The 46,492-nt window shown below is 23.7% G+C and carries 38 protein-coding genes; 20 read left to right on the top strand and 18 right to left on the bottom strand.

Translation table 4 applies throughout. The annotated features are described in order from the left end of the window. Positions 1-73: 73 nt before the first annotated feature. The 8 genes from ACXX86_RS00730 to trmB form a co-directional block, all read right to left on the bottom strand. Positions 74-286, bottom strand: a complete 213-nt coding sequence (locus ACXX86_RS00730; RefSeq protein WP_458557379.1) for a hypothetical protein — start codon at positions 284-286, stop codon at positions 74-76. Continuing rightward, the gene (locus tag ACXX86_RS00725; protein ID WP_458560951.1) at positions 279-797 is read right to left on the bottom strand and encodes a nucleotidyl transferase AbiEii/AbiGii toxin family protein; all 519 of its coding nucleotides are present in this window, start codon (positions 795-797) and stop codon (positions 279-281) included. The genes ACXX86_RS00730 and ACXX86_RS00725 overlap by 8 nt, the downstream gene beginning before the upstream one ends. Beyond that, positions 798-1,109, bottom strand: a complete 312-nt coding sequence (locus tag ACXX86_RS00720; protein ID WP_458560950.1) for a nucleotidyl transferase AbiEii/AbiGii toxin family protein — start codon at positions 1,107-1,109, stop codon at positions 798-800. A 16-nt stretch (positions 1,110-1,125) separates the two neighbouring features. Beyond that, positions 1,126-1,752 carry a type IV toxin-antitoxin system AbiEi family antitoxin domain-containing protein gene (locus tag ACXX86_RS00715; RefSeq protein ID WP_458559648.1) on the bottom strand — a complete coding sequence of 209 codons (627 nt, stop codon included), beginning with the start codon at positions 1,750-1,752 and terminating at the stop codon, positions 1,126-1,128. A gap of 8 nt (positions 1,753-1,760) precedes the next feature. Continuing rightward, a complete protein-coding gene (locus tag ACXX86_RS00710; protein WP_458560367.1) occupies positions 1,761-2,339 on the bottom strand; it encodes a DUF6088 family protein in 579 nt (192 codons plus the stop codon). A 158-nt stretch (positions 2,340-2,497) separates the two neighbouring features. Then, positions 2,498-3,862 (bottom strand): M17 family metallopeptidase, encoded by a 1,365-nt coding sequence (locus ACXX86_RS00705; RefSeq protein ID WP_458560366.1) that lies wholly within the window; start codon positions 3,860-3,862, stop codon positions 2,498-2,500. 92 nt (positions 3,863-3,954) lie between these two features. Further along, complete coding sequence (locus ACXX86_RS00700; protein WP_458560949.1) at positions 3,955-4,887, bottom strand: hypothetical protein; 933 nt, start codon at positions 4,885-4,887, stop codon at positions 3,955-3,957. A 2-nt stretch (positions 4,888-4,889) separates the two neighbouring features. Beyond that, positions 4,890-5,501 carry a tRNA (guanosine(46)-N7)-methyltransferase TrmB gene (trmB, locus tag ACXX86_RS00695; RefSeq protein ID WP_436358852.1) on the bottom strand — a complete coding sequence of 204 codons (612 nt, stop codon included), beginning with the start codon at positions 5,499-5,501 and terminating at the stop codon, positions 4,890-4,892. A gap of 449 nt (positions 5,502-5,950) precedes the next feature. Between trmB and ACXX86_RS00690 the strand changes: the two genes are divergently transcribed. The 7 genes from ACXX86_RS00690 (at position 5,951) to ACXX86_RS00660 (ending at position 13,687) form a co-directional block, all read left to right on the top strand. Next, entirely contained in the window at positions 5,951-8,116 is a 2,166-nt protein-coding gene (locus ACXX86_RS00690) for a S8 family serine peptidase (protein WP_458560537.1), read from the top strand. Position 8,117: 1 nt separating this feature from the next. Beyond that, positions 8,118-8,957 carry a hypothetical protein gene (locus ACXX86_RS00685; protein ID WP_458560948.1) on the top strand — a complete coding sequence of 280 codons (840 nt, stop codon included), beginning with the start codon at positions 8,118-8,120 and terminating at the stop codon, positions 8,955-8,957. 11 nt (positions 8,958-8,968) lie between these two features. After that, complete coding sequence (locus ACXX86_RS00680; RefSeq protein ID WP_458560947.1) at positions 8,969-9,796, top strand: hypothetical protein; 828 nt, start codon at positions 8,969-8,971, stop codon at positions 9,794-9,796. 12 nt (positions 9,797-9,808) lie between these two features. Further along, the gene (locus ACXX86_RS00675; RefSeq protein WP_436358856.1) at positions 9,809-10,645 is read left to right on the top strand and encodes a hypothetical protein; all 837 of its coding nucleotides are present in this window, start codon (positions 9,809-9,811) and stop codon (positions 10,643-10,645) included. A 2-nt stretch (positions 10,646-10,647) separates the two neighbouring features. Further along, positions 10,648-11,496 (top strand): hypothetical protein, encoded by an 849-nt coding sequence (locus ACXX86_RS00670; RefSeq protein ID WP_458560539.1) that lies wholly within the window; start codon positions 10,648-10,650, stop codon positions 11,494-11,496. Positions 11,497-11,685: 189 nt separating this feature from the next. Continuing rightward, the gene (locus ACXX86_RS00665) at positions 11,686-13,170 is read left to right on the top strand and encodes an MYPU_1760 family metalloprotease (protein WP_458560946.1); all 1,485 of its coding nucleotides are present in this window, start codon (positions 11,686-11,688) and stop codon (positions 13,168-13,170) included. Between the two features lies 1 nt (position 13,171). After that, positions 13,172-13,687 (top strand): DUF402 domain-containing protein, encoded by a 516-nt coding sequence (locus ACXX86_RS00660; protein WP_436358859.1) that lies wholly within the window; start codon positions 13,172-13,174, stop codon positions 13,685-13,687. A 33-nt stretch (positions 13,688-13,720) separates the two neighbouring features. On the opposite strand, the gene rpsT is transcribed toward ACXX86_RS00660, so the two are convergent. Beyond that, positions 13,721-13,996 (bottom strand): 30S ribosomal protein S20, encoded by a 276-nt coding sequence (gene rpsT, locus ACXX86_RS00655; protein ID WP_436358860.1) that lies wholly within the window; start codon positions 13,994-13,996, stop codon positions 13,721-13,723. Between the two features lie 119 nt (positions 13,997-14,115). Continuing rightward, a complete protein-coding gene (locus ACXX86_RS00650) occupies positions 14,116-15,693 on the bottom strand; it encodes a DUF31 family putative serine protease (protein ID WP_436358861.1) in 1,578 nt (525 codons plus the stop codon). Positions 15,694-15,809: 116 nt separating this feature from the next. Here ACXX86_RS00650 and ACXX86_RS00645 point away from each other — a divergent pair, with 116 nt between their 5' ends. From ACXX86_RS00645 to ACXX86_RS00615, 7 genes are all read left to right on the top strand, one after another. Next, positions 15,810-17,831, top strand: a complete 2,022-nt coding sequence (locus tag ACXX86_RS00645; RefSeq protein ID WP_458560945.1) for a GGDEF domain-containing protein — start codon at positions 15,810-15,812, stop codon at positions 17,829-17,831. Next, the gene (rplI, locus tag ACXX86_RS00640) at positions 17,812-18,252 is read left to right on the top strand and encodes a 50S ribosomal protein L9 (RefSeq protein ID WP_436358863.1); all 441 of its coding nucleotides are present in this window, start codon (positions 17,812-17,814) and stop codon (positions 18,250-18,252) included. The genes ACXX86_RS00645 and rplI overlap by 20 nt, the downstream gene beginning before the upstream one ends. After that, positions 18,245-19,573, top strand: coding sequence for a replicative DNA helicase (gene dnaB / locus ACXX86_RS00635; RefSeq protein WP_436358864.1), 1,329 nt, complete (start codon positions 18,245-18,247; stop codon positions 19,571-19,573). The genes rplI and dnaB overlap by 8 nt, the downstream gene beginning before the upstream one ends. Position 19,574: 1 nt before the next feature. Beyond that, positions 19,575-20,804 carry a CNNM domain-containing protein gene (locus tag ACXX86_RS00630; protein ID WP_436358865.1) on the top strand — a complete coding sequence of 410 codons (1,230 nt, stop codon included), beginning with the start codon at positions 19,575-19,577 and terminating at the stop codon, positions 20,802-20,804. A gap of 70 nt (positions 20,805-20,874) precedes the next feature. After that, positions 20,875-22,299 (top strand): trigger factor, encoded by a 1,425-nt coding sequence (tig, locus tag ACXX86_RS00625; protein WP_458560545.1) that lies wholly within the window; start codon positions 20,875-20,877, stop codon positions 22,297-22,299. A 58-nt stretch (positions 22,300-22,357) separates the two neighbouring features. Then, complete coding sequence (gene secA, locus ACXX86_RS00620) at positions 22,358-25,003, top strand: preprotein translocase subunit SecA (protein ID WP_436358867.1); 2,646 nt, start codon at positions 22,358-22,360, stop codon at positions 25,001-25,003. Then, complete coding sequence (locus ACXX86_RS00615) at positions 24,987-25,436, top strand: hypothetical protein (protein ID WP_436358868.1); 450 nt, start codon at positions 24,987-24,989, stop codon at positions 25,434-25,436. Before secA ends, ACXX86_RS00615 begins: the two co-directional genes overlap by 17 nt. Before the next feature lie 288 nt (positions 25,437-25,724). On the opposite strand, the gene ACXX86_RS00610 is transcribed toward ACXX86_RS00615, so the two are convergent. From ACXX86_RS00610 to ACXX86_RS00595, 4 genes are all read right to left on the bottom strand, one after another. Then, positions 25,725-25,898 (bottom strand): hypothetical protein, encoded by a 174-nt coding sequence (locus ACXX86_RS00610; RefSeq protein ID WP_436358869.1) that lies wholly within the window; start codon positions 25,896-25,898, stop codon positions 25,725-25,727. Between the two features lie 310 nt (positions 25,899-26,208). After that, positions 26,209-27,870, bottom strand: coding sequence for an IS1634 family transposase (locus ACXX86_RS00605; protein ID WP_436358870.1), 1,662 nt, complete (start codon positions 27,868-27,870; stop codon positions 26,209-26,211). A 221-nt stretch (positions 27,871-28,091) separates the two neighbouring features. Continuing rightward, positions 28,092-28,649 (bottom strand): peptide deformylase, encoded by a 558-nt coding sequence (def, locus tag ACXX86_RS00600; protein ID WP_436358871.1) that lies wholly within the window; start codon positions 28,647-28,649, stop codon positions 28,092-28,094. A gap of 23 nt (positions 28,650-28,672) precedes the next feature. Then, the gene (locus tag ACXX86_RS00595; protein WP_436358872.1) at positions 28,673-29,269 is read right to left on the bottom strand and encodes an FMN-dependent NADH-azoreductase; all 597 of its coding nucleotides are present in this window, start codon (positions 29,267-29,269) and stop codon (positions 28,673-28,675) included. Positions 29,270-29,405: 136 nt separating this feature from the next. On the opposite strand from ACXX86_RS00595, the gene ACXX86_RS00590 reads away from it, so the two are divergent. After that, a complete protein-coding gene (locus ACXX86_RS00590) occupies positions 29,406-37,208 on the top strand; it encodes an ABC transporter permease (RefSeq protein ID WP_458560944.1) in 7,803 nt (2,600 codons plus the stop codon). Beyond that, positions 37,208-38,053 (top strand): ABC transporter ATP-binding protein, encoded by an 846-nt coding sequence (locus ACXX86_RS00585; protein ID WP_436358874.1) that lies wholly within the window; start codon positions 37,208-37,210, stop codon positions 38,051-38,053. Before ACXX86_RS00590 ends, ACXX86_RS00585 begins: the two co-directional genes overlap by 1 nt. Before the next feature lie 54 nt (positions 38,054-38,107). Here the strand turns inward: ACXX86_RS00585 and uvrB are convergent, their stop codons facing one another. After that, positions 38,108-40,066: an excinuclease ABC subunit UvrB gene (gene uvrB / locus ACXX86_RS00580; protein ID WP_458560943.1), complete on the bottom strand. Its 1,959-nt coding sequence runs from the start codon at positions 40,064-40,066 to the stop codon at positions 38,108-38,110. A 49-nt stretch (positions 40,067-40,115) separates the two neighbouring features. Here uvrB and ACXX86_RS00575 point away from each other — a divergent pair, with 49 nt between their 5' ends. Beyond that, a complete protein-coding gene (locus ACXX86_RS00575) occupies positions 40,116-40,940 on the top strand; it encodes a leucine-rich repeat domain-containing protein (protein ID WP_458560942.1) in 825 nt (274 codons plus the stop codon). Between the two features lie 52 nt (positions 40,941-40,992). Here ACXX86_RS00575 and ACXX86_RS00570 read toward each other — a convergent pair whose 3' ends face one another. From ACXX86_RS00570 to eno, 3 genes are read right to left on the bottom strand one after another with little or no spacing between them, the layout of a single operon-like run. Continuing rightward, the gene (locus ACXX86_RS00570; RefSeq protein WP_436358877.1) at positions 40,993-41,907 is read right to left on the bottom strand and encodes an SPFH domain-containing protein; all 915 of its coding nucleotides are present in this window, start codon (positions 41,905-41,907) and stop codon (positions 40,993-40,995) included. A gap of 1 nt (position 41,908) precedes the next feature. After that, positions 41,909-42,406 (bottom strand): NfeD family protein, encoded by a 498-nt coding sequence (locus ACXX86_RS00565; RefSeq protein ID WP_436358878.1) that lies wholly within the window; start codon positions 42,404-42,406, stop codon positions 41,909-41,911. Positions 42,407-42,421: 15 nt separating this feature from the next. Beyond that, positions 42,422-43,795, bottom strand: a complete 1,374-nt coding sequence (gene eno / locus ACXX86_RS00560; protein ID WP_458560673.1) for a phosphopyruvate hydratase — start codon at positions 43,793-43,795, stop codon at positions 42,422-42,424. A gap of 1,095 nt (positions 43,796-44,890) precedes the next feature. Between eno and ACXX86_RS00555 the strand changes: the two genes are divergently transcribed. The 3 genes from ACXX86_RS00555 to ACXX86_RS00545 all read left to right on the top strand — a co-directional run bounded on the left by ACXX86_RS00555 (position 44,891) and on the right by ACXX86_RS00545 (position 46,361). Continuing rightward, on the top strand, positions 44,891-45,076 hold the full coding sequence (locus ACXX86_RS00555) for a hypothetical protein (protein WP_458560685.1): 186 nt from the start codon (positions 44,891-44,893) through the stop codon (positions 45,074-45,076). A gap of 31 nt (positions 45,077-45,107) precedes the next feature. After that, positions 45,108-45,440 carry a hypothetical protein gene (locus ACXX86_RS00550; protein ID WP_458560684.1) on the top strand — a complete coding sequence of 111 codons (333 nt, stop codon included), beginning with the start codon at positions 45,108-45,110 and terminating at the stop codon, positions 45,438-45,440. Between the two features lie 159 nt (positions 45,441-45,599). Beyond that, positions 45,600-46,361 carry a hypothetical protein gene (locus ACXX86_RS00545; RefSeq protein WP_458560683.1) on the top strand — a complete coding sequence of 254 codons (762 nt, stop codon included), beginning with the start codon at positions 45,600-45,602 and terminating at the stop codon, positions 46,359-46,361. The last annotated feature ends 131 nt before the right edge of the window (positions 46,362-46,492 follow it).

The raw sequence follows: 46,492 nt of genomic DNA, 5'->3' as shown, positions 1-46,492 counted from the left end.
AATCTCTTACTAAAAAGTAAGCAAGAGAAATTTACACAAAATATCTTACACTACCACCTGAATAAAAATTTATTTATATTCTAATTGATGTGAATCCACATAAATCTTGTATTTCTAAAAATATTTTTACTTGATTTTTTAATATAATTTCTAATTCAAACAAATCTAAAGTATTATTTTTAAAAAACTCATATAAATAATTACTAAATTCACTACTATCTAATTGTTTTTTATTACGATAATATTTATATTTTTTTATAAACTCTAATTCTTTACTATTATTCATTGAAAATCCTTTGCAGTAATTCTTGTAATTTATTTAGTATCTCTTCTAATTTTAAATCTCTTTTAATATTAATTTTATAAATATCTCATAATTTTTGTATATTATTTGAATTTTTAACTTTAAGAATTGTATTAATCATAGTATTTATATTAAAAATGGTTTGACGATGGTTAAAAACTAAATTAATTACTTGCTTTAAACTATTTATTTCTACATTATTTATTAAAAAATTAAAATCGAAGAAATCTTTAAACCTAGATGTATTCACTCCTAATTCATATAAAGAGTGTAATTTTTCAGCAAAAACAGTTTCTAAAGGAAATTCTTGTAATTTAAAAGGTTGTTTTTCTAATGTGTTATAAACATTATTAACAATTTCAGGATAAATAACGTCTTTAATTGTAATATCAATATGAAAAAATGTTTCTATTTTATTTAAAGATGCTTTAAGGTATGTTCTAATGCCACCATATAATTCTTGTTCTCTAATATTTTCTGTTTTTGGTAACACTTAGAATTTAATTTGTGAATTCGTTCTTATTATTTCTTTGATTTTGCTTTCAACTAAATTTATATCACTATTTAAACTTAAAAAATCAATATCTTTAGTTCATCTCTTATCTAACCCTAATTTGTTTAGTAATAGCATCCCTCCTTTAACTACAAATTCTTTATTATATTTAGATTCTGCTACTAATTTTAAAAACTCTAACATAAAAAAGGTGTTTAATGCTGTATTTGGAGGTAATTTATATTTATTATTGATATGTTTCACTTTATTTTTTACAGAATCACTATAATTTTTTATTAATTTATTACTCATATTTACTTTCTTATTTTTATTTTAAATTCGCTAATTCTCTCATTTTCTCTCAAACACCTAAATAATTTAATATTGCTTTAATTTCATACTGAACTTTGAATTTTTTAGCATAATATAATAATCGTTTTATATTAGTAGGGTGGATAGGTTCTAATAGATAAGTTTTTCATGCTTTTAAATATATTTCTCTAATCATATTTTTTCTATCTTTATAAATATCTATTAAAGTCCTTTCCATATTGTAAATTTTTATAGGTAATCCTCACTGATTTTTTATTGTAACAACACCTAAATTTAAGAGTTTTTTATTTACATTGTAAATTTTGTATTCAGATTTAATACTTTTGTTTGAAGTGGTAAAATGATTAAGTCAAATATGATGGTCTGTTAAATTTCAGTAATATAAAGCATTTAAATGACTAACAATAACATTTTTGTGTTTGGATTGAAAAGTAAATTCTTCGTCTAAGTTAAAATAATCACAATGCACGTAAAAACCTTTTATTTTGTGTTTTTCTAATTTATTTTTTTTGTACAAATAATAAAGGTATCAAGTAGGAATATTATTATCTTTTAAAATTTTTGCACTAATTAATCCATTATATTTATTAATTAGTTTTGTAATTTGTTGTAAATGTTTCATAGTAGTCCTTAAATTTTTTGAATAATATTAAAAATCCAATTTGGTAATTTTTTAATTTTATCTGTAAAATGTACTTTATTCTTGTTTTTAAAATTTTTTAATATTTCTATATTTTCTTCACTTATATTAGGTCCTAGTGTTTTTATACTTTGTATAATTAAATTTTGATATAAATTAAAACCATTAATTAAATTATTGCTTGTTTTTTTGAAAACAATATCTCAATTTTTATATTTGTATTTTTTATAGTTTCAATTTGTTAAAAATAAACAAACATTTGGTACTTGAGTTGAAATACCTGTCATATTCAATGCAGTATTTCCTGTAGGAGTTAAAATAAAATCATACTTTTTTGCAATTTTTTCTGCCAGTTCTATAGGAGAAGGCAAAGAATATTCATCTAATAGTCTTATATAATTTGGATAAACAAAAAAACCTCTCATTAAGTGTTGAATTTTACCTTTGTTTTTTAATCGTAACAAAGCAGATTTTATTGTATTTACAGAAGCTAAATTTAGAAAATCAGAAACAGTAAATATTTGTCCCCTATTTTTATACATTATTTCTTCTATTTGTTTACTTATCATATTTTTCCTTTATTTCTTTATTTTGCACTAAATAACATAAACTTTTTGGTGCATTTTTATAATGAATATTTATATATTTTTTATGATTAATAAAGGAAAAATAAAGAATTTAGTAAAAAAACACAAACAAGTTTGTTTGTGTTTGTAATTTATCTTTATTATTTTTTGTTTAATGCATATTGAACTAATGTTTTAACCATTACACCCATAGGTTTTTCACCTGTTTCTGCTGTTCCAGCAATGTCTAAATGAGCAAAATATTTTCCTTCTGCAAATTCTTTTAAGAACATAGCAGCAGAAATAGAACCACCATTTCCAGTTAAGTCAGTATTTTTTAAATCTGCTACTGTTGAACCTTTAATAAATTTAGCAAAATCATCGTGTAAAGGCATTCTTCAAATTAATTCGTTTTGTTGTTTTGCAGCTTCATCTAATTTATTTCATAAGCAATCACAAGTTGAGAATGTTCCTGTGAATGTATGTCCAAGAGCAACTAAAATAGCACCTGTTAATGTAGCTACTGTAATAACTGCTGTTGCTTTTAAATTTCTAATAGCATATGTCATCCCATCAGCAAGAACTAATCTTCCTTCTGCATCTGTGTTATTGATTTCAACTGTTTTTCCATTCATTGAAGTTCAAACTGCATCTGGTAAATTAGCATCACCATTTACTCTGTTGTCAGTAATTGCTAATACCGCAGCAACGTTTGCTTTAGGATTTAATTGTGCTATCGCATTTAAGGCAGAAGCCACTATTGCTGCTCCTGACATATCATATTTCATTCCAAGCATACTTCTTCCGGTTTTAATGTTGTAACCACCAGAGTCAAAAGTAATACCTTTCCCAACAAATGCAACTTTTTCTTCTGAATCAGGATTTCCATTGTATTCAATAGCAACTAATCTTGGTTCATACATAGAACCTTTATTTACTGATAATAAAAGTCCCATTCCAAGTTTTTCAATTTCTTTTTTGTTTAATACAGTTACTTTTAAGTTTTTAAATTGTGAAACTTGTTCTTTAACTTTTTCAGCTAATCATTCTGAGTTACAAATGTTTGGAGGAGTTGCTTGTAAATTTCTTGCAAAATTTACTGATTCAACTAACACTTTTGTTTTTTTAAGTTCAGCATCTAAAGAACTTAGATTACTTACTAAAACATATAAATCATGTTTTTCTTCTTTTTTGTTTGTTTTTACGTTGTAAATATTTGCATTTACAAATTCATATTTTTCTAGTAATCTTGTTGCTAGTGTTGTTAATGAAACTTCTTCATTTACAAAACTTTCAAGTTTGACTTCATAAACTCTTGATAATGAAACAAGTTTATCTAATAAAGTATCTAAATCACTTAATTTAAACTCTGATTTATCTCCTAAAAACATTACAGCTTTTTTCTCTGTAATAAATTCAGTTAAAGCGAATTTTTTTTCAATAACATTTGAATCAAACTTTTCACCTTTGAATACAGCTTCAAGTGAAAAGTTAGAATTTGTTAATTTTTCTATAAATTTAATCATTTTTCTCCTATTCTTATAATAAATATATTTTAAACTTTTTTTTAAATTTTTATCTTTTTTTATTAAAAAAGCACAAACATCTTGTTAAATGTTTATGCTTGAAGTTTTTTCAACAATTTTATTCTAAATATAAAACCGAAAAAAGGTTTTAAAATTACTAAATAAGAAAGTATTGAACAGAATAAGAAAATGAAAAAGACAAAAATATTTGATAGAAAAATAATTAAAATTAAAGAACTAATTCAAGCTGTAAAAAATAGCAATTTTAAACCAATTAAAAAGAAAATCTCTTTATTTATGTATTTATATAAAGCATTATTATTTAGATCATTTTGCTCTTGATTTTTAATTATATTTTTTATATAAACTAGTAAGAACATTAATTTAAATTTGTAAAAATGCTTTTTATATCAGTTAAAAATTATATTTTCAACTAAATTATTAGATATATTTATATTTTGTTTTTCAGTTAATTTTATTTTATTATTTGTTTCATTTTTAATCATAAATTGAAAATGCTTTAAACAAGAAAAATCATCTATATGGTTTTTTCTAAATACAAAGGAAATTAACTCTTTTTGATCCTTTATTTGAAATAAACTATAATCTATTTTTCCTTTTGTATTGTACTCTTTATGAGAATATTTTTTACATTCTTTAAAAGCAAGAAATACTCATAAAGGATGAAGTAAAATATAAATAATAATTCCGCTAGTAGCAACTAAAAATTTTAAATAGAAACTTGTTTCTGGATTATTATTTCACTCTTGAAGTAAAAATACAGAGCACATCAAAAATACAAATAAAAACACGAAACTTATAAACAAAGGAAAAAACAGAATAAAATAAATTTTTCTTTTTATATCAATTTCTAAATCACTATCATTTAGATTCAAAAAGACTATGTTTTTAAATAATCACATAAAAACATAAGAACCAAAAAAAGGAAATAAATATATTTCTTTTGAAAGTTTTAAGTTAGTAAAATAATTTCAAAAAAGATAATTCTTATTATTTATATACATAATTATTTATTAAATTTAACTTCCAAATAATTTATATTTTTGCCTTTATCTGATCATTTTTTTTCATAACCCGTCATAATATTATTTTTAGAAAGGTCACTATTATGAAAATCCCTTGTTAGATTTATAATATTTGCCCCAAATTCCTGTATAGATTCAATACTATATTCAAATAAACCATCATTATCAGTTTTAAATTTTAATAAACCATTTGGAGATAATAAATTTTGATAAATATTTAAAAAATCTTTATAAGTAAGTCTTCTTTTATAGTGTCTTTTTTTAGGTCAAGGATCTGAAAAAGTTAGTCAAATTAAATCTACCTTTCCTTCTAATAAATTGGGTAATTCTGCAATATCTTTATTAATTATTTTAAAATTTTTTAAATTTAATTTCTTTGCTTTTTTCATAGATTTTAAAGCAACTGTAGGATATTTTTCAATCCCTATATACATAATATTAGGATTATTTTGAGCAAGTTGAACTAACATTTCACCTTTTCCCATACCCATTTCAAGTACAGTGTTAGAATTCACTTTAAAAGGAAATTCAGTTATTAAATATTCGCTTTCTAAAAGTAATTCTGTTGCATTTGGTATATTTCTTAATCTCATATCAAAATAATACTAAAATTTATTTTTTAAACAAGAAATAAATAAATTTCAACACAAAATTCTAAAAACCAAAATAATAAGATATCATTAAATAAAAGACTTTCTTTCTTAACAAAAAACATCTTTTAATAAAAGTTAGTTTTAACAGAAAATGCAGAAAAAATATTATTAGCATAATATAGCATATTTTTTTATTTTTATTTTGAAATTTTTGCAAAAAAGTATTATAATGAAATTATGGTTGCAGGAGGAAAAATGAAAATAACTAAAAATATTATCATTCGTAATATAAACAAGTTAATTATTAAAATTAACCAGTATTTTCATTTTTACTTTTTTAGGACTTTAAAATAAATTTATCTATTTAATTAAATAATAAACTAAAAAGAAAATCCTAATTAAGTTTAGGATTTTTTGCAACCTTTTTAAATAAAATAAAGGAGAAAATTATGAAAAAGAAAAATAAATTTTTATTTACTCTTATGCCAATAACTGGATTATTAAGTCCATTTGTTTTAGGTGTAAGTATGAATCTTAATGATTCACAACAAAAAAATAATAAAGAAAACAAAAAATTAAATATTTATGAATTTTTAAGTAAATTAAAAAATTATTCAACTGAAAGTTTTTCAGAAAATCCAACACAAGAAGATAAAATGGTAAGTGATTTTGTTGAATCTCTACCAAAGAGAGAAGTGTTTAGATTATATACAAATGTCTTTGTAGATGATAATTTAGATAATAATCTCAAAATTGAAAAATATTCAAAAGAAAATAAAAAAGTTTTAGATTTACTTTTAAGCGAACTTAAAGATAAAAATATTGTTAAATATTCTTACTATTCTGAAATTCTTCCTATGATAAGTGTAGAAGTAGACTTAGAAGATGCAAATAAATTTGCAGAATTTTTAGATAATAAAAAAGAATTTGCTAACTATTCTAAAGAACAAATAGTAGCGACTTTATCTTTTAAAGATGTAGCTGAAAGATTAATTACTAAGTATTGTATTGATAAACCAGATGATTTGGGAAAATGTCTATTATACGATCAAGATACAGGAAAAGCAAGTACAAGCTCTAGCAACTATAATCCTTATAGTAGCAATGATTGAACTTATAGACAACACAAAAATTCCTATTCTTCAAGTTCATCATCCAGTTCTACTTCAACTAAAAAAGAAGAACCCAAAAAGAAAGAAGAAAGTTGATATTATTTATCTACTTCAGACTACAAAACACATTTTAGAAAACAATTAGATTTAATTAATGATGACTATGATGAAACAAAAGTAAAAATTGATAAAAAAACTAATGAACCAGAAGGGGTTTATAGAACAAAAGTAGGAGTTCTTGAAAATATTAATTTAAGAAAAGATAATAATTTATTTAAATTTAATAATTTGGTTTCTGAAACTAAAACTCCAATAGAAGAACAAATGGATCATAAGGAAGAAGTAGCTAGTTTAATTTCTTCTAAAGAAGGAGTCGATCCTTTTGCAAAAATTTATGATTTGTTACTTTCAACCAGGAGAATTAATAGTTCTAAATATACTTTTACTTTCAATAATATGTATAATTTAGAAAAACTCTTAAAAACTTCAGTTTCAAAAGGAATTCAAGTAATAAACGGAAGTTTTGGTTATGGTTCTCCTAATCCATATTCCCCAATTACTTTAAGAACTTCTTATGATAACATTGCATATTTTTTAGATTTATTTACTAAAAAATATAAAATTATTTTTGTATTTTCTGCAGGAAATCATAAAGATGATTACATAAACAACAATTTTCACGGAATGAAATTAGGTTTAAATACAATAAAAGTTGCAGCACTTGACACAGAAACAAAAAAATCTACTTCTTTTTCAGTTAACTCTAGTAACTCTTACTATTTTTCACAAGATTATCCAAATATTACAGTAGCTGCTCCAGGAACAAATTATGATTTTAAATTTATTGAAAATTCTAAAGATGAGCAAGGTACAAGTTTTGCTGCTCCACTAGTAACAGGAGTAATTTCTAAGTTATATAGAAATTTTCCAAAAGTTAGAAATAAACCAGTATCAATATTTTCTTTAATAGGTGTTTCATCTGATTTATTTAATGAATTTAGTAAAAATTTAATTAATGGAACAGGTTATAATCAAGATTTTGGAGCAGGAATTTTAAACTATAAAAAAGCAAAAGAGGCAGTAGATAGTTTAAGAGAATTTACAATAAAAGGAGATAGAGAAAAAGGGAAATTGGATGAAACTGTAAAAGAATTAGAATTAAAAGATAATTCAATACTAAAAATTAGTTCAGCATGATTATTTAATGGTTTTGAAAAAGAAATTCCTGAAAATATATATATTGGTAAAAAAGATAAAAATTACTTTGAAGAAGAGTTTAAAAATAATAATGTTGTAACAGATTTCAATATTGTTTTAGAATATTGAAATAGCCAAACAAAAGAATGAGAAAAAGTTAAAGAAACTACATCAGTTAAATCTAATAAAGAAATTTTAAATATCAAAATAAGTAAATCAGGAAAATATAGATATTATCTTTATAAACAAAATTCATCCATCTCACAATTAGATGATGAAGTTGCTATAAGTCATTTAGTAGAATAAAATGAAAAAAATTAAATTATTAATCCCTGTTGTCATTGGTGGTTTATCTTTATTTTCTTTTATTTCTTGTCACGAAAATAAAGAAAATATACAGAAAAAAGATAATGAATTTAAATTTATTTTCGAAAAACCTGCTCACAATAAATATCATAATCCTGATGAATTATTTAAAGAATGAAATCAAGTTAAATACAAAAAAGACTTTTTAGGTGTTGATGGAAAATGAAAAGTGGATAAAAATCATTTAACTACTTTTTACTTTGCAAATCCTTTTAAAAAAGAAAATTCCAAATATGATTTTAGTTTATCCCCTTTTAGTCAAGAAGATAAAAAACATATTTTTGATTTTGATTACAATCATTTAGGTCAATTCATTGCAATAAGTAACTATAATCAATTTAAATTTTTTATGAATGATTTACGCGTTGCTTTTAATTTTAAAAATTTTAAATCAATTAATGGAAATGATTGAATTCCATATTTTATTCACTTCTATGATGTTGACGATTTTGAAACTAACAATCCATTTTATGCAATAAAAAACTCATTAATTCAATCAATGATTAAAACAACTGATTTAGATAATGAAAAAGTAATAGAAGAAAAATTAAAAAATTATTTTTCCAAGAAGATAGTGTTATTTTCCTTATTTACTGATGGAAGAAGTTATTATACTGAAGTAATAAAAAATGTTCACATAAAATTTCCTAAAACAAATAATCTTAAAGATTTAATAGAAGCAAATTTAACTAATGAAAAAAATCAAAATAAATATATTTCAGACAAAGATAATAATGCACTTGCTTTTGAATTTCATGAATTAGAAAAAGAGAATAGTTAAGGAGAATAAAAATGAAAAAAATTAAATTAACATTACCAGTACTTACAACAATTTCAGTATCAACTTTTCTCGTTTCTTGTCACGAAAATAAAGAAAATATACAGAAAAAAGATAATGAATCAAAATTTATTTTTGAAAAACCAACTCACAATAAATATCATAATCCTGATGAATTATTTAAAGAATGAAATGAAATGAAATACAAAAAAGATTTTTTGTACGATAATCGTGTTTGAGATTTAAATAAAAATTATTTAACCACTTTTTACTTTCAAAATCCTTTTAAAAAAGAAAATTCCAAATATGATTTTAGTTTATCTCCATTTAATCAAGAAGACAAAAAACACATTTTTGACTTTGATTTAAACCATTTGGGTCAATTTATAGCAATAAGTAACTATAATCAATTTAAATTTTTTATGAATGATTTACGTACTGCTTTTAATTTTAAAAATTTAAACAAAGTTGATACTTCTCTTCTATTTTTTGATTATGATTTTTTAAATAATTTTGAAACTAATAATCCGTTTTATGTAATACAAAAATCATTAGTTGAATCTATGATTAAAACAACTGATTTAAATAATAAAAAAGTAATAGAAGAAAAATTAAAAAATTATTTCTCTAAAAAGATAGTATTATTTTCTTGTTTTACAGAAACAAGAAACAGATTTACTGAAGAACTAAAAACTGTTGATATAAAATTTCCTAAAACAAATAATCTTAAAGATTTAATTGAAGCAAATTTAACTACTAATAAAAATCAAGATAAATATGATCGCGATTGAGATGATCCACTTGTTTTTGATTTTTATGAATTAGAAAAAGATAATAGTTAAGGAAAAATAAAGATGAAAAAAATTAAATTATTATTACCAGTACTTACAACAATTTCAATATCATCTTTTCTCGTTTCTTGTCACGAAAATAAAGAAAATATACAGAAAAAAGATAATGAATCAAAATTTATTTTTGAAAAACCTGCTCACAATAAATATCATAATCCTGATGAATTATTTAAAGAATGAAATCAAGTAAAATACAAAAAAGATTTTTTAGAAAAAGATAATGTTTGAGAAGTACATAACAATCATATTGATACTTTTTATTTTGCAAATCCTTATACACAACAAAATGAAAAGCAAAATTTTAATTTATCTCCTTTTGTTAAAGAAGATAAAAAAGAAATTTTTAACTTTGATTTAAATCATTTAGGACAATTTATAGCTATTAGTAATATAGATCAATTCAACTTCTTTATGAATGATTTAAGAACTTCTTTTTTTCTTAAAACAACAACAGCACCAGCTAATATAGCTCTTATTTTTTATGATGAAAATTTGGATAAAAATATAAAAACTAACAATCCTTTTTATTTAATGAAAGAAAGATTGCTAAATAAAATAATCAAGATAAATGATGGCGAATCAGAAGAAAACATAAAAAATAAATTAAAAAAATATTTTGAAACTAAAATCCTTATCTTTTCTTTATTTATAGATGATAGAGATGGAGTTAAGGAATATGTTAAACAAGTAAATATAAAATTTCCTAAAACAAACAATTTAAAAGATTTAGTTCAATTAAACTTAAAGAATAAAAGCAATGGGCAATATATTCCAAAAAACAATCTCCCATTAACTTTCGAATTTCATGAATTAGATAAAGAAAATAGTAAAGGTAAATAAAAATGAAAAAAATTAAATTATTAATTCCTATTGTAACTGGTGGTTTATCTTTATTTTCTTTTATTTCTTGTAATGAAAATAAAGAAAATATACAGAAAAAAGATAATGAATCAAAATTTATTTTTGAAAAACCAACTCACAATAAATATCATAACCCTAATGAATTATTTAAAGAATGAAATGAAATAAAATATAAAAAAGATTTTTTAGGCGTTGATGGAAAATGAGAAGTAGATAAAAATCATTTAACTACTTTTTACTTCGAAAACCCTTTTAAAAAAGAAAATTCAAAATATTATTTTAGTTTATCACCATTTGGTGAAGAAGATAAAAAACACATTTTTAACTTTGATTTAAATCATTTAGGACAATTTATAGCTATTAGTAATATAGATCAATTCAACTTCATTATGAATGATTTAAGAACTTCTTTTGCATTGAAAACTTTTAATAAAAAAGATATGAATGATACACATGTTATTCCACTTTTTCGTGAAAATATTAAAAGTGAAAAAATTTTAACTAATAATCCTTTTAGTTTAATAAAAGAGTATTTAATAAATGCTATTATCAAAAAAACAGATAAAGATACAGAAGAAACAATTAAAGAAAAATTAAAAAATTATTTCTCAAATAAAATAATATTATTTTCTCTATTTTTAGATGTAAGCAGTCCATTTACTGATGATATAAAAGAAGTAGAAATAAAAATACCTAAATCAAATAATCTTAAAGACTTAATTTTATCTAATTTAAATAATTATAATGATCAAGAAAAATATAATGAAGAAGAAAATAATGAAAAATTTCCACTTGCTTTTGAATTTCATGAACTAAATAAAGAAAAATAAAATGTAAAAAGTTTTCTTATGTAATGATTCTTATTAATTGAAAAGTAATAACAATATCAAGTAAGTATAAATTTACCAGTGATTTTACACCGGTATTTTTATTTAATAAAAAGAAATATAAATATTTTTAATACAAAAAGATAGAAAGTTTTATAATTTAATAAAAATAGTAGAAAGATTAACTTTAATATGTTTAATAAAAAAATAAAATCATTTTTGTATTTTTTTTCTTTTAGTTTGCCTGCTATTGTTTTTACTTCTTGTGATTATTCAAAAAATAAAGAACAAGAATTTATAAAAATAGAGCAAAAATATTTTAATTTTGATTTGATTGAATATAAAAAAGAAGATTATTTTTTATCTAAAAATGGACTTCAAAAGTTTTATGAAAGAATTAAAAAAGATTTATTTTATGGATCAGAAATAAATTTTTTAAATAAAATAATAATTGATAAAAATTTAAAAGAATTTTCAAATACAAAGGAAAGACAGGGTTTTTTTATTTCAAACACTAGAGAAATATATTTAAATTCTGATTCTTTACAAAACATAAAAAATGAAGATGACAGAATAGAAGTTTTGTTTCAAATTTTATATCATGAATATTTTCATTATATCGATTCCACTTATCTTTCCAATTATAAACAAGGATATACAATCAAAAACAGTAAATCAACTAAAACTTATAATAAAGAATTTATAGATAACTTTTTAAGTGATTTAAGAATAACAGATGACAGATTTTCAAATTATTTCCCAAATAAAAATTTATTAAATTCAAGTAATATTTTTAACGATGTTACAATAAAAGAAATTTTGGAAAAATCATTAACAAATAAGTTAAATGAAATAAATTTTGAAAATAAAAATTTGCAAATTATGAATGAAAAATTTAAAAACTTAAATAATTTTATTCCTTTAAGTTATTATTTTTCCTTTGAAGAGTTTTTTGCAAACGAAGCATATAAACATTTTTATATAGAAAAAAGAAATAATTTAAATAATGATAAAAATTTTTATTTAAATGACTCTTTATGAACAACAACTTTAACTAGAGAAGATGGTTTAACACATTTAGAAGATAATTTTATTATTAATGATTCTGCTTTTGGTGGTTATATTACAAAAAATGATTCAGTAATTAAATTGGACAATAAAATTAAAGATTTATTTATTCATTTTTTAGAAATAATGAATTATAAATTGAATATCAGTGGGATTTATAATTTAAATAATAGAACATATATTAATGATAAATTAGAAGGAAATATAGATAATAATAAATTATTTTTTAGTGGTTATACAAAAGAAAAATATGATGGCTTAATTTTCAAAAATAAGGAAAATTCCTTTAAAAAATTAAATTTAGTTTATAATGAAAGTAATAATTTAAAAGCTAAATTAAATAAAAATGATCAAGATTATAGTCTTTTTCCAGAAGAAAAATATTTAAGTTACTATACAAATAGTTATTTAAATATGGAAGAGATGAATATGGATTTTAAACCTATGTTGTGAAAAGACTTAAATAATAATGGTAAAATAGAAGAAAAAGAACTACATAATTTAAATAATTTTTCAAGTAATTCTAATTATGGTCCAAGTTCAAGTAGAAGTTTTTTAACTAATAGTGAATCTTTAACAATAAGAAACAATAAAATTATCAAGGAGTAAAATGCAATATAAAAATTTTGTTAATATACAAGCATATAAATATAATGGAAAATTATATAGACAGTGAAGTGGTGGAAAAATATTACAAGAAACTGAAAATCATGTTGTACTTTATATGAATAATAAAACAAAAGTTATGGAAAAAAACTTTCAAAAATGATCTATTAGAGAAGACACACTGTGATTTTTTCATAAAAAACATTTTTTTAATGCTTTAGTAACTATTGTTAACAAAAAATTTTATATCTATATAAATTTAGCATCTCCTTTTTTTGTAGAAGAACACACTGTAAAATTCATTGATTTTGATTTAGATATTAAGGTTTATCCTAATAAAGATTTAAACATAATAGATAAAATAGAGTTTTTATCAAACGCAAAGAAAATGAAATATTCTCAAAAAACTATTGATGTTGTTTTTGAAGAATTAAAATTTTTAATTAATTTGTATTATAAGGAAACCTATATTTTTAATAAAAAATATTTAAAGTATATTCAAAGCAAAATAGATAAATAAAAAAACTCCTTTTGGAGTTTTTAATTATCTTAATTAAGCAACATTTGCACTTAAATGTTTGGAAACAAAAGCATCAAGTCTTGAAGTTTTTCTAGAACCATTGTTTTTGTGTAAAACACCTTTAGAAACAGCAGTATTAATTTCTTTATGTGCTTTAGCAACTAATTCATTTACATTAGTAGCATTTTGCACTGCAGCTAGTTTAGCTTTTTTAATAGCTCCACGAACTCTTGATTTAATAGCATTATTTCTTATTCTAGATTTTTCATTTGTTTTGATTCTTGTTATTTTTGATTTAATATTTGCCATTCTATCTCCTTAATGTTTTGTTTCTTAATTATACAATAATTTTTTGTATTTTTAACTATAATATTTTACATTATTTTTATTTTTTGGAAAATAATATTTTTTATTTCAAAAAACTTACTTTATTTTTTTATCAAAGAATTATTAAAAGCAACAATTTCATTGAAATGTTGTTTTAGTCAAGAGTGATTTTGATCTACATTTTTTAAATAAAAAATCAAAGGGCTTTTATCTTGTTCTTTTTCTAGTAATCTGTGAATATTTAAAGTATTAAAATTTTCATCATCGTGTTTTAAACCTGCATTAGATGAAAAGAAAATTCCCACTGCTTGTTTATTTTGATTAAAAACACCAGCTCCGGATGCTCCTTTAAAAAACAAATTAGACTTTGGTACTTTAACATAGTTATCTAAATCTTGATTAGCTAAATATATTGTTTCAATAGATGGAGAATCCTTATCAATTGAATTCTCTATATCAAAAGGTTTATTTGTAAGTTTTTCATTGTCTTGAAATCCTTGGTTGATTACTGGCATATTATTGATTATGCTAATACCATTTTTATAAAAGCTTTTGGTTAATTTAAATCCATCAACTTTTTCAGTAACTCTTGTACTCTTATTGTTTTCTAAATCATCTATTTTTACAGGAAAACCAAAGGAAAAAACTTTTTCACCTTCAATTTTTTCTAAAGTTGTATTTACAGTATTTATTAGTGTTGGAGACTTATCATATTCTTTTAAAAAAGCGGGTTTTTCCACATTATCTTTTAGTTTTATTTTAATAACTGCAAAATCTGATCCTGAAAGATATTCTTTTTCTGAAGGTTTACCATTTTTTAGATCAAAATAATTATAAAAAGTACTTTGATAACTAAGCGGTTTAATAACTTCAAATGATTCAAATATATTGGTTTTATCTTTAAAAACGTCAAAATTTTCATTGAAAGTAGCATCTTTATAATTATAAAAATCATTTTGTCTATTTTCAGTGATTTCTTTTGTTCTTTTACCTGCGTCATTTATAACATAAGGATCATTTTTGTATTCTGGATAATTTTCTAAACCAATTAGTGATAAAGTTCTTATATCATGTGAACTAAAATAATTTTCTGGCATTTCTCCATTGTAATTTGGTTTGAAAATTCCTTGAGAATTGAAATTATCTAATTCTTCTTCTGAAATATTTTGATAAAAGTAATTATCATTTTTATTATTTAAAAGCTTTACAGAATTAGTTTTTATTATTGGTTTATTTATGAAAGCTGCTGCATGAATATTTGTAGCAATATAATAAACTCTTTCATCTGTTGGATCTTTATCTAAAACTCATCCGGTAGCAAATTCTGTTTCTAAATTTGAAATTACAAATTTTCTTCTAGAATCATCAGAATAAAGTTCTACAAAGGTTTTTACATATTCAATTTGAAAACTTCTTTTTTTAATAAAATCAGTCACAGAATCACTATTTTCTGTATTTTTCTTGTATATTTGTTTAATTTCTTCTAGTTTTGCATTGTCTAAAACAGAAGAATTGACTTCAAGTGAGAAGTTTGGATTTTCTACATTAATTTCTTGCTTTTTCTTTTCAATTGTTTCTTTTTCTTCTTTTTTAACAAAAGGAAAAGAACAAGAAACAAGAGATGTACTTACTAATAAAACAGAAGAAAAAGAAAGCAAAAATTTAGTTTTTTTATTCATAATAAAGAACCTTTCAAAAATATTTTATTAATTATAAAGTAAAATAAAAAAGTTTTTCAAAAAGAAAATATAAATTATGTTTTTTAAAATAATAGTTTGTTTTATAATTTAATAATATGAGTAAAAAAGCAAAGATTTTAATATACTTTTCAATCAACGTTTTTTATTTGATATTATTTGCAGTTATTTTTATTGTTTTATATCAAATAGATTTAATTTCCAAATTTCTTTTATTTGGTTTTTTTGTATTTTGATTAATTGTTGCAACTATAAGTTTATGTTGACTTTTATGAGTATTTCTGCATAAAAGTTCCAAAATTCAATCTTCTTTATATGAATATATTAATGATGTTGTTGAAGAAAATAATTTAGGTTTAGTTTTACATACAACAAATGGAAAAATTATTTGAGTTTCTTCATTTATAGAAAAAAGGTTTTCTAAAAAATGAATAGGAAAAAATATTGATGATGTTCTGAAAAATAAAGTTAAAGCAAATGAAGAAAATTTAGTAGGAGATGGTTCTACTTTCTCTGAAGATGGTTATGCTTATACGATTAAAAAATATAGAGATAAAAATGCTATTTCTATTAGAGATATAACTTTATATCACAACCTTTCTGAAAGTTACAAGAAAGATAAAGTTGTAATTGGAGAAATTGAAATAGATAATTTTCAATTATTACTTTCTACATTAGGAGAAGAAGATTTTTTCAAGGTAAAAACATCTGTTATTAATTTACTTGATGAGTTATCTAAAAATTATAATTTCTCTTATCGTCAATATATTGAAGGAAAATTTTGAGTTGTAACTAGTTATGAAACATTCGCAAAATTAAAAGCAAAAAACTTTTCTATGTTTAATGAAATGGTTGTTAATTTAAATAATTCTAGTTATGAAGCAAAACAAGAAGTAACTTTATCGGTTGGTTTTGTTCATGGAACAAATGAAATTTCTAAATTAAATCAAATTGCAAAAGATGCAATAATTTATTCAAAAACTAGAGGTGGGAATCAAATTACAACTATTAAATATGGTTCTAGACCTGTTGTTTATGGTTCAAATAGTGAAATAAGCTCCAATTCAAGTAGAAGCGAACTAAACTTTGTATCCAAAAAAATGCTTGCAGTTTTAGAAAATCCAGAAGTAGAAAATATCATTTTATATGGGCATAAATATGCAGATTTAGACGCTGTGGGTTCTGCTTTTGGACTTGGTCAATTTTTAATTAATTATGCTAAAACCAAGTTTAATTTAGAAAAGAAAATGTATATTCAAAATGTAACTTTTGATTCTACAACAACACATTTTTTAGAAACCAATTCTCAATATATAGATAAAAAAATATTCATAAAACCTTCAACAGCATCTAAATATACAAACAAAAACACAATGATAATAATTGTAGATACAGCAGAAGCAACAAGAATTGAAAATCCAAATGCTTTTAATACTGCTGATCCAAAAAAAATATTTATTTTTGACCATCATAGAGTGGTTTCAGGAAAACCTGAATTTCTTTCTAAAGGAAATGATTATATTGAAACCACTGCTTCTTCTTCATCTGAGATAGTAACAGAGGTTATAGCACTTAATTCAGATGGTGAAAACAGAATAATTTCACCTTTTAGTGCCCAAATGCTTTTAAATGGTATTTATATGGATACTAATCAATTTAAAAAATCAACAACTATGAAAACATTTAATGCAGCTTCAATTTTAACTAGATGAGGGGCTCAAAGTGCTAAATCTATTGAAACTTTAAAGATAAGTGAAGAAATTTTTAATATAATTAATAAGATAACTAGAAATGTAGAAGAAGTCAAGCCAGGATTTTTACTTGCTTATACAGCAGAAGAAATTGATTTAGATGTTGTGTCTATGGCGGCTGATTTTATGTTAAATATCCAAGGAAGAAAAGCAACTTTTGTTGTTGCTAAAGTAGTAGGAAAAGATAGATTTAAAATGTCTGCAAGAGGTATAAACAATACTAATGTGCAAATTATTGCAGAAACAGTTGGTGGTGGTGGTCACTTCTCTGCTGCTGCTGCAGAAAGCACAACAGAAACATTAGAAGAATTTGTAGACAATATAAGACAAGCGATAGTGAGTGTGAAAAATGAAAGTAATAATAATTAAAGATTGTAAAGACGGAAAAGTTAATGAAGTAATAGATGTATCCGATGGATATGCAAAAAACTTTTTAATCAAAAATGGTTTAGCTATTCCTGTAAACAAAAAAACATCTTTATATTTAAATAAAAAAATAGAAATTTTAGAACAAGAAGAAGAGAAAAAAATTCAAGAAGCTGAATTATTAAGAGATCAAATTCAAGCTATAATTTTAACCTTCAAATTAAAAGAAACAAATAATGTAGTTCATGGTTCAATAACAGCTAAAAAAATTATTAAAGCTCTTGAAGATATGGACATTAAATTACCTAAACATTCTTTAGAAGAGCATGTTCATATTGTAAGTATGGGATTAACTGTATTGAATGTTAAACTACACAAAAAAGTAATAGCTCATTTAAGAGTTAAGGTTGAAAAAGATGAGTAAAAGTTTATTTTTACCTAAGGAAGTAGAGAAGTCGATCCTTTCTTATGCTTTATCATCAGAGGAAGATCAAGCAAAAATTATTCCTTTTTTACAAAAGGAAGATTTTTACGATTTCAAAAATCAAATTCTTTTTGAAGCATTAAATAATTTATATTTTGCTTCTAAAAAAATAAATTATGTTTCAGTTATTAAAGAACTGGATGAAATGAAAAAACTAGAAGAATTTGGTGGAGCAGCTGAAATAGCAGAATATACAAGCGAAATTCCCGTTTTTTCTACAGTTAAAGAAGTAATGAATGATCTTGTTGAAAAAGCAACATTAAGACAAGCATCTATTGTTTTAAAACAAAGTTTTCAACAATTATCAGAAGCAAATAAAACTGCAGATGATATTTTAAATGAATTTGAATCCAAGATGGTTCAAATCACTAGAAATGTTCAAAATAGTGATTTTCAAAATATGAGAGATGTTGCTGCAAACATCTTAAAAGACTTGCTTTCTAGAAAAGATAGTACTAGTTTAAAAGGAATTAGTACAGGATTTAGTAATTTAGATAAAATTACTTCAGGTTTTCAAAAAGGTGACTTAATTATTTTAGCAGCAAGACCAGCGATGGGAAAAACCGCATTTGCGTTAAATTTAACAAAAAACATTGTTGAGCAAAACAATAATGTTGTTGTTTTCTTTTCTTTAGAAATGCCAAGTACTCAATTAGTAACTAGAATATTAGCATCTGAGTCAGGAGTTCCTGGAGATTATTTAAAAAATCCACAATTTTTAACTAATGTAGATTGAATTAAAATTTCCACAACTTTGAATGAAAAAATCAGCCATTATAACTTATTTATTGATGATTCAGCAGGAGTTAAACTCCATGAAATGATTTGAAAAACAAAAAAATTATTAAATAAAATGAAAAAAATAGACTTAATAGTGGTGGATTATTTACAATTAATAGATCTTGGTGGTTCTAATAATAGACAATTAGAAGTTTCTAAAATTTCTAGAAGTTTAAAACAACTAGCAAGAGAAATTAATTGCCCCGTTATTGCTTTATCTCAATTATCCAGGGACGTAGAAAAAAGAGAAGATAAAAGACCTATAATTTCAGATTTAAGGGAATCTGGAGCAATTGAGCAAGATGCTGATATAGTTGCGTTTTTATACAGGGAAAATTACTATAAAAAGGAAATTTCCCCTTATGACATTCAAGAAACAAAATTAATTATTGCAAAGCATAGAAACGGTGCCATTGGTGATTTATCATTACAATTTAATCCAAAAATAGGTCTTTTCTTTGAAGAAGGAGAAACAAACTAGAATGAGTTGGTCGAAAATTATATTTATAATAATTTTAATTTTCTTATTAGTTCTTTCAGCGTTTTTTTCAGCTTCTGAAACAGCTTATTCAACTGTTTCTAGGGCAAAATTAGAAGAAAATTTAAATAGCAAAAAACACTTTCAAAAAAAAGTGATAATTAAAAGATATGAGATGTTCCCATCTACATTATCTACAATTTTAATAGGAAATAATATAGTAAATATTGGTTCTTCTGTAATTTTATCCTCATTGTTTTCGAGTTGAATAACAGAGGAAACTTTTGAAATTATCGTTTCTACTTTAGTTATGACTCCTATTATTGTTATTTTTGGTGAAATGATGCCCAAAATTTTAGCAAGAAAATATCCAATAAAATTTTTACAGTGTACATATTTATTAATTTTATTTTTTCATTACTTATTTTGACCATTAACTTTTTTAATTTCAAAATTCGTTAAATCAGATCAAGTTACTAATACAGAAAATGAACTTAAACACATTTTAGATTTAGGTTACAAAGAAGGTGTTTTAGAAAAAGAAGAATCTATTCTTGCAAGAAATGCACTAGATTTTGATTCCATAAAAGTAACTAAGCACTATGTTAGATTGAAAAAAATAACTTATGTTTCTTATGAAAATAGTTTAGCAAAAATTAAAGAAATATTCCAAAATACGGGATTTTCCCGTATTCCTGTTCAAAAAAATAAAAAATTTGTAGGTATAATCCTTTTAAAAGACATTTTCGGTTTATCTGATGAAGAAACTTTTAATATAGATGATTACATTGTGGAAGTTCCTTATATTTCTTCAAATTCTTTATTAAAAGTTGCTTGAAAAAAAATGAAAGAAAATAAAAGTCAATTAGGTTTTATCACTAAGAGTAATGATGATAAAAAAGTTATTGGTTTAATAACTTTAGAAGATATTTTGGAAGAACTTGTTGGAGAAATATATGATGAACATGATTATAGAGACGAATTAGATTTTTATGAGTTGGAAGAAAGTTCAAAAATCATGGTTAAATATTCTACAGCTATCTCTAAAATTAATGATTTTTTCTCAATAAATTTAGACGAAAATGAAAATGAAAATATTGGTTCTTTTTTAGAGAAAACAACAAACAAAAAATTAACTTTAAAATTCAAATTTAATATTAATAACTTATATTTTAAAGTTGTTGAAAACAAAAGAAAAGAAGAACCTAAAATAGAAATTTGAAAAGAAGAATAAAAAATTATAAAATACAAAAAAATACTTTATAATTAAATATATTATTAATAAAAACAGAGGAGTTTTTTATATGGCAAAAAGAAAAATGCTAGCTGAAACTGCAGAATTAGTAATAACAGTTGAAGCAGATAAACAAGAATGATTAGATGCACAAAAAAAAGCAAAAAACAAATTATTAAAATCAGTACAAATTCCTGGTTTTAGAAAAGGAAAAGTTCCTTTAGCAAAAGCTGAAAGTTTAATTTCAGAAGGACAAGTAATTCAAGAAGCAGCAAATTCAATAGCTCCTAAATTAGCTTCTTTAGCAAAAGAACAAATTATAGAAAGTGATAAAGTATTGGATGAAGCAGCTTTAAATCCAGTTAAAGTTTCAAAAGAAGAATTAGTAATAGAATTTAAATATCCAGTTTATCCAGAATTTAAAATTTCTAACTACAAAGGATTAGATATTTCTTATGAAGCACCAACTGTTTCTAAAGAAGAAATTGATTCTGAAGTAGATAAAATTGTAAAATCTCATTCACTTTTAATAAGCTCTGATAAAGCAATTGAAAATGGAGATGTTGTGCTTTTTGATTTTAAAGGATTTATTGACAATGAACCATTTGAAGGTGGAGAAGCAGAAGATTTTGAATTAAAAATCGGTTCAGGAAATTTTATTAAAGGATTTGAAGAATCAATGATTGGTTTTGTAAAAGGTGACAAAAAAGAAATTAAAGTGACCTTTCCAAAAGATTACCATGCAAAAAACTTTGCAGGTAAACCAGCAATATTTAAAATTCATGTAAAAGATGTTAAAAAATATGAAAAAGTAAAATTAGATGATGCTTTTGTTTCTGATTTAAAAATTGAAAATGTTTATACAGTTTCTCAATTAAAAGAATATCTAAAAAAACTTTTACTTGAAGAAAAAACAGAAAAATCAAAAATTGATTTTCAACACAAAGTATTTCACAAAATTTTTGAAAATACAACAATTCCTTTAGCTTCAGTTTTAATTAACAAAGAAAAAATGGCAGTTCAAAGAAAAACAGAAGAAAGATTAAAAGAACAAGGTTTTTCACTTAAAGAATATGCTGATTTACTTAAATTAGACACAAAAACATTAAATGACACATTTGAAAAAGAAGCAATTCACAACTTAAAAACATCATTAATTTTTGCTGAAATTTCAAGAATTGAAAAATTAGAAGCAACAGAAGAAGATTATAAAAAAGAATATGAAAAGTTTGCAAAACTTTACAAAACAACACCAGAAGCTGTTGAACAAATGGTTTCAAAATTCCAATTACAAATTCCTATCATAAACAGAAAAGTTATCGATAGATTGATTGAATACAATTCAGGAAAAATTGGACAAAAAATGAAAACAATAGTTTCTAAAGTTAAAAAAGAAGAAAATAAAGAAACAAAAACTTCTAAACCAAAAACATCAGTAAAAAAACCTGTTTCTAAAACAGTTAAAAAAGAAACTAAAAAAACTTCTTCAAAATAAGACCTATTGGTCTTTTTTTCTTTTTTTTCTTCATAAAAATAGTAAAATTTAAAATAATATGTTACATAAAATTAAAAAATTCTTTTCAACATCCACAGAGATGAAAATCGCAAGAAAATTGCTAAAAGAAATAAATGAAAAAAGATCCATTTATTCTTCAATGAGTAATGAAGATTTACAGAATCAAACACAATTATTTAAAGAACGTTTAAAAAATGGTGAAACTCTTGAAGATATCAGAGTTGAAGCTTTTGCAGCAGTTAGAGAAGCTACAAAAAGAGTGTTAAACAAATTCCCATATGATGTACAAATTTTGGGTGGTTTAATTTTGGATCAAGGTTCAATTGCAGAAATGAAAACAGGAGAAGGAAAAACTATTACTTCTATTGCTCCTGTATATTTAAATGCACTTGAAGGTAAAGGGGTAATTGTTTCAACAGTTAATGAATACCTTTCAGAACGTGATGCTACCGAAATGGGTCAAGTGCATAATTGAATGGGTTTAACAGTTGGAATTAATAAATCACAGATGGATTCTTTAACAAAAAAAGCTGCTTATGCTTGTGATATTACTTATTCCATTCACTCTGAATTAGGTTTTGATTACTTAAGAGACAATATGGTTACACAAAAAGAATCTAAAGTACAAAGAGGACTCAACTACGCTTTAATAGATGAGGTGGATTCTATCTTAATTGATGAAGCTAAAACTCCTTTGATTATTTCTGGTGGTGAAAAAAGTGGTGGAAATAATTATTTTATTGCCGATCAATTTGTAAGAATTCTTAAAGATGAAGATTTTGATATTGATTGAGAAAGTAAAGCAGTTAAATTAAATGATAATGGAATAGATAAAGCAAATCATTTTTTTAATATTGAAAATCTTTATGATATTCAACATTCAGAATTAGTTCATAGCATTCAAAATGCCTTAAGAGCACATAAAATAATGAAAAAAGATGTTGAGTATATTGTTCGAGATGGAAAAATAGAACTAGTAGATACATTTACTGGAAGAATAATGGAAGGAAGAAGTTATTCTGAAGGACTACAGCAAGCTATTCAAGCCAAAGAAATGATTAAAATAGAACCAGAAACTAAAACTTTAGCAACAATAACTTATCAAAATTTTTTCAGGATGTTTAAAAAACTTTGTGGTATGACAGGTACTGCCAAAACTGAAGAACAAGAATTTATTGATATTTATAACACAAGAGTAAATGTTATTGAAACTAATAGACCAATAAAAAGATTTGATGATACTGATTTAATTTTCCCTTCTGCAAGAGCGAAATATAAAGCAATTGTTGCAGAAATAAAAGAAAAATATAAATTGGGTCAACCTATCCTTGTAGGAACTTCACAAGTTGATGAATCAGAATATTTACATTCACTTTTAGTTAGAGAAGGTATTCTACATACTGTTTTAAATGCTAAACAAAACGAATATGAAGCAGAAATTATTGCTAATGCCGGAAGAGTAGGATCAGTTACAATTGCAACAAATATGGCAGGTCGTGGAACCGATATTAAACCTACTCCAGAAGCTTTAGAAAAAGGTGGATTATATGTTCTTGGAACAGATAAATCTGAATCAAGAAGAATAGATAATCAGTTAAAAGGAAGATCAGGAAGACAAGGAGATGTAGGTTATTCCCGTTTTTTCCTTTCTATTGAAGATCAATTAATGACAAGATTTTCTCAATTTGATCAAATTAAAGAAAATTTTGGAAGTGATAGTGATGAACCTATTCCAGGAAAGTCTATTTACAAATTTTTCCAAAGAGCACAGAAAAAAATAGAAGGTTTAAACTACGATAACAGAAAAAATGTTTTAAGTTTTGATGACGTTATTAGACAACAAAGAGATTTAGTTTATACACAAAGAGATATTATTTTAGAAAGTGAAGAATTGGATCATTATATCATTAGAATTATTGAAAGATCAGTAGATAATTTTATGAATTTTGATTTCATTTTAAAAACAAATAAAGAAGTAAAATATGATGTTTTAACTAAATTTTTAAATGAGAATTTTTCAAGAATTTCTAAAGTAGAATTTACTTATAAAGAAATAAGTGAACATCATTATGATGAATTGATTGAATATTTAAAAGAAAAAATGAAAGACATTTATTTTAACGTATTAAGAGTTAACTTGATCGAAAATTTAAAAGAAGAATATGTAAAATTAGAAAGACAAATTTTACTTGGTGCACTAGATCAAAAATGACAAAATCATATTGATATTATTGATAAATTAAGATCATCAGCAAATCTTGTACAATATTCACAAAAAAATCCATTCCAAATTTTCACTGAAGAAGCAACTAAAAAATTTGAAGTATTTATTGATGAAAGTTCAGATCAAGCAATATTAAACTTATTTAATAACTCATATGCAAGAAAAATAGAGTATATGAATATAGAGTTATCTAACGGACGAATTTTAACATTAGAAGTAGGAAAATTTCCAGAAGAAATTCAAGCAATCATAGATATGGAAGAAGAAAAAATCAGAATAGCAAATGAATACCAACAACAAATGAAACAAGTAACACTTATTGATGGAAAAATCCTTTCTGTTCCTAAAGATATGGATGATGAACAATTGAAAAGAATTATCATAGAAGAAAACGCAGCTATTTTGGAAAGTCAACAAAGATTATTAGAAGAAGAAAAAAACAATGAAAAAAAAGATTAATATAATAGTATTAATCTTATTTTTTATATCTTTCATAGCTGGATTAATTGAATTATCTTTTTATATTTATAACAACTTAATTAACTACTTTTGATTGATAGTTAACATTGCTTTACTCTTTTTACCTTTTGTAATCATAATAATTTTTTTAATTTTTATTAAACAAATTTATCCAAAAATTAAAAATCATTTTATTAAAGATCAAAGATTTCATAGTGATCTTTGTAAATTTTTAAATAGAAAAAAACTAAAATTAATTTTTATAGTTCTTTGATTTATGCTAATTTTGATAAATATTTGATTAGCTAAATTGTGATGAGACAACTGAAAAAATCAGATAATTACAATTTCATTTTTATTTGAGAATATGTTGTTTTTTAGTTGTCAATGAGTTTGAGTAAAATATAAATGTTCTGAAAAAGAAAATAAATAATTATAATTTTTGTTAAATTAAAAATTAGCAAGTAAAAAAATAAATTAAAAAGTGAAAACTACCGTAAAACAGCATTATTTGGAAATTTTGAAACTGAACTGGGAAACAAAAAAAGTCAGCAAATAAATGCTAACTTTCTTATAATGTTTCAAGTTCTTTTTCTTTTTTTCAAGGTTGCTTTTTATCAATATGATCAATAAATAATTTACCCGAGTTTCCCGGTTTTACCTAAAATTAATAATAAAAAAGAGTAGATTTTACTCCACCTAATTTATTTATAAGATATTGTTATTTTTTAGTATCTTGCTCTGTTTTTTCAACTTCTTTATTTTTATTATTGTATAGTGAACTTGATTTTGTTTTTTTACCAAATTTTTTAGCAATAAACATTACAAAAAGAACAATCATACCAGTAATCACTAAAAAACATACAATACCGGTAACTGCTATTATAACATCCATATTATTCTCCTTTCTTATACTCAATTCTACAAAAAAAAAAAAAAACAAAGCATTTGATAAAAAATCTGTAATTACAGATATAAAATGTCACTTTTCCCGAGTTTCCGAGTTAATAGCAAAAAACACAAAATCAACCATTTTTTTGGTTGATTTTATTGTTTTTGTTTTTTCTTTATACCATTTTTGATAAAACTCTTTTTATATCGTATCAATATTTGATATTATGGTTGTTTTCATCAGTTTTATCCGTCTTTCCCAGTTTCAAGAATTAAAAAACCGTTTACGCCTGTTTTATGGGGCAAAACGGTTTTTATTTATCTGATTTAATTACAATTTTTTTGATCTCATCATACTTGTTTCAAAGATCTATATCACTTCCTGATTTTTCTCTTTTTCTTTCTATTTCTTCTCCGGTAATGTTATTTATAAATATTTCTTCTCTTACTAAACTTAAAATTTTAATAAATTGTCATTCAGTAAGATGGTTATTAATTCTGTGTTTGAAATAATATTCATTTGTTTTATGAATAAATAATTTTAAAACGACTAATGAAGCAAAACATAAAAGTGTGTGAGCTACAATGTGACTATCTAAATAAACATAAGTTGGTCTTATTGCTAAATAACTTTTTAAACTCCTAAAATTTGATTCAATTTGTCATTGCTTTGAATATAAATGAATTATTTGAGATTCACTTAAATTTAATAAATTAGTTTCATATACATAAACACCATCGAATTCTTCGTCTCTTTGAATTTTCTTGTAATCCAATTCAAATTTTAATTTTGATATTTCAGTAAAGTATTTACATTTTTTAGTTCCAAGCATTTTTGAAGAATCAACAGTTCCATCTTTATTTTGTTTCTTTTTGAAATTATTAATTAAATTTTGTCTATCTTCTCTATCTTTTAAAGCTCTTGATTTGCTGATAGTTACAATTCGTCTTCTGACATTTTTTGTAACCCTTTTGTTTTTAAAAGCGGAAAGGAAATCTGTAGATTTGTATTTTAAATTATCATTTACATAAACATAATCTTTCTCGTTCAAAACATATTCTTTGAATTCTTTAGAACTTGCTTTTGCTTTGTAAGAAATGATGAAACCATAACCTTTTTGCTCTAAAAATCTGATATTTCCGGACGTACTCATTCCACGATCGGCAATTACAGTTATGTTTTTAATTTTATACATTTGCTCAAGTTCAAGCAAGAATTCAATCATAGTTTTTGAATCTGGAGTATTACCACTAAAAACTTTAATATGGAAAGGGACTCCATTTCCATCACATGCTAAGGCAATTACAATTTGATCTTCTTTGAACTTTCCATCTTTAGAATAACTAGTTTGTCTATAACCCATTATTTGAAAAGATTCAAAATAAACAGTTGATGAGTCAAAATAAATCTCACTTAAATTTCTATTTGTTTCTTTTAATACCATTTGATGTAGTGCATTTACAAGATTTGCTTGATTGTTTTCAACAATATCTAGAAGTCTATAAAAACTATTTTTTGATGCTGAAATATCACTATTAAATTCGCCTTGTTCACTAAAAGAAGAAAAAATACTTGAAGGATTATAAATCCTTTTTGCAACTAAAAAATTGAAGATTTTTTTCATTTCTTTATGCCTTGTTTTCTCAAAAGACTCAAAAATGTTGTGTTTATTGAGTAACTCTTCAATTAGTTCGTATCCGACATTTTTATTTACTCTTACAAGTTCATCGCTTTCTAAAGCTTCTAATAATGCAGACTGAACTCTTTCTTTTTTATCCAGTGAAGAAAAAGATTTTAGTTTTTCTTTTAGAATTTCTACTGCATTTTCTTTTTTCTCAAGTAATTTTTCTAAGTTTCCAAGACTGAATCATCTTGTTGGTGCTTTTCCAAAACCAGTTGTTCATCCAACGTATTTATAAATTACACCTTTTTTGTTTCCTGAAACATTAAATAATATTAAATTTTTCTTTTCCATCCTTATATTATACCACAAAATGCAATTAAGTGCAATTATTTTTTTATTTTTTTTAATAAAAATTACTATATATAGTAAAAATTTATAAATTCCTATTTTATTCTAATTTCTTAGGGAAAACTGGGAAACTAAAAATCGAAAACCACTGTAAAACAGCGTTATTTGGCAATTTTGAACCTAAATTGGGAAAGAAAAAAGTCAGCAAATAAATGCTAACTTTCTTATAATGTTTCAAGTTCTTTTTCTTTTTTTCAAGGTTGTTTTTTATCAATATGATCAATAAATAATTTTCCTTGTAAGTGATCAAGTTCATGTTGAAAAACAATTGCAACATATCCTGAAACGGTTCATATTTTCTTTTCTTTACTAAAATATGAATAACCTTCAACTTTAATTATTTTTCTTCTTCTAACAAAACCTTCTTGATGAGGTCATTTTTCATTAACACTTAAACAACCTTCACCATGATGAAGAGCTATTTTGTCTTCAGAAAAACCAAGTATTTTTGGATTTATAATAATATCTCTAAATACTATATCATCAGGACCGTTATTCACATTAATATAGAACATATTTTTCAATATTCCATATTGAACAGCAGCAACTCCAACACCTGGTCTATACATTTTTTGACCTTCAACTTGTGAATAGTCAATGTGGTCAATCATTTGTTGTGCTAGAAGTTCATCTTCTTCAGTTAATGGTCAAGGAACATCAATTGATTTTTCTCTTAGAACATTATTTGGTAATTGAATTATTTTAACTTTTTTTCTATTCATATGTATATATTATAAACAAATAATTAAAATTCAAATGCAGCTTTTTTGATTTTATCTTCAATACTTTTAACTTTTTCTTCTTTACTTAAAGAAGCGAAAGGTTCAACTTTTGTACCTGTTAATCAAACTGGTTCAACAACTTTAGCTCCTAAAAAGTTTCAAAAACCTTTTAAATTTTCTGTAAAGTTTCCAAAAGGATATCAATCTGCAGGCGCTCCTTGAGAAGTTAAAATTTGAACTTTTAAATGATCTAAAAGACCTTTTGCTTCTCCTTTTTTGCTGTATTTATAGCTAAAAGTTACATTAGCCATTGAAATAGCGTCAATAAAGTTTTTTACAACTGCTGAATAGTTGAAATTAATCATTGAAGTTGAAAAAACAACTTTTTGCACACTTTTTAATAAATCAACTAATTTCATTGCTTCTACATCTTGTCAAAAAGTTTTCATATTTTCTGAATTTAAAGAGATTGAAGCCACTTTTTCTTTATTTAAATCCATTTCAATAATTTCGTGAGTTGGATTTTTTTCTTTATAAAATTCTACAAATTTATCTGACATTAATTTTGAATTTGAAGATTCTCCAGATAAAATAGAACCTTTTATAACTAAAACTTTCATTTTTCCTTCTTTCTTTTCTATAAATTAACTTGCTAAGTTATTATATTATAAAAAATAGTAAAATTTTCAAAAAGTTTATTTTTAGCAAAAAAATAGTATAATTTTTTATATTTTATTAAAAAATGAGGTATTTACTATGTTTAAATTATTAAAAGAAATTTTTAAATCTTTATCAAAAATAACAACAATAAGTTTATCTATTTTACTTTTTTTAACTACAGGTGTTTTTACTTTACTTTTTAGTGTAAAAGAATCTTTTAATAGACAAATAAATAAATATAATGCAGTTTCTAAATTACATGATTCAACAGTAGATTTAGATGTTAACTTTAGCGGTAATGCTAAAGATAATGGATATAAAAAAGAAACACCAATTGAATACACTTTAGATCAAAAAGCTATAAAAGAAATTTTAGATTTTCAAATAAAATCACAATTTATTTTGCTTTCTGACTTGGGAGTTAAGGGAGAAAAAGCGAATTATTATATAAGTGCTCAAGACTTTTTATTTCAATATGAAGTTAATAAAAATATAAATAATATTGATAATAAAGATTTTAATTTTGATTTAAAAAATAAACAATTTCAAGTTTTAAAAACCGATAGCAAATTTTTTAAAACTTATTTAAAAAATGCTGATGGAACATTTAAAGAAAAAGAAATTTCCTATTACTTAAACAAGGATAATACTGCAGTTTTTTTAGACAAAAGATACAAAATTTCTGAAGTTATAAACATTTCAAGTAACGGTTCAGAAGGCTACTTATTACATAATCAAGGTGAAGATCATATAATATCTTCCATAAATAGAATGGGAATTAATTTAAATACCAAAGAAGCAACTTTTGATGTTTCTAAAATCAACTCATGAGAAAGAAATGGTATTTTATATTTATTAACAGAAGATGAAACAGCAAAATTAATCGGAGTTCATAAAGATAATAACAATAATTGAAAGTTATTTTATAAAAAAGATTATACAAGTGAATTATTTAGTTGAGATAACATAGCAAAATGATCGGCTCCTCAACAAGTTTGAAACTATAATATTGTTTTAAAACCTGATGGTTTAATGAATGGTAGTGAAAATACAGCTCCTGTAATTAAAAAGTTATTTTTAAAAAACGACATTCATAAATCACTGCCAGATTTTTTCCAATTTTCTAAATCTAATGTTTATAAACTTAAAGATGAATGAGTTTCAAGAGTTAGTTATCAAACCAAATTTATTTTACATAATTTTACTTTGTTAGATATTGAACCAGAAAAAGGAAATTTTTCTAAAAATTTTTCTAATTATTTAGCAAATTTAAAAGACAATGATCCTGAAGAATTTAAAAAAATTGAAAAGCTACATTATTGAGAAAAGCAAATAGTAAAAACTATCTCAAATAAAGAACCTATTGTTATTAGTCAAAATCTTTTAAAAGATGATTTAACTTTATTAATAAAAGGACCAGATGGTAAAACCACATCAATTAAGGATATTGAAAATTTAGGAAACAATTATAATATTCAAAATTTAACTTCACAGCAATTAGCATCTTTATCCAATGAAGAAATAGTAGATTTAACTTATTTAAAACTTAGAAATGCAGTTTCTACAACAATAAAAAACAAAATCTTTGATTATGTGAAAAACGAAAAAGAAGTTGATTCAGTTGGTAGAAGAAGATTTATTACTACAACAGCAATAGATGAAAAAAAAGGAGAAAACAAAATTTTTCAATTTATTGATGCAGGAATAAATGAAGAATATTTTGATCCAAACCACAAGCAAGAAGTAGGAAAACTTTTTAATGAATATTTTCATAAAAGTAACTTATTTATTAATGCTGATCCTAATTTTGATAAAAATGAATTCAATCCTGTATATAGTGCAGAAATTATAAATGCCATTTTTCAAGGTTTTGTTCCTGATTCTAAATACTTAAATCCAACCATTGAATTTATTGATATTCCTTCTAGTCAAAAGTTAGCTTTATTTCCTGCAAATTTTTCAAAAGAAAAAGTAGTAATTTTAGAAAATAAAGAAAAAACAGTGAATTTTGCTGTTGGAAATTCAAAAAATGGTTATACTCTTTATGAAAAAACACAAGATTCCTGAATTAAAGTTTTAGTTGATAATAAAGAGTTTTTAACTCTTACAGAATTAAATAATTTTATGGAATCTAAACATTTAGGTCTAAAAGTTTCTGTAGGAGAAAATGGTTGATACAAAACAGATGAAAACTTTTCAAATACTTATAATGTTCCTTTCATATATAGAACACCTTCCAGCGCCTTACTAAAAGAAATAGAAACATCAAAAACAGTAAAAACACTTTTTGATAGTCTTAAAAAAACAATAGTTAATAGTGAATTAGTTAGAGAAAACTTCATAAAAGTAGATGAATTAGATAAACTATTAACTGCAACTCAAGATGCTTTTTTCGTTACTGAATATTATGATATTTTTACAAAAGGTAAAAATAATCAATCTTTAATGCAAAGAATGATTTTTGAGTCACTTTATTTAGCAACTATTCAAAATGATGATCAATTTTTAAACAAAATATTTAATAATTTTCTTGAAAACATTCAAAACAAAATTAGAGATAATGGAACTACATTAGATGAACAAAAAACTTATTTTATTGATAACATAGATAAAATAGGTCAAATTCTTTCTAATTTAGGAATTAATGTTTGAAGTGATATTTTAAAAGATAATACAAAAGAAGAGTTAAAAACTATAATAAATAACCCAATTGAATTTATTGATGGTTTAAAAACAATAATTTTATCAATTGATTTTAAATCTTTTTTAACTGATATTCACAATTGATACGAAAACAAATGAAATAAACAAGAGAGAAACGATTCCACTCATGCTTATTATTATTTTAGTGTTTCAGATTTAGTTATTCCATTAGTTAAATCCATTGATTTTGATGTATTTAAAAAAGGTGCAACTATATTAGTTAAAAATATTAATTTTGATTCTTTACTTTCTACCGCTTATAATAAATCAGAGCAAAAATATAAAGGAATTTTATTCAATAAACTTATTAATTCTTATAAAGAAAGTGTTTTAAAAGAAAAAATCACCACTTCTTTAGTTAATATTTTTGACAAAATTAACATAAATAAAGATAAAAATAATTCTTCTGAAAATTTTAAAAACATAAATTCAGGTTTAACTAAAATAATTTCTATTTTAGATAAAGATAGACTTTTAAATATAGTAGAAAATTCTTTAGAAAACACTTATTTTGAAGATTATAAATTTGTAAATGAATCAAAAGATCCGCAAAAAGTTTTATTTGTTGCTAAAACTCTTAAAACATCTAATTTAATAACTGCATTTATTTCAACATTTTTTAAAGATTCTGCAACTACCCATACTCTTTTTAGAGCAATAGAAGAAATATTAAATTTATCTGGTAAAACCAAAAAAGAAGGTGCATTAGGTATAACTTATTCAGTACCAGATAAAGATGCTGAAAAACTTGACTTGTTCGATTTACAAAATTTAGAGTTATTATCATATGCTAAATTTGAAGAATTAATTAAACTTTCTGATAAAGTTGATAATAAAATTTTAATCGATAAAGAATTTGATAATACGGAAATTTCCTTTATAAAAAGATATTTATTTTTTGGAAAAGATATCATTAAAGATGTTGATGAAATAAGTCAAAGAAACTCTATTTTCAAAGAAACATTAAAACTTTTTATTTTTAATAAGTTCACTAAAGCAAATAATTCATTTGTTATAAAAAATACAAATACTAGTTCTACTTTAGCAGATAATTTATATGAGATTTTTATTGAGAACACACAAGGTAACAGAGCCTTTAATACAGCAAAACCAAAAGCTAGAGAAATTGTAAGTAATGTTGTTTATTCTTCTGAATATTCTAGTTCTGTAAATAGTTTGATTTTTTATGATTTTTGAATTAAATTTGTTTCTGAAAATAGTCAATTGAGTTCAACGGAATTAAAAGAAGTTTTCAATTTCTTTTTTAGAGAAGCACAAAATCAAAATTCTTATTTATACAAAGAATTAATTGAAACACAATTGTATGATTCTAAGAAAAACTTTGAAAATAGATCATTTTTCTCTAAAGGACTAGACATTCAACCAATAGGACGTGGTATAGCACAACCTTTTGATTCTGCAGATACTTTATTTAAAAACATACCAAATACTGCTGATGCTAATGAATGAAAAAATAAAATAAATAAATTATTTGATTCTGAAATTTATAAAAAGAAAAATGCTATTACAGGTTTAGATTTAGCTGATTGACTTATTTTAAATAAAGTTTCTTTAGCTTCTAATTTAGCACAAATTGCAACAAATGAGAGATATCATAAAGACGCTACAAATTACTTTGTTAATTTACAAAAATCATTTGATTTATTAAACGATTTTGCTTCTAAAGGTGACTTAAATAGAGAAATTTTAAATAATTTAAGAAAGAATTTTACAACTCAATCTGCTGTTTTTACTTCTTTAGGTTTATCAGACACTGTATCATCAACATATTCTAGTGTTATTTTCCCAATAGTAGCAGCTTGATTTACCTCGAATCCAGCAGGAACAGATAATGCAGAAAATAACTCCAATTTAACCTTTGTTTTAAATAATAGAGTAACTGATTTTTCAAAAATTATTAATGAAAATCCTGATAATTATAGAGATATAATAAAAGGAAGATTTTATAATTTATATAGCGATTCTCTTTTTGAATATCATTTAGAAAATCATAGTGTTAAAGGTTTATCATTAGATCTTTCCTATGTAGATTACTTAAATAAAAAAGTATTTTCAATTGACAATCAAGACACCATTTTATTTGATATTAACATTAATAAAATCTTTTTAGATTTAATTAATGCTTCTACAATAATAAGAGAAGAAAATAAATTTTTAGTATTTAAAGATGTTCGTTCCTTGGTTGCAAAAGTAAATTCTAGTTTTTTAAATGAAAACAATAAAGAAATATATAAAGAAAAATTACCTTCTAGTTATATAGAGTTAGAAAAACTAATAAATAATTTAGATGAAAAATACATAATAAATGTAAGTGGGTCTAAATTTTTAATAGTAGGCGATGAGCAAACTATCGATTATTTATTCCCTGTAATAAATGAAGAAAATTTACAAGTTAATATTAAAAATCAAGCACTTGTTTATGTTAATAAATGAGGTTTTGATAGAGCTCGTGAATCCTTTAGAGGTAGCGCTTTAAAAGATTATTTACTTGTTAAAACAAAACCAGGAACAAATGTTCAAGAATTTAATGAAAAAACAAATAGAGAAATAGCTAATAATTTTGGAAATATAGTAACTAAAAAAGTCTTTTCTAAAGATGAATTAGATATTATTAATCCAGAAAGAAGTTTAAGAATTTCAACAGCTTTTTCATTGATTCAACTTATATCAAATGCTAACTTTTATATGGTTGCATTAATGTCTATATTAATAATTATTTCTACCGTATTTATTACAAAAAGATATATATCTACAAGAAATAAGGTACTAGGGATTTTAAGAGCACAAGGTTACAACTCTTGAATGATAGCTTTCTCATTTATATCCTTCCCTTTCATTACAACCTTTATAGGTGGAACTGTTGGGTACATAGTAGGTTTATCATTGCAACAAGTGTTAAAAAACGCCTTTTCATCTTATTGAACTTTACCAACGCAGAGTATATCATTTGAATGAATTCCTTTTGTTTTAACCATTATTTTTCCATTTTTCTTACTTTCAGCTTTAGTTATATTATCTGCTTTATGAATTTTAAGAAAAAAAACAATTGATTTAATGTCTGGTATAGTTGAAATTAATGTTTCAAAATTTGCTATGGTATTTCTAAAAATATTTAGATTTGCTAATGTAAAAACAAAATTTGTTGCTTCATTATCTGTAAATAGTTTTTGAAAATTAATTTCATTAATGATTTCAACAACCTTAACAGCCTTTATTTCCATTTTCTCAATTTCTTCAAACGGAGTATTTAATGAGACTGTAAATAAAACATACCAAAAGAGAAATTATAAGTATAAGTTAGATTTAGAAACACCTACTATCGAAGCTGGACAATATCAAACTTTTGATAAAAATCAATTAGAAAATCTTTTATATGTTCCTTTAGGGGTTGCTTCTGAATCTAATGTTGAAGCAAATAATTACTTCAAACCAGGTAGAGCTCTTGTAAATGGTGATTCAGACAAAAATGGTAATCCAAAAGAAAATGATCCCCATATTTTAACAAGAGCGTCACTTCAATTACAAGTAGAATCATCATTATCCATCTCACCTTGAGATATAGTTTTAAATTCAATGCCTGATAGTCAAAGATCAAGAACTTTAGAAATTTCTAAAATGGCAATTTCAGAAATAGAAAAAACTCAAGATATTCATTTTGTAGAAAAAGTTGATATCACAGGCAAAAAATACAACTTTGAATTTGTAGGAACAGAAGCAAACCCACAAAACTATTTTAAATACATTGAAAATGAAAATGTTTCAACTGGTGGTAAATTCTGATATATGGTATGAAATGTTCAAACTCAAGAATATGATAGAGAAGCAATAACTACTTCTCAACATAGAGATTTATATAGAAAATTCTTAGTAGATGCTTATAAAAAAATTCCTTCTAATGATTTTTATATAGCGTTTAACGGTATTTTATTTAACAATCAAACAAACGAAAAATACACATATATTAATACTTCTTATAATGAAGAAAACAGTTTAAAAATTTATGGTTATAATAACAATTCTAAATATGTATCAATCCAAGATGAAAAAGGTGTTAATTTAATCGAATTAATGGAAAAAACACAGGTAATTAATGATGTTTATCCTATTTCTGTTAATTATGTATTTTTAAATAAAAACAACTTAAAACTCGGTGATACAATTGAATTAGAAGTTAAAAATCCTATTGATAGATATATAAGAATTTTAGAAGGAAATTCCTTTAGAAAATATAAATTTAAAATAGTTGGTATTATAAATACTTTCATTAATAGTGAGTTAGTTACAACAAGAAAAATAGCAAATCATTTAACTGGATTAAGTGAACTAGATCAAGATGGATTCAATGGTATTTTATCTAACGATGTTACTCCAGAGCAAACTATTGGTTCTGTTGGTTTATATGCAAATTCTGGATATTGATTTGGTGGAGACCTAATTAATATTGAGACAAAAGAACAATATGAAACAGCCTTTGCACAAATATATTCAAACAGCGATGATCAACCTGGTGTATTAAAAAATAATGGTTATAGTGATGAATTAATCAAAAAATTATTAACATTTAAAGAAAGAACAATTACTGATATTGAAAATATCGATTTAAGCTATAAGAATATTACAAGTGATAAATTTAAGAGTGAAAACGCAACCTTAATTAAACAAGGTGTAAATAATTTCATCGACTTATATTCTAAAAATGTTTATAATTCGCTTTCTACAAATGTAGATGCTAAAGATATTCAAATAGGTTTTGTTAATAATATTGCTAATACAGTTTCAAAATTAACACTATCTATAGTTATTATTTTCTTTTTAGTTTCTGTTGTTATTCTAATTATGATTTCAAATATCATAATTACGGAGAACGAAAAAAACATTGCTATATTTTCAATCTTGGGATACAATAACAAAGAGAAAATAAAACTATTTTTTGGAATTTATTTACCTTTAATAATTGTTGCTACAATTATTGCTATTCCATTAGTTATTGGATTTATTGCTTTATTTAATGCGTTTTTAGTTTCATCTAGTTCTATTGCTCTAATACTTACTTTAAAATGATGACATGCTTTAACTGCAATAGGAATTTTATTCTTTGTTTATGGACTTACATCTCTTATTGCTTGAATTAATTTAAATAAAATTAAAGCTATTTATTTATTGAAAGGAAAATAATGACAGAAAACCAAAATAAGAAAGAACTAAAAGGTAAAATAAAAGAAGAAAATGCAGTTTTACTTACTAAAAAAGAAATAAAAAAAATCAAAAAAGCAAATAGTAAACCAAAGAAAAAACACAAAGATATGATCACACAAAATACAGAAAATAATATCATTGAAATTTTCGATGTTAAAAAATCTTATCTTTCTGGTTCGATAATAACTTCTGTTTTAAAAGGTGTTACTTTAAAAATAGAAAAAGGAGATTTTGCTGTTTTATTTGGAAAATCAGGTTCAGGAAAATCTACATTATTAAACATTATTTCTGGTTTAGATAGAGCATCAGAAGGTGAAGTGATTGTTGCAAATAATAATTTGACATATTACAACGATTCAAAATTAACAAAATTTAGAAGAGAAAATGTTAGTTTTATTTTTCAAAGTTATAATTTACTGCAAAACTTAAATGGTTATGATAACGTTGAAACAGGTGCATATTTACAAAAAGATAAAAAGAAAGTTTTAAATATTAATAACCTTTTTAAAGAATTTGAAATAGAAGAAATTAAATATAAATATCCTTCTCAAATGTCTGGTGGACAACAACAAAGAATTTCCATTTTAAGAGCGTTATCAAAAAATGCAGAAATCATTTTTGCTGATGAACCTACAGGTGCTTTAGATGAAAAAACATCAAGAGCAGTTTTAAAAATATTACAATATATTAATAAAACCTATGGAACCACAATTGTAATGGTTTCTCACGATCCGACAGTTGCTGAATTATGCAATAAAGTTATTAAATTAGCTTCTGGAAAAATAGAAGAAATAATAATAAATTCTAATCCTAAAGTTTTATAAATAAAAAATTCCTTTATATAAGATTTGTTCTTTTATAAAGGAATTTTCTTTATTTTAGAGATCGGATTCCAACTCTAAAATCAGGTCTCTGATTTGAATTGCTTTTTCTAAATCATCTTTAGCAATATATTCATTTTTTTGTTTTATTAGTGCTTTTATTATTTCTTCTTTTTCTTTTTTATCTTTGACTTTAGAAGATTTTTCTAAAGCATCAATTGTTTCAACTGATTGAATTGGATCAAAAATAGGTTTAATAATAGTTTTAGGAATAATGTTGTTCTTTTTATTATATTCCATTTGAATTTTTCTTTTTTCTTCATTATCTTTTAAAGTAGCTGCAATATTACTTGTAATAGAATCAGCAAATAAAATTGCTCTACCATGATCATTTCTAGCTACTCTACCAATCATTTGAATTAGTGCAGCTTTTGTTCTGGAGAATGAGTTGGTATCGGCTTCAAGAATCATAATTAAAGAAACCTCCGGTAAATCTATACCTTCTCTTAATAGATTAACTCCCACAACAACATCGTAAATTCCCTTACGTAATTTTCTTAATATGTCATTTCTTTCAAAAGTTTTGTGTTCAGAATGGATATAAGCTGATTTATAGTGTTTTTCTCTAAAATTAGATGATAACTCTTCTGCCATTCTTTTGGTTCCTGTTATGATAATAACTCTTTCATTATTTTTAATTTGATTATCAATTTCTTTATACATAGTTTCTAATTGATTTTTAGTTGATTTAATTTCAATTATTGGATCAACAAGACCAGTAGGTCTTATGATTTGTGTTGTAATTTCTCCGTGCGTTTTGTCAACTTCATAATCTGAAGGAGTAGCTGAAATATAAATAATTTGATTATCTATTTCTTCAAATTCTTCAAATTTTAAAGGTCTATTATCTAAAGCGGAAGGCAAACGAAAACCATAATCTACAAGATTTCTTTTTCTTTGATAATCACCTTTATACATTGCTTGTAGTTGTGGAACTGTCATATGGGACTCATCGATAAAGATAAGTGTGTCTTTAGGTAAATAATCAAAAAGTGTATAAGGTTTCTCGCCTTCTTTTCTATCATCCATATGTCTTGAATAGTTTTCTATTCCAGAGCAAAAACCAAATTCTTTTAATGAATCAATATCATTACGAACTCTGTCATTTAATCTTTGTTTTTCAACTAATTTATTTTCCTTGTCAAAATAAGATAATCTTTCTTCTAATTCTAATTCAATAGTTTTAACAGCTCTTTCAATTGTATCATTAGTTACTGTATAAGAGTTTGCTGGATAAATAACAAAATTTTTAACTTTTTTTGTAGTTTTTTTACTTAATTTTTCTTGATAGACTATATTTTCAATTTCATCATCAAAAAAATCAATTCTAATAGTTAATTCTTCAGTTCATACAGGAAAAAGTTCTACAACATCCCCTTTAGTTCTAAATTTTCCTGGTTCTAAATCAATATCAGTTCTTTCATAACCTATTTTTGCTAAAGTTCTAAATAAATCACTTCTATTTAATTTCATTCCTACTTCGATATAAAATAGATTAGATTGATATTCTTTTGGATCAAGTGCCCCGTAAATTGCAGCAACAGAAGAGACAACAATTGTGTCTCTTCTAGTTACTAATGCATTGATAGTGGACATTCTCATCGATTCTAAATCTCAGTTTGTTTTACTGGATTTTTCTGTATAAACATCTTTAGCTGGTAAGTAAGATTCTGGTCTATAGTAGTCAAAGTGAGAAACAAAATATTCTACTTTATTTTCTGGAAATAAACTTTTCATTTCTGAAAAGAGTTGCGAAGCTAAAGTTTTGTTATGTGATAAAATCAGAGCTGGTCTATTTGTTTCTTTGATAACATTAGCCATAGTAAAAGTCTTTCCACTACCAGTAACACCGAGTAATACTTGGTATTTCTTATTATTTTTTATTCCGTCGGAAAGTTCTTTAATTGCTTTTGGTTGATCGCCTTGAGGCTTATTTTTTGAAATTAAATTATACATATTATTAAATTATAATTGGAAAATAAAATAATAGTGTAAAATTTAAACTATGAAAAAAATATTTTTATCTATAAGTCCATTATTAGTTTTACCTATCGTCGCTGTTTCTTGTGGCGACAATAATGCAAATACCAAACAAGGAGAGAATCTTGTAAATAAGAAAAATGATAAAGGAGAATTTGTTAATGTTATATTTGATAAAGAACATAAAACCTTTACATTAGACTTGAGCAAAGAATCCATTACAACTATATACACAGGAGCTTTTGCTGGTGAAAAAAGTAGAGAAATTTTATTAAGTGAAACAATAAAAAAAGATGGTGTTGATAACCAAGTTATCGTTTCTTATCATCTTAAAAAAATTATTTTTCCTCCAACTTTAGAAATAATTGAAGATTCAGCTTTCACAAATAGAACATTACCAACATCAAAAATAGATTATGAGTTGCAAGAATTAGATTTTTCAAAAGCAACTATTTTACAAACAATAGGTAATTATGCATTTGAAACAAACAAAATAAAAGAAGTTATTTTATCAGATTCAGTTACTTATATTGGAAAGCAAGCATTTGCAAATAATCAAATTTCAAAATTTGTTATTTCAGAAAATTCTAATTTAAAATCAATAGGAATTTCAGCCTTTTTTAACAATGAAATTACTTCTTTAGATTTTAAATCAAATAAATTGGAGTTAATTTCAAAAGCAGCATTTGAAAGAAATAAAATAACATCAGTTCACTTTGTAGAACCATTATCAAAATTAATAATAAGTAAAGAAGCATTTAAATTAAATGATATAAAAACAAATAATATTAATGAAATTGATAAAGAAAAAGTAAGTATTGCTTCTGATGCATTTGACAAATCAAATTAGTTTTAAAAAATAAATTAAAAATATCAAACTTGTTAGTTTGATATTTTTGTTTTTATTTTTTGTCACCTTCTTTAAATATTTCAGAAGCAACACTCATTGTTTTAGCAACGTCACCTAAGTTAGGTGGTAAAATAATTTTAGTTGCTTGGCCGTTAGCTAGAACTCCAAGTTGTTCAATAGATTTTAAAGTAAGAATATTTTTTGTAATATTTGTTTGATTTAATAATTCAATTGCTTTTTGATCGGCTTCAGCTTTTAATACTTCAGCTGTTTTTTTAGCTTCAGCTTTTAGAATTTCTGATTGTTTATCAGCTTCAGCTTCAAGAATTTTAGCAGCTTTTTGCCCTTCAGCAAGAAGGATTTGAGAAGCTTTTTTTCCTTCTGCTTCAAGAATATTTGCTCTTTTTTCTCTTTCTGCTTTCATTTGTTTTTCCATTGCTGATTGAATTTCTTTAGGAGGGATAATATTCTTAATCTCTACTCTATGTACTTTAATTCCTCAAGAATCAGACGCTTCATCTAAAATTAATGTTAATTGAGAGTTGATAGTATCTCTTGAAATTAATGCTTCATCTAATTCTAATTCACCAAGTAGATTTCTTAGTGTTGTAGCACAAAGGTTTTCAATGGCTTTCATAGAATTTTCTGCTCCATAAACAAAGAGTTTAGGATCTGTAATTTCTAAAAAGACAACTGTGTCAACTCTTATTCCTGCATTATCTTTAGTAATAACATCTTGTTCTGGGAAATCTAAAACTTTTTCTTTAAAGTTTTCTCTTTTAACAATTCTGTCTACAAAAGGTAAAAGGAAATTTATTCCGTTTTTAAGTGTTTTGTTATATTTACCAAGTCTTTCGACTACAGCAAATTCAGATTGTGGAATAATTCTAATGCTTCTTATTAAAGTTATTATTAATAATATAATTATGGCAATAGCAAGAACAGAAACAACGATAATTCAAATCATACTAATTTTCCTTTTGAGTTGTTTTTTCTATGTAAAGGATATTTCCTTTTACAAATTTAACTTTTACTCAATTTCCTTTCTCTATTTTTCCTTGACCTTCAACTGAAATAGTTCTATAAAATTTACCATCAATTTTAATTTTTCCATAATTTTGAGTATCTTCTCCATATTCATAACTATCTTCAATTAAAATATTAGGTTTAGATTTAGTTAAACCTTGAATTCTTTCTACACCTATTTTGGTAGAATAAAGTCTATTTTTAAGTAATTTATATGTTGAAAAATAGATAATAATTCAAACAACAATAAAAGTAAGAATTTGAGCTATTATGCTTCAATAAACACCTTTAGTTGCTAAAGCGATAATTAATGAAGGGATAGCACTTATACTTGTTAATGCTGTTCAAATTCCATTAGTAGCTAGTTCTAAAATGATAAAACTTAATATTATCAATAATCAAATTACTATAAAAATAATTTTTATTACATCTTGTGGCATATTAAAATAATTTAATTACTTAACATTTCTTTTTAAGTTGTGGAAAGTTTTTTCTCCATCGTATTCAGCTGCTTCAGCTAATTCTTCTTCAATTGCTAATAATCTATTATATTTTGCAACTCTATCTGTTCTTGATAAAGAACCGGTTTTAATTTGACCTGCATTTACTGCAACTGCTAAATCAGCAATTGTTGTATCTTCTGATTCACCTGAACGGTGTGATACAACAGCTGTAAATCCTGCTTTATGTGCTAATTCAATTGTGTCAAGTGTTTCAGAAACTGAACCAATTTGATTTAATTTAATTAAAATTGAGTTAATTGAACCTTGTGCAATAGCTTCTGATAAAATAGAAGCATTTGTAACGGTTAAATCATCTCCCATTATTTGGTGAGTTGAGCCAAATTTTTGATTAAATTTTTTAAATCCTTCTCAGTCTGATTCTGCAAATCCGTCTTCTACAGAAATAATTGGATATTTTGCAAATAATTTTCCATAGTATTCTACTAATTCATCTGTTGTAAATTCAACTTTATCAGTTAAACTTGCAAATCCTTCTTTTTTAGTTTCGATAGCCGCTTTTAATTTTCCAAAAGTATATTTTTTAGTTTTTGAATCATATAATTCTGATGATGCAGCATCTAAAGCAATAGCAACAGCATTTTCACCTTTAGTTGCTGGTGTAAATCCTGCAACTTTAATAGCTTCAACTAAAAAGTCTAAAGCTTCTTCGTGTGATTTTAAGTTAGGAGCAAATCCACCTTCATCACCAACTTGTGTTCCGTGTCCTGCTTTTTTTAATAATTTAGCTAAGTTGTGGAAAACTTTATTAGCCATTTGTAAAGCTTCTCTTATTGTTTTGGCTCCTAATGGCATAACCATAAATTCTTGGAAATCAATTGTATTTGATGCGTGTTCTCCACCATTAATAACGTTTAACATTGGAACTGGTAATTTTCTTGCGTTTGTTCCCCCAATATATTTATATAAAGGAATTTCTAATTCATCTGCTGCAGCTCTAAGAACAGCTAAAGATACCCCAAGAATAGCATTAGCACCTAAATTTTTCTTAAATGGAGTACCATCCAATTTAATCATTGCTAAGTCTATTTTTCTTTGATCTGTAACTTCCATTCCTAAAACAACAGGAGCAATTTTTTCATTAACGTTTTTAACTGCTTGCATAACTCCTTTTCCACCAAATCAATTTGATGCAAAAGCGTTATCTTGATCTCTTAATTCTAAAGCTTCTCTTGTCCCTGTTGAAGCACCTGATGGAACAATGGCTGAACCAAAACCACCAAATTCTGTTTTAACTTCTACTTGAACAGTAGGATTACCTCTTGAATCTAACACTTCACGAGCGTGAATGCTTGTAATTTTTGACATTTTTCTCCTTAATAAAATTTTTTATATTTAATAAAAATTATACATTAAAAAGAAATAAAAATATTTATATTTATCTAAAAAAAAGAAAAAATCAAGAACAGATAAACAGTGAAAATTTGTTCTTGATTTTGATATTGAAAACGTAATGTAATTTTCAAAATGGATTTTCAATTTTTTTATATTTTTAATTATTAAGATTAGTTATTATAATAACACTTTAAAAGATTTAAAAACTTAGAAAGGAGACTAAAATATAATAGGGGGTATACACAAAATAATCTAATAACAAGAATATAACAATAATAAAAAAATAAATACAATAATTTTAAATTTAATAAATGAAAATATTTGGTTGATAACAACCATAAATAATTATATACCTAAAATAAATAATTTGTTAAAAAAAAATCATTTTTTTCAAAAAAACATAAAAAAATTTGAACTTTTTATTATTACTTCAGAAGTAAATTAATTAAAATATAGTTAAATTAAATAAAAAGTATTAAATAAAAATAGTTTTGCTCTATAAAAGAAATCAAAATATTTTGTAAGTTGTAAATTAGCAGATAAGATAATACCTAAAAAGTCAAGCAAATTATTTTTAGATATAAAAACTTTTATTAAAGTAATATTTTTGTTGGTTGAAATGATTAAAACTTAAAAGCAGTCCAAAAAAAGCAATTATTTTTTTATTATATTATAACCAAAAAAACATTGCAAAATGATATAATTTAAAAAGATTTAAATAAATTTAAGTCAAAAATTAAAAAAGGATCAAAAGTATTAAAAAAAATGAAAAAAATATTTTATTTATAACTGCAGTACCTGGTATATTAGTACCTATAACACTAACACAAACAAGCATTGCAACAAATGAAGAAAAAAGAGTTGAATATAATCCACAAGTAAATTGATGATGATTTTTAGGCCCTTTGGGGGGGTGCTATTGCAAATGTAGCAGAACTAAATAGAATAAATTCTGAAAATGAAAAATGAGAAAAAGAACACATAAAAGAGTTACAACTTAAAAAAGAAACTGCTTTTTCAAGACAAAATAATAGTAAGTTTTCTGATTATGATTTAATTTTAGAAAAAATGGATAATTCAGGAAATTGAATACAAGTAAGTAGTTCTATTTCTAGTGATTCAAATGATGAATTGATAGAATATGATGTTACAGAATCGTCTAATTTTAGACTAGTTATTAAAAAGTATAAATCTTCTTTATTTGAAAATTCAATTGAGGATAATTTAGCATTTACTTATGTGGTTAAAAAATAAAAGAAAAATATTAATTAGTTTAAGTTTTCCGATGACATTTTCATTATTTTCTTGTGCTCAGAAAGAAATAAAAGAATATATTGAGCAAATTAAAGTAAAATCAATTTATTTTGAAAATCTCATTAAGATTAAACAAGACCAACAAAATATAAAAGCAAATAATAGTTTTATTTTTGATCAATTTAGAGAAAAATTATTTGAAAGCAAAGAAAATAATTTTAACTTTTTAAATGAAAAAAAATTAATAATAAAAACTATTGATGATTTTGATGAAAAAATTGTTAGTAAAATTAATGAATTATATGATAAATTCAATATAAATAATAGATTAACCAAAGAACAAATTACAAAAATGTTTGAATAAGATTTTCTTAATGGAAATAAATTAGAAAATGAATTAACACAAAACAATTTAATTTTATTAGAAAATGAATCTTTATGATATACTAATGATTTTTTAAATTTTATAATTGATGAAAATACAGTTGATAAGTTTAATATCTTAGAAATATCAGTTTTAAATTTGCCTGGAATTGATAGTGGAGAAACTACGAGAAAAACATCATTAGTTTCACAAAAGAAAAGGTTTACATTAATTAAAACAGAAAAAAATAAAGAAATTGTATTTTCTAAAACAAATAAAGAAGAAAACGAAAAAATTTTACTTAATTTATATAAAGAGTTTCAATACAAAGAGAATTTTTTTATTAAAAATGATTTATTTAAAGATTATTGACCTTTAATATTTCAAAAACAAAAAGAGCAAAATATTTTTACATCAGATGTTTTAATTTTTAAAAATAATTCACTTAATTCAAATAATCTTTTATTTAATGATGACATACACATTATCAATAACAAAGAAGAATTTAAAAATAAAATTATTCCTTCTATTAAGGAATTTTACACAGAAGAGAATAGCAAAACTAAAAAAAGCGAAAATGATATTTTAACAGAATTTGAAAAGATTTTTTTCAAAGATAAAACATTTGATCAAATTTTTGAAAATAATAGCATTGTTATTCATAGAACACTAGAATATAAAACTAATTATAATTATTTAAAACAATCAGTATTAATTAAATCTAAAATTGATGAAGAAAATAAAGTTATTGATTTTTCATTAATTAATGATTCGGATTTTAACTATAATTTAAATGAAAGCTATAATTTATCCAACAGTAAAATTCAATACAATTTCTCTATTGTTCCAAAAAAATATAAAATTAACATTGTAAAAAATTTATCTTTTAAAACAATTAATGAATTATTGAAAAATAATTAATTTTATGTTTTTTGGTTTGTTTTTTCATAAAGTTTTTTAGCAGTTTCTAATTTTTTAGTCATAAAAAAATTTCTCCTTATCCCGAGTTTCCCAGTCAACACTAAAAAGCAGAAAATCAACCATTTTTTTGG

Source organism: Mycoplasma sp. CB776 (assembly GCF_054343395.1).
Note: the sequence above shows the minus strand (reverse complement) of the source record. Positions and strands in the feature narration are given on the sequence as shown.